This is a genomic window from uncultured Solobacterium sp., from assembly GCF_963517755.1.
In the GTDB taxonomy this organism is placed as follows: Bacteria; Bacillota_I; Bacilli_A; order Erysipelotrichales; family Erysipelotrichaceae; genus Bulleidia.
The window spans coordinates 1-45,242 of the sequence record NZ_CAUQGG010000012.1; the positions used below are offsets into that span (position 1 = coordinate 1).

The following is a 45,242-nucleotide window of genomic DNA, read 5'->3' on the forward strand; positions in this document are numbered from 1 at the left end:
CGTCTTTTATCAAGAACTGAGGTAGAGAGTCAGCTCAATAACCTCACACCAACCTACTGCTTCCAGCAAGGTGGTTCAGCTGACATCGATAAGGAAAGAGTAAAATACGTTAAATAACCTCTTTCATCTGTCGCATAAAAAAAGACAAAACGAAGGAGGTTTTTATTATGTCAAAGTATTATTTCTCATCCGAATCAGTTACAAGTGGTCACCCAGATAAAATCTGTGATTTGATTGCGGATTCTATCTTGGACGCAGCTCTGGCACAAGATCCACAAGCACATATGGCTGTTGAAGCTACGATTAAAGATGATACAATCTTCATCTATGGTGAAGCTGGTACAACTGCCATCATTGACTACGCTGCAATCGCAAAGAAAGTTCTAAGTGATATTGGCTACCCTGAAGACTATAATGTTATTCTAAAAGTAAACAAGCAATCTGCAGAAATCAACTCTGCTGTGGGACACCAAGAATATAGCGCCGGTGACCAAGGTATCATGTTTGGTTTTGCGAGTGATGAAACAAAGTCTTATATGCCATTTGCGATTGACTGTGCACACATGCTCGCAAAGCGTCTTGAACAGGTTCGTCGTGAAAATCCTACACTACTAGGACCTGATGGAAAAACTCAGGTAACAGTAGAATACGACAATGGTGAACTTAAGAGAATTGAAACAATTGTTGTATCTACACAACACAGTCAAGATATTACACAAGAAGACTTGAAGAAACTAATCCGCAAAGAAGTTATCGACAAGGTTGTAAAACCTGAACTCATTGATGAAAATACAAAGTTCTTCATCAACCCATCCGGTTCTTTCGTCGTTGGTGGTAGCTGGGGTGATTCTGGCACAACTGGACGTAAGATTGTAGTAGATACATATGGTGGATACGCACCTATCGGTGGAGGTTGTTTCTCATCCAAGGACCCTACTAAGGTTGACCGCTCTGCAGCTTACTATGCACGTTACGTTTGCCGCAACATCGTAGCTAACGGTCTAGCAAAGAAGTGTCAGATTGAACTTGCATATGCAATTGGTGAACCTAACCCTATCTCTATCAATGTCAACAGTTTCAATACTTCGAAGTATAGTGATGAAGAGTTAGAAGAAATCGTTAAGAAGAACTTTAACTTCTCAGTTAAAAACATGATCAAGGAATTAGATCTTGAAAGACCTATTTATACACAGACTACAAACTATGGGCACTTTGGTAAGCCTTACTTACCTTGGGAACAATTTAAGAAGATTGAACTATAACATCATGCGACAGATTACTGTCGCTTTTCTTTACCAAAAACATGCATGTAGAGCTTTCATCCTACATGCATGTTTTATGTATTTAGTTTTGGTGAATGAGCTTATAGCCTTCCATGACAGCGTGACATCTTGGACATAGTCCATTTTCATCCACGTGTTCATCATAGTTCCAACAACGCGGACACTTCTCTCCACTAGCCTTTTCAACCTTCACAGCTGTTTCGCCTTCTACAAGTTCAACCTGAGAAACAATTAACCATTGTGCTACTGCAGCACCTAGATTCTTTTCTACAAGTTCCTTGTCTTCCCTTGGAAGAGTAAGAAGGATCTTCGCTTCTTGGCTAGAAGCGATTAGTTTTTCATTACGTGCTTCTTCATTTGCCTTTGTGACAAGTGCACGAATATCTAATAGACGTTTGATTTCATCACGTAATGTTTCAGCTTCTGCGTATTCCTTCACTTCTGGGAATTCTTCGTAATGCACGGAGTTTGTGCCAAGATGTGAGAAATGTGTCCAGATTTCTTCAGCAGTAAATGCTAAGAATGGAGCCCAAAGTTTTACGAGCGCATCCGCACAGTTCCAGTATACAGACTGTACTTGTCTTCTACGGTGATCATCTTTCGCACTTACATATAGGATATCCTTTGTGAAATCACAATAGTAAGAAGATAAGATATTAACCATGAAATACATCAGATGCTTATTTGCGGATAAGTAATTGTACTCCAGCACATCCTTACGTACATCTTTGACCAAATCATTGAGTAATACAAGTACTTGTTGGTCAACACGTTCTAGATTTTCAAAAGCGACCATATCTGTTGATGGATTGAAATCTTCTCCATTTACATTGCCTAGTAAGAAACGGAATGTATTACGAATCTTTCGATACTGATCAGAAACCTGTTTGATATTGCTTGGACCTAACTTTAAGTCTTCCTTAAAGTCTGAGGACATTGCCCAAAGACGGAATACATCGGCACCATTCTGGTTGATGATATCCATTGGGTTTACAACATTACCAACAGACTTAGACATCTTTTCACCCTTAGAGTCTACAACATAACCATGGGATAGAACTTCCTTATATGGAGCTGTGCCGTTGACTGCTGTTGAAACGATGAGTGAGGAGTTAAACCAACCACGATACTGATCAGAACCTTCAAAGTATAAATCACATGGATAACTATCACCACGAGCAATCAATTCATTCCAACTTGAGCCAGAATCAAACCATACGTCCATGATATCTGTTTCCTTACGGAATTCACCATTTGGTGATTTTTCATTTGTATAACCTTCTGGTAGTAAATCTTTTGCGTCTCTTTCAAACCAAACATTTGAACCATATTCATTCATAAGTTCAGCGATATGATCAAATACTTCCTTCTCCATGATTGGTGAGTTGTCTTCACAATAGATAATTGGAATTGGAACACCCCATAGACGCTGTCTAGAGATACACCAGTCTCCACGGTCCGCAATCATATTGTTCATACGCTTTTGACCAAAGGAATTATGCCACTTAACGTGGTTGTTAATCTGATCCAATGCCTGCTCACGTACCTTTTCAATTGAACAGAACCACTGTTTCACCGCACGGAAGATAACCTTCTTCTTTAGACGATCATCGTGTGGATAGGAGTGAGTAATATTTTCAACTTTTAGTAAGTAGCCCTTTTCACTCATGTCATGAATGATAGCCTTTGAACAATCCTCAAAGAACATACCTTGATAAGAGCCTGCTTCTTCATTCATATAACCACGTTCATCAACAGTACAGATTGGTGGCATTCCATTCTTCATACATACAAGATAGTCGTCCATACCATGGCCACCAGCTGTATGTACAATACCAGTACCATCTTCATCTGTAACGTGTGTGCCTAAAAGACATGGACATTCCTTATCTAATGCAACATGATGATATGTAACACCTTCAATTTCCTTACCAGTAAATGTCTTTAGGATACCTAGATTTTCAAGATTAAACTTTTCAAGTAAGCGGTCAACAAACTTTTCAAGCACAACTAAATTGCCTGCACTTGTCTTTACTAATGCATATTCTAAATCAGGGTGAACAGATACTGCCATGTTTGATGGTATTGTCCAAGGTGTTGTTGTCCAGATTACAAAGTTATCATCTGCACCTAATACACCCTTACCATCCGCAATTGGGAACTTAAGATAGATTGTCGCATCCTTAACATCTTTATAAACAATTTCAGAATCCGCAACCGCGGTCTCGTTGTATGGTGACCAATAAACAGGTTTTAATCCTTGGAAGATCATCCCTTTTAATGCCATCGATGCGAAAGACTGAATCTGACGAGCTTCAAATTCTTTCTTCAGTGTGATATATGGATGTTCATAATCCGCAATCTGACCTAAACGCTTTTCTGTTTCCATCTGTTGTGCAATCTGCTGGTGTGCATACTCTTCGCACTTACGTCTAAATTCCGCAGCAGACAGCGTCTTACGGTCAACACCCAATTTCTGGATTGCATTCTCAATTGGCAATCCATGTGTATCCCATCCTGGAAAGAATGGTGTATAGTAACCAGACATCGCATGGCTACGAATAATGAAGTCCTTGATTGTACGGTTCATGGCTGTACCTGCATGCAGGTTACCATTTGCGTATGGAGGACCATCATGCAAGATAAATGCCTTCTGTCCCTTGTGATGTTTTAGTAAGTTTTGATAATAGTTGTCTTGTTGCCAATTCTTTAAAATACCTGGTTCTTTCTGTGCAAGATTACCACGCATCTCAAAATCTGTATTTGGCATGTTTAGCGTATCTTTGTAGTCCATATGACCCTCCTCTTTATAAAAATAAAAACGTCCTCAAAAATCTAAGGACGTCTAAACGCGGTACCACCTTAGTTTATGACATTACTGTCATACACTCATTACTTCTTTAACGCAGAATGTACGATTGCTCACAGGTGATTCTATTAACAGGCTTCATGTTCGTTTTCAGCATACACGAACTCTCTTATCAATCCACTTCTGTTAAAGCATGTCCTGATCAATGCAATTCTTTATCAGATTCTTCCAACCAATCCATATCAGGAAGTTTTGGAAGTTTAAAGTTATCTAAACTCTTTTGTAAATCGGTTAGCTGTTGGCTAAGATCACTCTTGACCTCACCAGCTTCAGTATACAGTTGCGATAGGTCCAGCAATATGGAACGCGCAACAGATAAAGCTTCTTTGACAATCTCATCAGCGTTATTCTGTGCTCTTGCCATCACATCGTTAGCTTCCTGCAAAGATAATCTGGTAATACTGTCGGCCGCATCTTTCCGCACATCTACCGCACGCTCAATCTCATTGTAGCGTGTCTGTAAATCCTCCAACTTCTCTGTTGTCTCAACCATCTGTTCTTGATAGAGTTCCAACTTTCTTTGAAGGAAGGCAACTTGCGCAGCGTATTGCTCCATCACATCATCAACCGCAAACCGATCATAGCCATTTTTCATGATACGAAATGTCGGTCTTCGTGTCGTCATGTTCTCTCCTCTTATATATTCTGCAGAAATTCTGCAACGATTCTCCCTGTACGTGTCTTTCGGCTAAAACCTAAGAAGGTAAATCTACCTGTTCCACGTATAGAAATAACACTCCCATTATTGCATATTTTATCAGGCTCTTCAAGTTCGATATGATTTACCTGCACGTATCCTTTACGTATTAAATCCTTCGCATCACTACGACTAGAATGGGTTAAAGCAGCCACTATCGCATCCGCTCTTTCACTTGCCACAACCAAAGAAATCTCTTTGGTTTTAAACACCTGTTTTGGATGTTCATCAATCTTTTCAAACGATACCGTTAACTGATTGATGCGAATCAAGTGATCTTTGATAAACTCAACCATCTGCTCTGATGTATAGAGATAGATTGCATCTTCTTCAATCCAAAAATCTCCAAAACTACTCTTCTCTATCTGTAGATTCATGATAGCCCCATATACATCACGATGCCCTATCGTACGAAAACGCTGATCTATCTTAGCCTTCATGCATACAATATCTGAAAAGCCATCCTTCTCATCATAGAGAAAGATGACTTTCTTTTTACGTGCACCATCATATCCACCGTCATAGCGGACAAAGCGTGATGGAGTGAATATCTTTTGGACAATAGCTTGTTCTTCTTCTGTTAAGAATGCAGAACAAACAGTCTTATGCCAACGTTCACTCTTTTCTTTTAAGTCGTGTAAATGTGCAATCAGAGAATCGTAATTCCCTAGATTATTCATCTTCACCCTTATCAAGTGAGATATTACCTTCAACACCAACGTTTCTTGGAGCACAGAAGATAACATTATGACCAACCTTCTGAATTGTTCCATCTAATGCGAATACAACACCAGATAAGAAATCAATTGTACGTTGTGCATATTCTCTTTGTAAACGGTGTAAGTTGATAATACAGCCACGTGTTTGCTTTAAGTGACGTGCAATCTCCTCAGCTTGTTCGAAACTTCTTGGTTCGAACATTACCATTTGTGTATTTTTAGAAATGTTATTCAAATTTGTTTGTTTTGACTCGTAAGTACTCACTGGTTGTACCTCTCTTCCCGTGAATTGTAATTCTTCACCTTCATCTTCGTCTTCATCTACTGGTGCGACGAATTCTTTAATCTTGTTGAATACCATATACAATCTCCCTTTTTTATCATTCTTATTATATCATTCCTAAAAATGATAAACAACGCTATCCAAGCGGTTTACATCGTATTTCTGTAAATAAGTACACATTTTCAACAAATCACGATCAAGGATATTGTCATGTTCAAAATATCAGTTAAAATGTAACCATGTTAAAAAAGTTAATTCTCCCATTTAGGGATATAAAAGTATGGATTTACGTTGGAGTTGTACTACTTATTTCTGTTATAGTTGGTATTGTAAAACAACCATTTCGTTTCGGTTTCTTAAACAGTCTTGGGATTCTAACAGCCATTCTATTCTTTGTTGGAACATTTAGACAGGCTTGGCTCAAGGGTGATTTCTCTTCTCTTGAATTTCAAAGAAGTAAGGACTTAGATCCAACGTACGCAGATTATCGCAAACGTATCCTCCTAGAAAGAAGTCAACGTCACAATACTCCACTATTTGCTAGTATTATACTCATTCTTCTTTGTATCGTATTACCTCGTTTTATATGATGGACACCCATCACTTTTTTATCATCGTATAAAAAAATGCTTACCAAAGTAAGCATTTTTTGATGGTGGAGATGATGGGACTTGAACCCATACGTCCTTTCAGACAACGGATTTTAAGTCCGTTGCGTCTGCCGATTCCGCCACATCTCCATGGAGGTTCCTGCCGGAGTCGGACCGGCGCTCGCAGAGTTGCAGTCTGCTGCCTTACCACTTGGCTAAGGAACCAAGCCCTGTAAATTTACAGCGCTTTATTATTATACTGAAAGCATTCACCGAATGCAATAGAAGTATATCACTTTTTATTTCTAGTTTACAAATATTTTTTGTATTTTTTTCAAAGTGAGAAAACCGTTATTGTACTTTGACCTTATTCCACAAGTCTGAGAGTTTCGCTTTGAGCTGCTCATCGAAATGGAATGTTTCATCCAATTTATATCCTGTACGTGGAACATATGCTGGATTTTCAAAGAATTCACCATCTGGTCCTGCAAGTTCTTCTTGAACACTTAAATCAACCGGTGTATATCCAACCCACTCAGAGTTCTGTGACTGAACACTTTCACTGATGATGTAATCAATAAACTTATTCGCAAGTCCTGGACAGTTGCTGTTTTTTGGAATAACCATTGCATCAATCCATACGTTTGTACCCTGCTTTGGTGCTACCCAGCTCATATCCATATTTTCCGTAAGAACGTTTGTCGCATCGCCAGAATACATGACAGCGATATCTTTTTCCGCATTCGTCATGCCATCAATAACTTCATCTGTAACATATGCAGGGTCCATAGTCTCATTCATCTCTGATAGCCACTCATACGCTTCTTGGATTTCCTTTGGATCATTTGTGTTCATGGAATAACCAAGTGCCTTAAACGCAATCATGAAGCCATCACGTTGTGAATCATAGAAGAAGATTCTTCCCTTATACTTAGGATCTTTGAGAATATCCCAGCCTTCTTCTTCAATATCCTTTTCATCAACTGTTGTTTTGTTATAAACAAGACCAACATTACCCCAAAAGTATGGGACAGAATATTCAAGAGTTGGATCAAAGCCTTTTTGAGACTCTACAACAGATGGATTGAGTAAGCCAAGATTTTCATAAGACTTCTTGTCTAATGGTTGTAACATCTTCTCAGCTAGTAACTGTTCAATCATATAGTCACTAGGCACAAGTACATCATAAGATGAGCCACCAAGTAACTTTGTGTACATCATCTCATTGGACTCAAATAAATCGTAGTTAACTTTTGCGTTATACATTGTTTCAAAGTCAGAGATGACTCCTTCACCGATATATTCTCCTGCGTTGAATACATTGATAACGTTACAGCCAAACATTTCTTTTGCGTCACCAACTTGCTTTACTGCACTTTCATCATCCCCACCACAGCCAACAAGTGGAGCTACAAGTGCAGCGCATAATACTAATTTAGTTAGATTCTGTAATTTGCGCATTTAACTTTGCCTTTCTTCTTTCATTGATCATAGGTACAACATTTACGACAATGAGTACAACTGTGATGACATAAACAATAATTGCACTTAACGCATTAATTGTTGGGTTAACACGTTTTACATTTGCATAAACATAGATAGAGATATTGGAAACACCCGGTCCTGTCGTAAACATGGAGATAACGAAGTCATCGAAGGACATCGAGAATGCCACAAGTGCACCCGCAATAATACCACCCTTAATCTGAGGGATGATAACCTTCCACATCGCTTGCCATGGAGTACAACCTAAATCTAACGCAGCCTCTGCCATGTTCTTATCGATACGACGTAAACGTGGTAATACCGATAGGATTACATATGGTGTACAAAAAGCAATATGCGCTAATAACATCGTAGTAAATCCAGTTTGAACTCTCAATGATGTAAAGAACAACATTAAGCCAATCGCAGTAACGATTTCTGGGTTTAGCATTGGTAAGTTATTTACCTGTTGGAATAACTCACGTGTAATGCGCTTAGACTTGGAAAGACCAATTGCTGTGATTGTTCCAATGAATGTAGAAATTAATGTCGCTAGTACCGCACATAAAACCGTGTAATAGATTGCTTCTAAGATAGAACGGTTATTAAACATGTTCTCATACCAACGTAATGAAAAACCAGTAAAGCGAGTAAGTGATTTAGAACGGTTGAAACTAAAGAACACTACATAGAGAATTGGCAAGTAGAAGAATGCCAAGATGAGGGCAAGATATAACTTCCCGAAAATAGAATTTTTCTTTTCCATTAGTCTGCCTCCTCTGCTGGTTCTTTATCTAGTTTCTTTGTAACATACATCGAAATTAAGATAATGATTGCCATAATTAAACTGATTGCAGAACCAAAGTTCCAGTCACCAGTCTTGATAAAGTAATCTTCAATCAAATTACCAATCAATACATACTGACCACCACCAAGTAGCTTAGGAATAAAGAAGCTAGATACTGCTGGTAAGAATACCAAAGTAATACCACTTACAACACCACTTAAAGATAGTGGTAATGTAACACGTAAGAATGTCTGCTTATTATCCGCACCTAAGTCACTAGCCGCAATCAATAAATTCTTATCAATCTTAGAAAGAGCTGTATAAATTTGTAGAATCATAAATGGCAAGAAGTTGTATACCATACCGATATATACTCTAACTTCACTGCTAAAGCCAAACCAGCCTAAAATACCCTTCCATGCATACGTACGTACAAGCATGTTGATCCACATAGGTAGTGTAATAAGTAATACCATAATTGCTTGTGAACCGCTCTTTAGCTTCGCCATGATATATGCAGTTGGATAACCAACAAGAATACAAATTGCAGTCGTAACGAAAGCCATCTTTAAACTACGCCATAATACACTTGGGAAAATCGTATCATTGAAGAAACGTGTAAAATTTTCAAATGTAAATTGAAGTGTTAAAACGGAATTACCCTTTACTGTCATTGCATACATGACAATCATGAACATCGGAATGACAATCATAATCATCATCCACACAAAATACGGATAGATTAATTTATTAAATGACTTCATTGCACATTAACCCATCTTTCTCATAACGTGGATATCCTCAGGATTCCACTCTAATCCAATTCTTTCACCTGCTTCAATCTTATCTGTAGTTTCAATCTTTAACTCACGGCCCTGTGTAGAGAATGTAATCTGGTAATCACCTTCTGTGATGTTTTCATCATCAAAGTCATACTTCACATCCCAGATTTCAACACGAGAATCATCCTCAATATTCCAAGCATACGCATCCGCCCAACGAATCAAGTCTGTATCTAGCGCTACAGATTCCTTGATTTCATCAACCGTACGATAGAAATCAAATGCCTGAATACCTTCCTCATTGTCCACATCTTCAACTGCTGTTGGCTTAACTACATTGATCTTAACTGTAATCTTTGTACCTGCACCAGTAGCGAATGTACATGAATATGTTCCAATTTCCTTCTTCACATCATATTCAACATGTGTTAAGGAAACATCCTCACCCTCATCTGTCCATGCTTGCGCATTTGCACGTGCGATAACTTCAGAGTCTGTTAATTGATCTACGTCTTCAAGGTCCATTGTAAAGGAAGACGCACTAATACGTTCTTTCGCTTCCTTATTGATGACGTCATGTTCTCCTGTTACATGCATGGTAACCGTCTTAGATGTACCAGATGATGTTTCTACGATGACTTCATAGTGAACACCCTTGAATAATACAGACTTTACTTCACCATTTAACAAGCCACGGTTTCTAGCCACGATATCGATATCCTCAGGACGAATTACAATATCAACTGGCTCATTCTCACTAAAGCCATAATCTACACAATTGTAATCTACATCGTCGAAGTTAACGAGGTTATCCTTCTTCATCACACCATCGATGATATTTGAATCACCAATAAAACGTGCACAGTATTGGTTAATTGGTTCATTGTAAACTTCTGTTGGAGAACCAACCTGTTCAATATCACCATCTCTTAAGATAACAATCTTATCTGACATTGTTAGAGCTTCTTCTTGATCGTGGGTAACAAAGATAAATGTAATACCTACCTCACGCTGAATTTCCTTTAATTCAAGCTGCATTTCCTTACGTAGATTCTTATCTAACGCACTTAAAGATTCATCTAATAATAGAACCTTTGGTTCATTAACAAGCGCACGTGCAATCGCTACACGCTGTTGTTGTCCACCTGACATCATTGTGACATCACGATGTTCAAATCCCTCTAAACCAACAAGAGAAATCATACGACGTACTTTCTGGTCGATGATGTCCTTTGGCTGCTTCTTAATCTTTAAGCCAAATGCAATATTGTCATAAACATCTAAGTGTGGGAACAATGCATAATGTTGGAACACTGTGTTTACATCACGCTTGTATGCAGGAATGCGTGCAATATCCTCACCATCCATAATGACATGACCTTCTGTTGGTTCAATAAAACCAGCAATAATACGTAAGAGCGTTGTCTTACCACAACCAGATGGTCCAAGTAACGTCACAAACTCATTTTCATAAATATCTAATGAGATTCCCTTTAGTACGACTTGGTTGTCAAAAGTTTTTACAACATTTTTTACTTCAATCAATTTCTTTGCCATGTCTATTCTCCCTCTAAAATTCCGGTGGCGTGCTAATCCAAAGCACTTCTGCTGATTGTTTACTACGATTTTCTAAATAATGCGCTACGTCCCCACGGATATAGAAAGTATCCCCTCGTCTTACGACAGCGCCTTTTTTGTATCCCTCTCTTACGAGATAAATACGTCCACTTAATACATATCCAAATTCTTCCCCTTGATGTGGTTCAATTTGTTTTGAACAAGTACCAGGTTGAAGTTGTAGGATGATGGGTTCCATATCATTCTTCTGTGCATTCGGAACAATCCAATGTGTTGTTACACCATCCTGTTCATCAACGAACACATCCTCTGGCGTAAAGACAATCTTTTCTTCATGTTCTTCCGCAAAAAAGCGTGACATATCAACCCCAAGAGCTTCCGCAATATCTGCTAGTGTCTGAATGGATGGAGATGTTAAATTTCGCTCCAGCTGTGACAAGAAGCCCTTCGTCAGTTCTGTTCTTGAGGCCAATTCTTCTAGCGTCAGGTCATTCTTGATTCGTAGCTGCTTGATGCGATGTCCGATATCTATCATAATCCTCCTCAATTGTTTAGTTTTACTAAACAATTTATTAACAGTAACAAAACAATAATAATTATATGTAATTCAAGACGAAAATCAATAGTTTTTTAAACTTTTTGTTTAGAGATTATAAACTCAATAAAAAAATAAAAAAGTCTTTCGACTTTTTTAAAATACCATACCCCATATCACAGCGATGATAACTGCCGGTAACACATTAGCCACTCGCATCTTTCGATCAAATACCATATTGACTCCAACACAGAATATCAAGATGGATCCAACACATGAAAGATTCTCTAATGCGACAGCTGGCACAACTGTATTTAACATCATCGCAAGCAAGGTAATACTACCTTGAAAGATTGCGACCGGAATTGCCGAAAACATACAGCCTTTACCAAGAGAGGCGCTCATAACACTGACCAAGATAAAGTCAATTACACCCTTAGCTGCTAATACTGTAACGTCTCCATCAACTCCATCTTTTATTGCACCAATGACTGCCATAGCCCCAATACATACGACACAGCTTGTATTAACAAAGGCAATTACAAATTTTGTATCGTTTCCATTATTGCTTTTCTTTTTTACATAGTCTGCGAATTGATTAATTTTTCCATCTAAGTCAAAATACTCACCAACAATCGCACCGATTGCCAAGCAACAAATTACCATCATGATATTGCGTGGTGACAATTTATCATTTTCAATACACAACATCTGTTCCATCGCGCCTGCAATACCTATAAAAATAACCGCAACACCAGTGACCAGAAATAAGGTTTCCTGCATTTTCTCTTTCATTTTAGAACTAAAAGAGCAGCCAAATGTACCAGCTAACACAATTAAAATGATATTAATAATTGTTCCGAGTCCTCGCATATTTTCCCTCTTCGATTTAAAAACTCACCAGTACTATTCTAGGCTTATAAATATACGCTGTAAATATCAAAACAATAAAACCACAATTATCTAGTCAGTATCTTCTATCATCTTCTTACAATATGCTTTCATTCCATCTTTCAAGATATAATGGCCAAGACCAGTTTCATCCACATCTTCCATCGGTTCCATCCCATATCCACCAGTAACTGTCTTTACACCTGCTGGTGTCACTGCCTCCGCATAGGCAACCGATACATGATACCCCTCTTCTTCCTGTTCTACTAACCAGGAAGCGATTGCTTTTCCGATTTCTTTCATACAACCACTACCTTGGTATTCTTCTTTAATATTGGCAGTATAGATATATAAGATATTTTCGCCTCTCTTCATACCCATATTTTTTAAAACCGTAAAATCACCCGTCTCATAATATTTCTGAAAATTATCTTTATCCACAAAAATTAATGTTTGATAACCGATTAGCTTTTCTTCATCATCCACCGCAAAAAATAATCCATCCTTTGAGTTTTCATACAATCTACGCAAATATGATGTCGGTAAATAACTTTCATCATCTAATGGCCACACTTCATGATCCAAACGAATCATCTGTGAAAACAAGTCCTCATTGATTTCTTCATTCTTTATGATTTTCATGTATATCACCTCATGTGTACATTGTATAAGATAAACAATATTACTTCAAACAACCGCTATTTACACAAAATAAAAGACCCGATAATCGGGTCAACTATCAAGTGCGGATAACAGGATTCGAACCTGCACGAGTCGCCTCACTGACACCTGAAATCAGCGTGTCTACCAGTTTCACCATATCCGCATCGCAATAGTAATTATACACAAGCTCACTTTAAATTGCACGAATTTATTTTGAACGCTTTATCCGTAAAAAAGCCTAATAAAGATACTATTGCAACGCCTATCACAGTTGTCAAAAGCGTAACCGGAAGTAGCTCTAAACTAAATGAAATTCCTAAGATACCCTGCGTGAAATAATAGGTAATCACGAAAAGGAAACTCATGATGAGTACAATCATTAAACGATACTTTGTGGTCGGTTGATAGATACGGTACAAGGTATAAAGATAGATTACACCTGTTACAAATACTAAGATTGCATTTGCATTTTGTAAAGATAAGTCCATTGTTGTACGATAGAACTTTGTAAAGACTACAACTAGCACAACTGTAATTGCGGATGGGAGCGCTCGTAAAAACGCATCCACCAAAAACCTACCTTTTAATCTTTCAAAGCTAGGCTCTAGTTGTAGAAATACTGTTGGAATTCCCACACAGATTGCACTAATCATTGTTAAGTGCACTGGTACAAATGGATATACAGTTTGAAATAGTGCAACATAAATCGTTAAGAAGAATGAGAATAAAGTTTTAACCAGATACATCGACGATGCTCTAGAGATATTATTGATTACCCTTCTTCCTTCACAGACAATCGAAGGTACAACATTAAAATCATTTTCTAATAAAACAATATCAGAAATATCTTTCGCAGCCGATGAACCTGCAAGCATAGCGATTGATACATCTGCTTGTCGTAATGCAGGAACATCATTTACGCCATCCCCTACCATGGCTACAACATGTTTACGCTGTAGCGCTATCAGTAGTTCTTTCTTTTGTTTCGGAAGCACTCTTCCAAAAACAGTATATTCTTCGACCACTTGATTATAATCAATTTCACCAACAGATAAATCAATATACTTATCTGCATCTGGTACCCCTGCTTTTCGTGCGATTGAAGAAACTGTATTTGGATAATCACCAGAGATAATTTTAATTGTAACACCTTGTTTTGAAAGATAGGCCAGTGTTTCATTCACATTTGGTCGCATCACATCACGTATATATACCAAGCCTAGTAATTCTTTCTGATTGTCTTCTTTTGCAAGTGCTATCGCAATCGTACGCAGTTCTCCTTTAGAAACCGTATCGTGATATTTCTGATAGACTGTATCTTCTTTGTCAAATATAAATTCAAAAGCACCAACATATAGAGTTCCTATATTATGCAAAGAAGCACTTGTATATTTGCGCTCACTTGCAAACGGTTGAAAATCATCTACTTGGATTTTTGTATCACTCTTAAAATACTCAATCAGAGCTTTTGCAGTAGGGTTTGGATGTTTTTCCATCTCTAAGTATGCATGCATATATGCATGCAGATTCAACTCAGAAATATCACTGACAATCTCAATATGATCAACTTGCATATCTCCTTGCGTTAGTGTTCCTGTTTTATCAAGACATACCACATCAACTCTTGCAAGACCTTCAACTGAATATAGTTCCTGCACAAGTGCCTTTAATTTTAATAAACGCATCGTAGAAACCGCCAGGGCAACACTTGTTAGTACAACTAAGCCTTCTGGAATCATACCGATGATTGCGGCTGATGTATTTAATACGATAGCCGAATATCCTACCCCTTTTACTCCCATCTGCATTCCCACAAGTATCAATGCAACAGGAACAATTAGGACAGATACAATCTTAATCAGTTTCTGCAAATCTCTCTGTAATGCACTCTTCTGAAATCCAGATATCTTAGTGCCTTCCATAATCTTTTCAGATTGGCGGTCGTGTCCTACTTTAGTTACAGATACTTCCGCATCTCCACTTAGCACGATTGTCCCACTATAAACAGCATCTCCAACTTTTTTATAAACTGTATCAGATTCACCAGTCAAAAGACTCTCATTAATTTCTAGACTACCTTCAGTAATTACACCATCAATTGGTATCTGAATCCCTGCTTGTAAACCTAGTACATCATCTTGTACAATCTCATCAACAGAAATTTCAATCCATGCATCATTACGATAAGCATTTACTTTCGTGGTTGTGAGAATCCTTATCTGATCTAATAATTTTTTTGCACGTATCTCTTGAACCATACCGATGAGTGCGTTTGTTATGACCGCACCCATAAACATCGCATTTTGATATTTACCGGTCGTAAATACAAATATGAAAAGTATGACATTTAAAAGATTAAAATATGTAAAAATATTTTCTTTGATGATATTTATTGTCGACTTTGATAATTTCTTTGATTCACCATTCACTTTATTCTCTTGAATACGCTGGTTTATTTCATTTGTTGTCAGTCCTTTTTTTTGCATTACTTCTGCGCGATGATTTCCGCAAGTCTAATCTTACCTTCCGCGAAGGTAAAATCGTCATAATCATGTACTAACTTTTCAGCAAAGTCACACATGAACGCCATACTGTTCTTCACATCAACACCAGCTAATTGCGCAAGAACGAATACAGCTGCCTGTAGTTCGATATCAGATACATTCTCACACGGCAACATAAACTTCTCATCACCATAAGAATATACGCCTTCACCATTCTTAAAAATCATAATATTTGAACCAGTCATCGTATGTAAGTATTCAGCCGTCAGTTTAAAATCATGATATTTTTCACTTGAGAGATAATACGCATCTGTTTCAGACAATAATAATGTTGGATTCAATGAACAAAGTGCACGGAAAACATCCTCATCCATCTGATCACCAAATTCACCTGGCACAAAATAGATAGGTTTTTCTAAATCATCTAAAGTATTCAATAAATCAATAACACCTTCTCCGCTTAGCATTTCTCCATAGAGTAATACCGCATGGATATCATCTTTCTCTAATGTCTGTACAAATGACACATCAAAGTTATATTCACCACCAGGAACACTAAAATAAGTTTGATTTCCAGCTTCATCAACCATGTGATAAGTACAGCCATTTACCAGCTTTGTTCTTACATTGATTGGTAAGTTACGTGCTACCATCTCTGTTTCTACAGTTTCGCCATAAATGCCAGTACCAATCGGCGCGTATAATTCATACGGAAAATCAAAATGTTGAAATACATCAGCAGCTTTAAAACCCGTACCACTGATAATTTGTTCTTGTCTTACAACGTTAAACTCTTCATTTCCTTGCGGAAGTTTATCTACATGTGAAACAAAGTCTACATGTGCTGATCCTATAATTAATATTTTTTTCATATGTTCAGTATATCAAAATTTTCAATCAAAAATAAATTTACAATTATTACATTTCTTTTTATGATATTAGTAACAATTCATCCATACACTGTTTAAAAATAATATTTAAACAAACAGTGCTCATACCATCGAATCATCACATCATAAAAACAAGCTTTTATCATTAGAGAATACAATTCTTAATGCATTATGATAAATCGGAGGGAAATATGATTCATACACATCATTTTTTAAAGCAGATTGGTAAAACTTCACTAGCTGTATTTTTATTATTTTCTTATGGCTGTTCTAGTAACTCCACAAGTGAAGAGAAACACCAAACAACTGCGGATACAGAACAGGCAACACAAACTACAATAACCGTTTCAGTCCCAAAAACTACACCAAAGCCTACACCAAAACCGACTCCAAAGCCAACACCAACACCAGTTCCAACTTGTGACGGTACAACAATCACAACTAACTGTCAGGTAGATGGTATTGTCTATTCTAAATATATTTATCATCCAGCAATTCCTGAATCAAGTCATGTCGAAATTGTAACAACATACGAAAATCAAATTGTAGATTATAAAACACAATGCAATGACGGAACTTGGTCCCCTAGCAATGCGAAGGGAAAAGGAGCCTGTTCACATCATGGTGGTGTATATGATTTTTACGCACCTGTGTATCGTTCAGTACGAGTTGATACAGAGCAGACTGTTATTGACCCGGCCGTAGATGCATGGTATGAAACCGAAGTGAAAAAATAAGATTATAGAAATGTTGAATAATTACTTCGTATATATACAAAAAAACCTGTATTTCTACAGGTTTTTCAGGTGGCTCCAGCCAGAATCGAACTGGCGACACAAGGATTTTCAGTCCTTTGCTCTACCGACTGAGCTACAGAGCCAAATGGTTGCGAGGGAAGGATTTGAACCAACGACCTCCGGGTTATGGGCCCGACGAGCTACCAGGCTGCTCTACCTCGCGATGTGTTGTTCCGAAGAACATAATTTAAATGGCGGAGGAACTGGGATTCGAACCCAGGCGCCGATTTCTCGACCTACCGGTTTTCAAGACCGGACCCTTCAACCACTTGGGTATTCCTCCGTTTTAGTGGACCCTGAAGGACTCGAACCTTCGACCAGTCGGTTATGAGCCGACAGCTCTGACCAACTGAGCTAAGGGTCCGAGATGTTTCTTGCAAGATGCATGTTACATCTCGTTCTTAAATAGTAATGGTAGCGAGGGTGAGACTCGAACTCACGACCTACCGGGTATGAACCGATTGCTCTAGCCAACTAAGCTACCTCGCCATCATGGTCGGGATGACAGGATTCGAACCTGCGACCCCTTGATCCCAAATCAAGTACACTACCAAGCTGTGCTACATCCCGAATGGCGCGCCGAGCAGGAGTCGAACCCGCAACCTTTTGATTCGTAGTCAAATGCTCTATCCAGTTGAGCTATCGGCGCAATACACATTAAAATTAGTGCTATATAAATATAGCAAGAAAATATCTGTTTGGCAAGGTAAAAATAAAATAATTTTACAAAAGAGACTTCTCCCACAGAAGAAGTCTCTTTTATCGATTTATCCCCAGATTAGCCAAGTTATGATGTAACCAGAAAATACTGCAATTAATGTAAATGGAATACCAATACGGAAGAAGTCTTTGGAAGAAACTTTATATCCTTCTTTATTCAAAATACCAATTGCCGCAATGTTTGCGCTCGCACCAACCGGCGTTAAGTTACCACCAAGTGTTGCACCAATTAATAATCCAAAGTATAGAACATATGGTTCTACACCCATTGAGTTTGCAATGCCCTGCACCACCGGTAACATTGTCGCAACATATGGGATATTATCCACAAAGGCAGAGATGATTACCGAGACAAAAACAATCATCGTGTACATCACAAACACAGAGCTACCACCCAGTCTTACAAAGAGTTCGGCTATCGCATCAATCACACCAGCCTCTGTTATACCCGAAATAACCACGAATAATCCGATCAATAGAAGTAGTGTATTAAAATCAATTGCTTGAATTGCACGCTTTACAACATCAGTTGACTTCTCACGGATTGCTCTGTAGATAATTCCGATCACTGCATATCCCATACAGATAAAACCATTTGTAAGTTGTGGTTTATTTTCAAACTGAGAAGCGATAATCAATGTCATAATCACACCAATCATCAATAACGAAGGCACAAAGTCCGTTACTTTCGTAGTAATTTCCTCATGTACTGGATCTTTTGATTTTCTAAACAAGAATAATAATACTGGAATTGTCATTGCAGCACCAACTTCTACCGATAACGCGATACCCGGCTTACCCATGAATACAAAGAAATCATTAAAGCTCATGTTCGCATAACCACCTAGAAGAATACTTGTCGTATCCCCCACCAGTGTCGCAGCACCCTGTAAATTACTTGAAACTGCAATTGCAATCAACACCGGAATAGGGTTTGTTTTTAATTTCTTTGATACCGCAAGTCCAACAGGTGCGACCATCAATACTGTCGCTACATTATCTACAAACGCAGAAATAACTCCTGCAAAAATACTCAGTACAACTACTGCCCACTGAATATTTGGAACGGCTTTTAATAATCCTTCAGCCATTAATGCCGGCATCTGACTTTCAATAAATAACTGCACGACCATCATCGTACCAGCCAACATTAGAATAATATTCCAATCCACAGCTTTGATGACATTTCCTAACGGCAAGATTCCTAATAGAATAAATACCCCAGCCGCAATTAATGCAACATATGGACGTTTTTCAGGAAGTGCCAATAAGAATATATACATGACAACAAACAATACTAATGCAAGTACCATAAACTCCTCCAAACAAGTAAGTGAATTATAACAGAAACAGATGAAAATCAAAGTATTCTTGCATTTAAAAATTATGTACTTTCATGTAAGATTGAATCATGAAAATTACTTTAAACGATAAGATCAATCAATTCCTTAATCGCTGTCATGCAAATATCGCTAATGATACAAAAAATGATTTTGTAGGAATGCACATCACAAAGAAAAATGAGAAGAAAGTCATTAAAATGCTTGCAGATGCTGGTATCCCAGAATTTCAAGACTCCAATAACTGCCCTTCTCTTTTCCTATCTGTTGATGAGTGGGAGAATAATCCATACCATAAAAATATTCATTTAGATTGGATTAAAGATTCGCATTTTACTTTCGAAAGAGGAAAGATCGCAGGCTTCGAATTATTTAATTCTGATGTAATCCAAAAAGATCCAAATCGAGAATTAAATGATTGGATGAAATTACGCGCAATGGACCGTAATTTTGATGCTCTCTATCTATACCAAGATGATATGGACTGGATGTTTGATGCACCTAGCGAAGCCAACACCAATGATATTCCTGCACAAAGAGCACATGGCAAAGTACTTACCTTTGGTTTAGGCATCGGTTATTTCCTATACATGGCAATTCAAAATCCAAATGTAGAAGAAGTCACTGTCATCGAACGCTCAAAAGAAGTTATCGCAATGTTTAGAAATTTTATTCTCCCTCAATTCGAAACAACAAAGCCAATTCATCTCATTGAGGGTGATGCATTTGATTACTTCAATCAAGATTATCTTTCAAACTTTGATTATATCTATACAGATATTTGGCAATCATCACAAGATGGCCTACCACTGATTACAGAACTATTAGAACAATGTTATCTACCAAAAGAAAAAGCAGACTTCTGGATTGAAGATTCTTGTCTTGAGGTCATTTGGACATTAATCTTCTTATACTTTGAAGCTCTAGCACGTAATAAAGAGTTGGAAGTTAATCCATACTATCAATCCTATATCGAAAAGATTGCTCATTACTTCGATCAAATTGATGAGACAGTCTCTGATGTAGAAACGCTAAAAACATTCATGTATGATACAAATATTTCTCGTTGTATCCTATCAACAAAACTGGATTGATCTTCACTAGACCAACCCAGTTTTTATTTAAATTAACATTGGCAAGAATATATTTGCGAGTCCTAGGAAGATAAAGAATCCCAATACATCTGTCGCAGTTGTTACAAAGATGGAAGAAGATACCGCTGGATCTGCACCAAACTTATCCAAGATAACAGGAACTAAGAATCCAAAGATGCCAGCTACCACTAGATTTCCAATCATCGCAATCACTGTAATGACACCCAGAAATACGTTACGGTAAAGAATCATTACAATAATTGCTGTAATCAGACCATTCACTGTACCATTAATAACTCCAAGGAAAATTTCCTTTACAAAGGATTTCCAATCTCTTCTGAAATCAACTTTGTCTGTCGCAATCTGACGAACTAGGATTGACTGCGTTTGAGAACCAGCATTGCCACCCATACCAGAAATAATTGTCATAATAGAACTCAGCGCTACAACCTGAGCAATGGTACCTTCAAATACTTTTACGGTAAAGGAGGCCATGAACGCTGTAATTAAGTTAATTAATAGCCAAGGTAAACGTAACTTGATGGATTGTAGTAGTGTTGTATCTAAACTTTCTTCCTTGGATACACCACCCATTTCTAAGATATCTTCGTTATACTCTTCGACGATAACATCGATAATATCATCGACAGTAACGATACCAAGGATTGCCATGCGTTGATTTACAACTGGAATCGCTTTTAAGTCGTACTTAGATACAAGTTTCGCAACTTCTTCCTGATCCATCTCTGGTCCTACACTAATGAAGTTTTCCTTTGTGATATCAGCCATCAATATATTTTTATCAGAAGATAAGATATCACGTAAATCTGCAGTACCAATCAACTGCCCTCTTGCGTTAACAACAAAAATTGTTTCAATAACTTCTATCTTAGGACCAATCTCACGGATCTTCTCTAGTCCTTCTATGACTTTCAAATCTTCCCTAATTGCGATGTAGGCGGTCGTCATAATACCACCAGCCGTATCTGCAGGATATTCCAACAGATTTGTAATTTCTGTACGGTCGTTATCCTTCATCAGATTTACAATTGTTTTACGTCTACCAATTGTTAAATCTCCAATAATATCGGCGATATCATCCTGTGCCATACTGCTAAAGATTTCAAGAAGTTCATTATTAGAGAGTGCATATGTAAAGCGAACTCGAAGATCATCATCTGCTTGTTCTAACACGGAGGCAATATCCTCTGAAGATAAAATACTACACATTTTCCATAGTTCTTCATCATCAAGATATTCAGCAGCTTGCGCCACATCAATTGGATTATTTTCTTTAATATATTCAGAAAGTTCTGCAGCCTCACTATCTTCAATCATATGACGCAGTCTTTCTTCATTCATATTTTCTTTTAGTATTTCTTCAGACATCTCTTTACCCCCTTAGCATAATAACTGTATAGTCTTATGCCAAGAATTTCAATTCATTTCATCCTTTGAATTTTACAAATTTTTTATATCAGAATCTATTCCGCATCTACAATAATTATCTCAAACTCTAACGCTGGCATGCATTCCCTTAAATCATGTTCGATACGATGTAGTGCTTCTACCCTATCTTCAATTGGTGTATTGCCATTTCCTTGAATAATGAAGATAGCATTCTTTGTTGTATCATCAAACTTATAGTTTTCACCATCTCGAACACCCATCCAAGCTAAGATACCTTGACTATCACGATAGAGATAATCTGTCTCTGCAACATGCTTTGGGGTTGAACAAATCGGTAAGAATGTATCCTCTTTTTGACTAACAGTAAACAAAAGCGGTTCTTGAATCTTATCTAGATCATGACCACCGATTGCCAGAAAAGACTTCAATGTCTCCACATTATAAATATCAACGATACTGTTGACATGAGGCATAGAGCCACGGTGCTGAATATTGCGAATAAATGCCGGGATGGTTGGTGGATTCTTCTTGATACTTCTTCCAGCCTTCTGCATTAGTTCAATGTAGCCCTGAATGAATGGGTGTTGGAGTACCTCATCAATATTACACTGTAGCGCCCAGTCTTCCACCTCTTTTTGTTTTTGTAAAAATGCTGGTGTTAATTCTGAGTTTGGATCAACGTTCTTAGCGATACCAATTACAACATGTTTTACGCCAAGAGCTTCCAAACTTTTGTCTAAGATTATCTTCATATAGCACCTCACTATTACTAGCATTATACCATCTACGTATTAAAATTTTTGCTTTAAAATGAATCATTTTCCATTGTATATTCCCTAGTCTTTACTGCTAGTAAGATAACTCTTTTTGAAGAATATGCATCTAGACAAGTCTGTATAGTCACAAAGTCATCGTTAAATTTTGGCTTTAAATCTGTATCGTAGATAAGTGCGACTTTTTTCGCATCTGCTATCCATTCATAGAACTTATCAGCAGAAGTAAAATCCTTCTGCTGATAATTCCAATCTAATTCTTTGTTTTTTACTGTAATCAAAAATACTCTATATTCCTCTACTTTATCTTGCATGCACAAGTAAAAAGTTTGGTATTCGTAAAATAATTTCTTATCCGTTAATTTAGATAGTTTCGTAAACACAGAATTTTCAGCACCATAACCCACATGATGTCCGTAAATAATTTTATTTTTTGATTTTGTTTCAAAGATCATTGGTGTACCACACATAGATGGTTGTCCATCAAAATTCTGGTAAAGATATTCTTTGCCACCTGCATCAATCACTATCGGTTGTGATACGATACCCCCTTGCCAATAAATCCATGCCCAAAAATCTGGATTCTGTTTCTTCAGGTTATTCCATGCATGCGTGTTAAATTGAATTTCATCTTTTTTATTTTGAAGCTGAAGTTTCTCTGTAAGGTTTAAAATCTTTTCTTGTTCATCCTCCAATAATTTCCATTTTCTTGCATAGATACATGTACCGAATATCACGAGCAGTAAACACAAAGAGAGTTTAATCTTTACTATCATCTATCTTATCTACGTCTTGTTGAGAAAAAAGTCCATGCAATGCCAATAATTCCACCAACAATACAGAACCATACACCAAAGGAAATCCCTACACCTGTTGGAATATCTTTTTCTTTTTCATCCGCAACCGTTAATTCTACGGGTTTATCAGGATTGAAGTTTAGGTTAGAAAGGTGTTTAATTTCATACTTTTCAACAGAGATTTCATATCCCTTTGGAGCTTCAGTTTCCATAACATACAATCCTTCTGCAGCATATGGTACCGCAAAGTCCACGAATCCATGCTCATCCGTTAGGCCAACCGTAGTTCTTCCATAGATGTCCTTTGCGATTGTGCTATCAGAATGGAAGATCGTAAATTCTGTATTCTCAAGTACTGTATCGTGATCTTCTGCATCCACCTTCTTTACGCGAACATATATTTTCTTCTTACGATCAACCGCTTGAATGAGCTGCGGTTTTTCCTTTGTACCTGTTGCGGTAAATACAATATCTTGATCCATCAGTTCATATCCAAATGGTGCCTCTACTTCATGTAGGATATAGGTATTACCTCCTTTTACATACTGTCCAATGTCATAAACATCTTCATCCGTTGTAGTAAAGCGATAAACCAGTTTTGGATTTTGATTCTCATCTAATACAGGTATATATTCCTGATTTTCATTTTGTGTTGCTTCATAAATTTCAAGGGTAGATCCCACAACTGTTTTGCCATCTTCATCTACTTTTTTAAGTGAAATATCAACTGTTAGATCAATCATTTGAATCTTAATAGGACCAGATGTTGTTGGATTATATTTTGGAACTGTAAACTGGATTGTTGATGCACGGTGTACACCATTAATAATTTCCACTTCTTCTAATTCGTATTGCTGACCTGCATGCAGGTTATTTAGATGGAATCCTTCATCGGTCGTAATACCATCATTAGGAAGCGGAACCAGTTCTCCAGTTGAAAGATTCCTTAATTGTAAACGAACACCACTAACTGCTTTGCCTTCTTCATTTACTTTCTCAATGAGATATTCAACAGGCTTATCTATCATTTCTATTGCTAGTATTGAGCCATCTTCATTCACTGTAAATGTGATATCATCCGCATAATAGTATCCATCCACAGTCATTTCCTCATGTAGAGTATATTTTTTCCCTGCAGTTAAGCCTGCAATTTTATGTACTACTTGATACGCGGATACCCATTCATCAACCACGGTATTTTCTTCGTCAATCACTTGTAATTTCGCACCAGGTGTTTCTGGACCACCTGTAATCATTGTCTTTGTGATATCTGTCTTTGTAATTTCATTTGTAATTGTAAGTTTACGATGAATTGTAGATGTCACATCATCTTCTGCATTGAATTCAACAGGGTATGTCGTTTCATTTAATACAAGTCCATCCAGTGTCTGAATTTCTTGTACAACATACTTTCCTAAAGGAATATGTTCAACGAATGCATATCCATTTTCATCTGTGATAAATTCTGTATATGTCTGTCCTTTTGGTAATATCACTTTTCCATGGATTGGTTCAATGATATCTTCTGCCGCAACCAATCTAAAAATGATTCCAGCAAGACTCTTTTCTGTTACTAAATTACGGTCACTTTGATATTCTTCAACCTGCTTCTGTAGTTCAAGCTGTCCATACATACGATTATTTTTTACTTCGACTGTAATGTATTGGTTATTATCCTCATCAACATTTACAACATTCTCCTGCTTTAATATAAAAGGAATCTCCTGTGTCTCTCTTGTAAATCCATCAGGGCTACTAACTTCTTCAATCGTATAACTACCTGGTGCTAACTTAAGTGGAGTAGTAATTGTCCCACCCTGTTGTATAACACAGAATGTACCTTCAGGGTATTTCTTATCTTCATTTGTGCTTGTCTGGAAGGTATCATAACTACGTTCTCCAACACGTTGAACAACATAATTTCCTGCTGCGTCTTTGATTTTAAAACCTGCAGAATGGAAATCAATGATTTCGTTTGTCTCAGCATCTTTCTTTACAAGACGTACATAATATTCCTTTGAAATATTACTAATTTCATATTTTACATCCGGTTGATTTTCACGAGATACTTCAAAGACAAAGTCCTCATTTAAGAGTGCAATCTCACTATCCTTTGCGGATGTTTGACGTACTGTGTATTTCCCATATGCAAGTTCACCTGTTTCGGCAATACCGTCTTCATCTGTAGTGATTACTGCATATTCTTTTGGTGTAAACTCTGATAAGTGCTGATAAGCTTCTTCAAAGCTACCAAAGCGTTCAATATGTTTCTGTAAGATTGCTGTAAAAGTAGCACCTTGTTCATTTGTTGCTAGAGCTGACTGATGTTTATTAACGAATAACTTATGAATACGAAACTTTCCTGTAATTACATCATCCATAACATCAAGTGAAATATGATTTGTATCACTAGGCAGTTGATTAAATAAAACAGTTTTCTTTTCGGTATCTAGTTTATATCCCTTAGGTGCCGTGATTTCTTTTACACTATATTGATGCGAGTAATACAGTCCGTCAATTGTATTAGAAACACCACTTTCACCAACGTTTAACATACCCACTATCGTTTGTGTTGTTTCATCAAAGAGTTCATAACTAGTCTGTGCAAAAGATTCCGCTGCACCTTGCGGTTGTTGAAGGTTTGTATCTGCGTCGTGCTTGATTAAGTTTAGACTTGTCCCTACTGCATGTAAGTTAATTTCTGCACTATCTACATGTAATTTCCCTGCCTTGATAACATCCTGATTAATCGAAGAACGATAGATAATCTGATTTTCCCCACCTTCATCATTGCGAGATAAAAGTTTATTAATAAAGCGAATCTTAGCATGTTGTCCCATCGTAACTTTTACATAAAATTCATTCCCCACAACGGCAGAAACAGGATTACCATTAACATCTACAAGTGTTCCATTTTCAATCACTACATCAAAGTTTTCAAGATTTCCATTTGTATTCACAACACGAATAGGAACATTTCCATCAATTTCCCCAGTAAAGAAACTGCCTTCCTTTACGTTGTGGTTATACTCTATAACCTTTAGATTTGGCATAGTACGTAGTTGTTCTACAAGTGATCGAATTTCATTTTTCTTTTGTGTTGTATCTATTGTTGCACGTGTAATATTTGTCGTACCTAAATATTCCCAAATTAAATCTTGTGCTGCTAAATATCGCTCGTCTGTCCTCTCTCCATCAAACCCATAACCAAAAAATGCATATGCAAGTATGATATTTTGGTCAAGTTCGGACATCTTCGTCCACCCTGGATCTTCACCAACGTAACCGATTGGGTGATAGATTTCCGGTATTTTAGGCTGTATGCAGTATGCGGGTATTCCATCCGCCCGTAAGAAATGTGACTCTGGTGTATCATAGACAATCCCATCTACATAATACACTTGTCTACCAGGTACATTTTTACAAGTGATTGTTGTACTTCCTGCGTGAACATGCATGTGTGGTATCAGTGTGAATACCATGAATACTGACATGATACGCAAAATCAAATTTTGAATTTGTTTTTTGATCTTTTCTATCTTCATATGAGTTCCTCCCTACTCACTTATTTATAGAAAAAAAGTCGGTACATTCCTGTGCCAACTTTATGCCAATCTAAAATCCCTCATATTCAACCGAAATAATATCATCAAACTGTATTGTAGTACGGTCCTTAAAAATAACCTTTTTCTCAATATCATCAATACGATGCAATTGTTTTTCAACCGTTTGATAACTACCACCATTCTTTTTTAAATCCTGCAAGAAATACATAACTTTAATCAATGGTTTTTCTTTTTCATGAACATGCAAAAATTCAAGTTTATGTTTTAATTCTTCTATTTCTGTTTCCGATAACTCAATACGTCGTTGTGTCATTCTTGAGGATTCGCGAATTAAATCTTCATAGCCTGTGAGTGCCGCAAACGGCATAAACTGGGCTGCTCTTTCTGAAATCGACATCTTACGATGTATCTTAGATACTGGAGGTTCTAGATACAGCATATCTTCATACTTTTTATTCATGCCTTATGACCTCCAATCTGATTATTTCGTTCTACAGCTGTAGCACCTTCTTCTAAATCTCTCCCTTTTAATAGTTTATTCTTCCCATATTTATGCTTGATAGATAAAATTGCTTGTTGTAGTTGGTGGTCCTTTGTTTCATCTACTTTTGTTATCTTTGCTTTCGCGGTTGGTGGTGTAAATAAATCTAGTTGCGTAGCTTCTATACGCTTCTTAGCATCTTCCTCACTGATGATACTCATAAATGCGATTGTTATCTTACGCACCAACAATCTTGCATCAACAATCTTATCAAATAGCCGTTCTACAGCTTCCATAATCTCTTTCGAGAATGAAGTATGATGTGACAAATTCATAGTGCCATTTGTTGGTTTTGGAACCTCTCTTCCATACCAGTCTAGTGCTTTTTGAATATCCATCGATACTTCACAATCCTTTAAACTTTCCGCATCGTAACTAATGTATAGACCAACTTGTTTGGTAGTCATCTTCTTCGCAACCAAATCCAAAATCAATTGTTCTGTCATTTCCTTTGCGACCAGTTTTGCTTTCGAAAACGTATATCCAGACATCAATACTTGTCCTGAACTAAAACTATGATTGCTTGGTTGATAATGCTTAATTGCATGCATGGTGCAAGTTTCACATCCCCATGCATGATCAATCAGTAATTCTGCATTTATTCCAAATAGTTTATATAACAATTCTTCATTTAAATACTCGCTTTCCTTACCAATCGAACATCTTGCGATATCCCCCATGGTATACATCCCATGTTGTGCAAGCTTGCGGACATAACCTCTACCCACTCGCCAAAAATCAGTTAATGGTTGATGGTCCCACAAAAGCTTTCGATATTTGATTTCATCTAGTTCACCGATACGAACACCATATTGATCTGCTGGAAGATGTTTTGCGATGATATCCATCGCAACTTTCGCAAGATATAAGTTTGATCCAATGCCAGCAGTTGCTGTAATTCCTGTCTCTTCATAGACAGCTGATATCATCATTCTCGCTAGTTCCTCTGCTGTCTTATGATATGTTCGCAAATATCCCGTCACATCCATCATCACTTCATCAATCGAATATACATGGATATCCTCAGCAGCAATATAACGCAAGTAAATATTATAAATCTTTGCACTATATTCAAGATATTTCGCCATACGAGGCTGCGCGATAATATATGTCATTTTATATTCAGGATGACTTTCTAATATATCCCGATTCCATTCCTCTTTTATAAATTGTTTTCCATGTAACTTACTTTGACGTTCACGATTAATTTCCTTAACCTTCTGTTCCACTTCAAAAAGTCTAGGTCTACCCGACACACCTAGTTTTTTTAGTGATGGTGATACCGCAAGACAAATTGTCTTATTCGTACGTGAAGTATCAGCTACTACTAGATTTGTTGTAAGTGGATTTAAATTTCGATCCTGACACTCTACAGATGCGTAGAATGACTTTAAATCAATCGCAATGTATGTTCTTCTTTCACTCATAAATTCATCTCTGTAGATACTATTATAGCGTAATAAAAAGACAAGTTTTTACTTGCCTTAACATCCAGTTCCATCAATATTACATGACTGCCCAGACTCTACTACTGCTACTTTTGAAGTTTCTTCTCCCTTTAACCACTCTTCATAGTCAAAACAAATCGAACCATCTTCTAACACAAGTGTTGGGATACCGATATATCCTTCTCTTTTCGCATCATCATAAGCTTCAGAATGATCACGTAAAGCTAGAAATTGCTTTAGTGCACGAATCGATCCAGTAATATCGATATATTCAAACGCGACATTATTTTTTTCTAGAAATTCTTTGCACGAAACACAATGTGGACAAAGTGGACTACCAAAAACTTTTAACATAACAAACCTCCTGTTTTATTCATTGTAACCCATAATATCTCAACTACCAAAAATAATGATTAAAAAAGATAACCATTTCAGGGATTGCCTAAATGGACAATCAGATATGGTTATCTACTTTTTCTATGAATTCTATTTCAAATATGTACGAAGATTACTTTGTAACTAGATTACGTGTTTTTAACAAAATCACTACTGCACTTAAACTTACTAGTAACACACCAATCTGATATCCAATGTTTGTGTTATCACTTGTATTTGGTGTTACTGATGTAGTTGGTTGTGATGGTTGTATTGGAGTTGGAGTTACTTGTGGTACTTCTTCCCACATTGCAAATACATTCATTGTTTCTAGTACATCTGTTGTATTAGGGTCAAATGGAAGAATATTGCCTGTTGCATCCCTATAGAACCATCCCTTGAATTGCTTACTAGCATCATTACTGATTGGAGTAGTATTAAATGTTGGTATCGCTTCATCATTTGCACGAACCGCCATACCAATCGTATGACCACGCATCGCTAATGTTTCTTTATTTGCATTTGTACCATCCGCAAATGTAGCACTAGGATTATCACCTAAGCTAAATGTAACCTTCGCACTTGGTACCCATACATATTTATTACCATCACTTGATGGATTTGCTACTCCATATGTATAACGTTGACCATATCTGTTGACTGGAGATAATACAGTCACAGAAGGATCTGCCAATTGGAAATAAGTTAGTTTTTCATTGCCATTTGCTGCACCATTTGTAGGTGTAGTACTTACTTCAGCCGTTGTATCTTTATGATACTTTACAAGGTATGAACCACCTGTCACAACATATGATGAAGATTCTGCATCAATAGCCGCAACATTATCAATCGCATAGATACTTTCTGCAATTTGGTCATTTGTTGCAAGAGTATTGACTACAGTATTTTCTCCAATTTCCAGAAGAGATGTTGTACCGTAAACAGCAACTCCACCCTGGTAAGAATTCTCTCTTGTAATGTTTAGTTCTGAATTATCAATCTTGACTTGTCCATTCTCAGAATATAATCCGAAACTACCATGATCTCGAGCAAACTCTTCGTCACTTGAAAGATTAATATTAATTTTGGAATTTCCGATATTTAAACTAGAATCAAGCACTACAATTCCAAATAATGCGTTGTGTAAAGTGAAAGTAGAATTTCTAATTTCAGAAGGTAGAACTCCTCTTCCTGCTAAATTAAAAGAAGATTGCCCCATTGCTACATCATCACGTTGATAATCAATCGAAATATCTGAATTATCCACAAACATGTTAGATATCTGAGTAGCTGCTTCTAATGCTGTTCCTACAAATGATACATTTTTAAAGTTCCAACTATATCCATTTGAAACTTCTCTGTCTGGAGGAAGCTCTCCACCCTCTCCAAGTGGACTATCCCATGTCTTAATGGTAGATGTAGTTAATTTGAGTGTTGCATTTTCCAATTTTAAATTCTCTGTATACAATTTGTTAAATTTATATGCTGTAATATCTACTACCAAAGATTCTCTTGATGTACCCTTTACATTACCATCTAAAGTGACATGTTGATTATCTTTGAATACATAATTTCCATCATTCATTTCAGCTCCAGTTTGTAAATCTAAAGCTTTCTTGAAACCTTGCATATTTAAAGTAGAACCATTAACAGTTTTAATATGTGAACCACTCGCAATTGTAATTCCGTTTTGGTCATCATCGTCATTGAGAATTGTAGTATCTGAAACAACTTCTAAAGTCATATCATTATTCACTACTGCATCTCTAAATGCGGCGTTTGTAGTATCAAAAAGACCGCTAATTCGGATTGTATCGCCTGTATTACCAGCTGCTACTGCATCATTAATCGTTGCATATGTGACAGTGTCATCATCATTTAGCCAAATCTTACCAGTCTCTAATGCACTTACGCTGAGCGTAAAAGATAGGATACTACTCATTCCTAAAATCAAAGCCAATATTAATCCTGTCAATTTTTTTACCATTGATATCCCTCCATAAAAAAAGCAAAGTTAAACTTTGCTAAAATATGGTAACATGCTAAATTACAATTCGCAATTAACTTGCTACAAATAAAACGAATTTTCATTACAAGTGTAATTACTCATTCGTTTTTAAAATGTTTTTACTTCATGTTCTTGCGATATTCAGCTAATTCAGCTTCATTTGCCCATACAAAGTGTCCAGGCTTAATTTCATGGAATGCTGGTTTATCTTTATCATAATGATGGCTATCCAATGAATATGGTTTAACAACCTTGGCCTTTTCAATCTGTGGATCAGGAATAGGAACTGCTCCTAATAATGACTGAGTATATGGGTGTAATGGATTGAGGAACAATTCATTTGTTTCTGCAAGTTCCACAATTCTACCTAAGTGAATAACCGCAATACGATCAGAGATAAAGCGTACAACAGATAAGTCATGTGCAATGAAGATACATGTCAGTCCACGCTCTCTCTGTAATCTCTTTAATAAGTTTAATACCTGAGCACGAATCGATACGTCAAGCGCTGAAATAGGCTCATCCGCAATCAATAAGTCAGGCTTCATGATAATCGCTCTAGCGATGCCAATACGTTGACGCTGTCCACCAGAGAACTCATGAGGATAACGAGACATATGTTCTTCCAAAAGACCTACTTCATTTAACGCTGAAACAACCTGGTCATAGCGATCTGCTTCATCCTTATATAACTTAAAGTTAACAAGACCTTCAGAAACGATATAATCAACTGTTGCACGTTCATTTAAAGAAGCAGCTGGATCTTGGAAAACCATCTGAATCTTACGAATAACTTCTTTATCAAGTTCACGAGAAATCTTTCCAGAAATACGCTTTCCTTCAAACAAGACTTCACCATTACTAATTGGATTAATACGGTTAATTGCACGAGCAATTGTTGTCTTACCTGAACCAGACTCACCTACAAGGGAGAATGTTTCTCCTCTGTATACTTGGAAGTTAGCATCATGTACAGCAACAAACTTATTCTTACCATTGGTGAAAGTTACTTCAAGGTTTTTGACTTCAACTAGTACTTCTTTTTCGTTGTTATCCATGATATGTGCCTCCTTCACCTAATGTCTTCAATAATCTTTCATGTAAGTCACGAATTACTTCAGGCTTTTCAACCTTTGGCGCACGTGGGTCTAATAACCATGTCTTAGCTAGATGTGTATTACTTACCGCAAACATTGGAGGTTCTTCCTCGAAGTCAATCTTCATCGCATAAGGATTACGTGGCGCAAATGCGTCACCTACAACCTGCTCAAATAAACTTGGTGGAGTGCCTGTGATTGCATATAGGTCTTGACCCTTAATACCTAACTGAGGCATAGAACTTAATAGTGCCCATGTGTATGGATGCTTAGGATCATAGAACACTTCTTCTACTGTTCCATATTCAACAATCTGACCTGCATACATAACTGCAACTTTATCTGCTACATTCGCAACAACACCAAGGTCATGCGTAATATAAACAGTTGTAAAGTGATACTCTTCCTGCAAGTCTTTGATCAACTTGATAATCTGTGCCTGAATTGTAACGTCTAACGCAGTTGTTGGCTCATCACAAATCAAGATACGAGGACGGCAAGCTAGTGCAATCGCAATAACGATACGCTGACGCATACCACCAGAATACATGAATGGATATTCATCAAAACGGTTCTCTGCGTTATTGATACCTACACGCTTCATTAAATCAACCGCAATCTTACGAGCTTCAATCAAATCAACACCTTGGTGTTTTACAATAACCTCAGTAATCTGAGAACCAATCGTACGAATTGGGTTTAAGGAAGTCATTGGATCTTGGAAGATTGTCGCAATCTTCTTACCACGAATTTCTTCCCAGTCTTTATCGGAAGTATTTTCTAATAAATTTCTTCCTTCAAAAATGATCTTACCCTGTGGGATATTACCATTCTTTTCTAACATACCTGTAAATGTTTTTGTAAATACAGATTTACCAGAACCAGATTCACCTACAATTGCGAGAGTTTCACCATCGTAAAGATCTAATGAAACATTACGAATCGCAGTTAAAACACGGTCACGAACTGTAAATTCAACAATAATATCACGAGCAGATAATACTGCCTCTTTGTCGGTATTATCAAAGGTGATATCTAGATTTTTAGCTAATGTTTCTTCTGCCATGATACCCTCCTTTACATATGTGTCTTTGGATCAGAAGCATCTGCCAAAGTCTGTCCGACGATATAGAGTGAAATTGAGATAACGGCCGCTACAGCTACTGGAATCCAGAATAAATATGGAGCGGAAGTCATGTATGCTGAGTTACTTGAAATAAGTCTACCCAAGGAAACTTCTTTTTCAGTTAAACCAATTCCTAAGTAAGACAAGAATACCTCATAGGAAATATAGCTTGGAACATCTCTAGAAATAGATGTTACGATAATTGGAATCATAAATGGTAAAACGTTATGTTGAATAATCTTAGCTGTAGGTGTACCTAAGCATCTTGAAGCTAAGTTGTATTCACGGTCACGAATCATCATAACCTGAATACGAATGCTATAGGCCATACCTAACCAAGAAGTAATACATAAGCAGAATACCAACTGCCAGAATCCAGGTCCTAATACATAGGATAAGATAATAACTACTAATGTAAATGGAACGTTCGCAATGATGTTGTAAACTTCAATCATGATAACGTCCATCTTACGTGAATAACCCCAGAACGCACCTACAATAACACCAATCACATTTGTAATAAATGTAGCGATAATTGCAAGACTTAATGAAGTTTTAGCGCCTGCCCAAACTACATCAAAGAGTGAATCACCTACTTGGTTTGTACCAAACCAGAATTGGAGATTTGGTGTAACGAAGCGACGTGAGAAGTCATTGATATGTGTTTGAACAGTTGGATCATATCCACTAATAAACGGTAAAATATAAGACAAGAATAAAGTTAATAGTGTTAGTACCAAGAAGAAAATCGCAATCTTACTACTAAAGAACTTTCTAAATACACTCTTCCAATAAGAATATTTAGGACTATTCAGTCTTTCTGATGCAAAGTCGTCTAATGCGACAAAAGTAAATCTTTCATCTCTGATTTCTGACATTATCTCGAATCTCCTTTTGCCTGTAACTGAATACGAGGGTCAACAACTGTAACGAGTAAGTCACCTAATAACAAGGCAAAAATAGAAACAGCAGTGAAAATAAATGTTAGACCAATAACCATTGGGTTATTGTATGCCTTAATACTATCTGGCAACATCTTACCCATACCAGGAATCGCGAAAACAGTTTCTGTAATAACCGCACCAGAAATTGTCATAATAACAGCTGATGGGAAACCATTTACGAATGGAATAATTGCATTACGTAAAATATGTGTACGGAAAATTTCACTATTTGAAAGACCCTTAGCACGTGCAAACTTAACATAGTCAGAACTTGATTGGTCAACCATGTAACGTCTGATCCATAACATCTGTCCACCTGTACTTAATAAACCAAGAATTAAGATAGGCATAATATAGGAACGAACATCATGTGCACCATATACCGGGAACTTATCCGGTAAGCCGAATGTCATACCAATCGATCTAACGAAATAAATAAATGCAAGTGAAGGAACAGCACTCATAATATTGATATAAACTGTACCAAGCTTATCTTGCCACTTACCCTTATTCGCAGCCATCACCATACCAGCTGGAATGCCAAATAAATAAGTGATCAATAAGGCAATTAAACCTTGAATCGCAGATGTAGTTACCATTGATGGATCTTGTAAGTTAGATGTACAGTTTGCATAGTTATCATTAAACTTACCCTTATCAATGTTGTCTAACAATTCTGAATATTTATATGTACATGAATGCAAATTCACAGCTGAAGAAGATGTCTTTCCTGTTTCGAAAGTCACTTCCTGGCTCTTTGCATTACCCTGTGTCTGTGTGATAACCGTAGTTACATCAACACCACTAAAAGTTGGATAAGAAATACCAAAATTTAATCCAACAATATTTTGATGGATAAATGGGAAGCTTCCATCCATGTATACAAGATACTTATGCTCACAACCCGCACACTTAATTGCAGGTAAACCATTATAGTCATTTTCAATATAGACTTTTCTTTCCATATTTTCGTTATGACCATCATACATTCTCCATGGATGATCTACTTCGATTAATCGGCCAAACCAATTAATTACTAGCTCCGGAACAGAATAATCTTTATAGGCATAGTATTTACCATCTGAATATGTTTGAATTGTATATCCATCTGACTCATACTTCTTAACCTGTTCTTTCAATAAATCAGAACCAGTAACCATACACGCATCATAATCACTTGTATTTGCACATAGATCCTTCTGTTCTTCAAAACGGAGATAACCTAGGCTTTCCCAGGTGTTGTATTTGTATTTGATTTTATCATCCGCGCTCTTCAACTTTTGGTAAGTTGTATCAGTTGTAAAGATATTGTCGCGCGGTGTCAGCGTATAGACCAAAACCAATGCGATTGTAACAACCGCAAAAATCGAGAAGAACGATCTGATTACACGGCCTAAAATGTAACGCTTCATATAACTCACCCCTACCTTTTCATAGTAGTTATAATACCATATAAGACTACGTATTTCACTAAAATATAAATTTTTTCATGATTAATTTCATATTAATTTTCATTTTCAAATAATATGAATATTTATACATATGTATAAAAATACCCTATATCATCCATCTATCAAGAAAAAGAAAAGACAGATTCATCAATCAATGATATCTGTCTTTTAAATTGTTTATGAAACTTTACTTTGTAAAGAATCTAAGATTTATTTGCTAGCGGACTTAGCGCGTTCTGATAACCAAGCTTCCTTAGCTGCGTAGTAATCCTTGCTTGTAACGATATCCTTTTGAACACGTCTTAGCTTGAACTTGTTGCCACCCTGTCCGGCAATTGAGTATGGTCCTACGAATGGAACGCTTCTTGTAACTGTATTTGCTACAACTGTGCACTGTACACTAATAGCGAATGCATTTTCAATAATCCAAGCATCAGCCTTAGCATATGCTGCATAACGAGCATCTAAGTCATCAGTAATTGCATCAGCTTCTTCTAATAACTTCTGGTAGTCGAATAATCCAACAGCTTCCATTACAGCCTTATCAGAATCCTGGAAGTTATCTGGATCAGATGTTCCATTTAAGCCGACTGAAGTTAACTGGTCACCATTTACTGGACTATAGATATTTAAGTAACTTCTTGGATCTAAGTAGTCTGGGTTCCAACCTACTGCTGTAGAGATATCCCAGTCAGATTCATTACCACTAGTTGCAAGGTATGTTGCTGCATAGTAAGCATCCTTGTCAATTGGCATTACATTGATTAAGATTTGTCCATTTGTAGCTTCTTCTACAGACTTCTTTAAGGAGTTAGCCTGGTTAACTGCAAATGACATTGTTGAAAGTGTTACTAAGTCTAGAGAAACAGGTAATGTTAATCCAGCTTCAGAAGCAGCCTTAGCAAGTAATTCCTTTGCCTTATCTGGATTGTAGTATGGATCCTGTCCTTCAGAAAGGTCTAATGAGTTACCAAATACATCTGTCTGTTCTGTAACAAGCTTAGCAACTGTCTTACCATAATCTTCGCCCTTAATTTGAACGAATGTTGTAGGAACTAATTCATTACGTAATGAAGCCTTAGCAGCTGTTTCATCACCAACTCTTTGCTTCAAGTATGCAACTCTATCGAATGCAGCCTGTAAAGCAAGACGGAAGTTCTTATTTAGGATAGCCTTATGTGTGTTTTCCTTTTCAGCATCTGTTGTCTTGTTTGTATTGTTGAAAGAACGACGGTTATAGTTGAATGCCAATGAGAATGTACCACCATCTGTCATAGGAATATAAACGTTATCCTTGTACTTATCCATGTACTTATCAAATTCTTCAGTTGACCATGTACCACGGATAGAAGCAGATGTATATGTACCAGCTTCAAAACCATTCATGATTGAGTGGTCATCAGAGCCATCATCATATGTATAAGTTACCTTATTGATATATACGTGTTCTGCATCCCAGTAGTTCTGATTCTTTGTGAATTCAACGATAGACTTAGCTGTGTTGTTTGTTAAGATGTAACCACCATTGTAAAGAATAGATGATGGATCAACAATACCGAAATCACATGCATTTAAATCAGGGGAACCTAACTTACATCCGGAACCCTTAGAATTTAAGAAGTCTTCATTGATTGGGAATAAAATACCATAAGTTGTTAGAGAGTAGAAATAAGATGCTGGTTTTTCAAGAGTATACTTCAATGTATAATCATCAACAGCTTCTACACCAACCTGATCAAATGGTACTTCACCAGCTTCATATTCAGAGAAGTTCTTAATAAGACCTTCTACTAAGTATTTTGTACCAGACTTGAAGTCTGCTGAGTGTTGAAGACCAGTAACGAAGTCCTGTGCCTTTAATTCAGCATATTCTTCGCCTTCATTTGTTACCCATTTAACACCCTTACGAATCTTAAATGTCCATTCTGTCTTATCATCGTTAGATTCATAAGACTCAGCAAGAGCAGGTACATAGTTACCGTACTTATCATTTTCTAATAAGCCGTCAACAAAGTTTGCTGTATTTTCGTTATCAACCGCCTTGTTGGAAACTGTGTAGTCTAAGCTCTGCATATCCAAAGAATAGACGGATCTAAAGTCTTCAGATTGTGATGCAGTTGTCTGTCCACCTTTGCCATTGCAACCTGCAAGAGCTAAAACAGCGGCAAGAGAACCCAATAGTGCTTTTTTCATAAATTCCTCTTCCTCCTAATTTAAGAGAACTCCCTCTCTTAATATACCAGTAATATTACGCAAATCCTAAAATGATGTCAATAGTTTGTAAATGATTTTGAAAATATTTCCTAGTATTTTTTCTTTTATGAAAATATTTTCATAAAGTGTATTTTCTAAATTCTTTGCTTGTCTTTCACTTCCTTAAACCTACATCCTATTTCTATGATATAATTGTTCAGCGCTGGAGAAGTACCCAAGAGGCTGAAGGGGGCGGTTTCGAAAACCGCTAGACGTGAAAGCGTGCGGGGGTTCAAATCCCTTCTTCTCCGCCATAATAAAAGCCTGTCATTTTGAAGTGACTAGGCTTTTTATTATGCGACTTCCTCTAACAATGATGCCCATCTTTCTTCTAGATGTGCTAATTCATTATGTATATCATCTATATCTTGATCTAAATCATTCATCTTTTGATAATCTTGATAATATTCTGGTTCAAAGCGAAGTTCACGCATCTCTTCTAACTCCGCTTCTTTTTCTGTAATCAACCGTTCAAGTTTCGCAATCTCACGACGACGTGCTTCTGGTGATAGTGCCCTCTTCACCTCTTTTTTAGGATTTGGTTCACTACTTGTTTGTTTCGCTTCGCTTATTTGTACAGGTTCTTGATTCATATATTCATCATAAGTTTGATTTACAAACTTACAGCCATCATTACTTAGAATTAATAAACCTGTTGCCATCTGTTGAATAAAGTAACGGTCATGCGAAACAAATAATATCGAACCAGTAAATCCCTTTAGGGATAATTCGAGTGCTTCCTTGCCTGGAATATCTAAGTGATTTGTTGGTTCATCCAGTATTAACATATTGGCATGCTGTAATAATAGTTTTACAAAAGATAGGCGTACTTTCTCACCACCTGATAAAACATCAACGGTTTTAAATACATCATCTGCCGAGAATAAAAACTGACCTAATACACTACGAACAGTTGTTCTATCCAAATCTGGATACTCATCCCAAACTTCTTCTAGTACTGTTTTACCAGAAGAGAACTGTGCAAGCTGCTGATCAAAGTATCCTTGTTCAATTTGATGACCAAACAAGAAACTACCTGATAGTGCAGGAACGATGTGCATGAGTGTCTTTACAAACGTTGATTTTCCTGTACCATTTGGACCAATAATCGCAATTCGATCGCCACGGCGCATCTTCATCGAAATCGTCGTAAGAACATGGTCATATCCAATCGCAAGATTTTCAACTTCCAATACTTTTTCGCCACCTTTTACGCGTGGAGTAAATTTAGCATGAAATGTTTTATCATCTGTTTGATCCACTTCAATACGGTCCATACGCTCTAAATATTTAATCTTGGACTGTGCAAAAGCAGCTTTATTCTTTTTATAACGGAACTTTTCAATTAACGCCTCTAAACGCTGAATATCTTTCTGTTGTCTTGCATATGCAGATTGTTGACGTTCAATATCATTTTCACGTTGAATGACATAGTTAGAATAGTTACCTGGATAGCGCTTCATCTTTCCATATTCCATATTATATACAACGTCAACTGTATGATCTAAGAACATCCGGTCATGTGATACAATGACTACCGCCTTTGGATAATTCTTTACATAGCCTTCCAACCACTCAATCGCATCAATATCCAAATGGTTTGTAGGTTCATCCAACAATAAGACATCCGGTTTTGATAATAGTAGTTTTACGAATGCGATACGTGTTTTTTGCCCACCAGAGAACTCTCCAATTTTCTTTTGAAGATCTTCAATCGGAAAACCAAAGCGCGTAAAGACTGTTTTCATCTCTGATTCCCAATGATATCCATTCATCGCTTCAAACTGTTCTTGAACCGTTGCGTATTGCGCAAGAACCTTTTCACTCGCATCTTTCTCCATTTGCTTTTCTAATTCATGCATTCTTGCTTGCATCGCAAATACCGGTTCATAAATAAGACGTAGTTCTTCCTCAACAGTTCTTTCATCATGTGGCAATACCTTCTGTGATAAGTACCCAATGACCGTATTATTCTGTTGTGAAATCGTCCCTTTATCAAATTGTTCTTCCCCACACATACAGCGTAAAAAGGTTGTTTTACCACAACCGTTTCTACCAACAAGGGCAATCTTCTCTGTACCTTTAATCTCAAAATTAACATCTTCAAAGATTGTATCGACGCCATAATATTTTGAGGCTTTACTAACTTGATATAACATCGTTACCTCCATAAAAATGGAAGTGGCAGCCGCTTGCATTACCACTCCCATATCATAATTTCTTTTAGAAGTTTAAGTTTCGTGGTGTTCTTGCGAAAGGAATAACGTCACGAATATTTTCCATACCTGTAATATACATTACTAAGCGTTCAAATCCTAAGCCAAAACCTGCATGTTGGCAACCACCATATCTACGTAAGTCGAGATACCACTGATAACTATCTACATTCATGCCAAGACTTTCCATCTTCTTTTCTAGAATGTCTAGTCTTTCTTCACGTTGGCTTCCTCCAACAAGTTCACCAATACCTGGCACTAATAAGTCGCATGCCGCAACTGTCTTACCATCGTCATTACGACGCATATAGAATGCCTTAATCTCTTCTGGGTAGTCGATTAAGAATGTAGGACCTTTAACAACTTTCTCTGTAATGTAACGCTCGTGTTCTGTGTTTAAATCCATACCCCAGTGAATGTTGTTGTTTTCAAACTTAACATCTGCATTCTTTAAGATTTCAATTGCTTCTGTGTATGGTAAACGCTTGAAAGTTGAAGTTCTTACATGCTCAAGACGTTCTAATAGAGATGTATCAATTCTTTCATTGAAGAACGCAAGCTCTTCTGGACACATTTCCATGACATAGTTAATACAGTACTTTAACATATCCTCGATTACATCCATACTGTAATCTAAATCCGCAAAGGCCATTTCTGGTTCAATCATCCAGAACTCAGCTGCGTGTGTTGTTGTATTAGAATTTTCAGCACGGAAAGTTGGTCCAAATGTATAGATATCTCTAAATGCCATTGCATAGGCTTCTGCTTGCAACTGACCAGATACTGTTAGTGACGCATGCTTGCCAAAGAAATCTTCTTCATAGTTTCCATCTTCACGTGTTGTAACTGTAAATGTTTCGCCTGCACCTTCCGCATCAGCACCTGTAATGATTGGTGTATGTACATATACAAATCCTTGATCTTGGAAGAATTGATGAATTGCCATTGCTAGCACAGAACGTACTCTAAATACAGCAGAGAAAGTATTCGTACGTGGTCTTAAATGACCAATTTCACGTAAGTACTCAAATGTATGTCTCTTCTTCTGTAAAGGGTATGTGCTATCGCATTCACCTTCTAAATTGATTTCAGTTGCCTGAATTTCAAATGGCTGAGAAGCTTCTGGTGTTAATACAAATTTACCAACAACAGAAACTGCTGTACCTGTTAAGTACTTGGCAACTTCAGCGTAATTGGAAAGAGTATCAGAAGAATACACAATCTGTGCATTCTTAAAGAATGTTCCATCATTCAAGGCAATAAAAGACACATTCTTACCAGCACGGTTTGTACGAACCCATCCCTGTAATTGGATAAAATCTAACTGGTCTAGTTCTAGTGTTGTTCCATCTTTCGCTAACTGATATAGTTCGCGGATACTCATTTCTGTAGGCATACTTATTCAATCTCCATTCTTATTTCTACATTAGTTATTCATTGCATTGGTTTCAAATACCAATTCCTGAATACTAGATACGACATCTACCTGTCGTACATATACTCCTGATGGAACCGAGAAATGTTCCATCGCAAAACTTACAAATCCATGAATGCCATGTGCAACCAATAAATCTACTGTCTTCTGTACATCTTGTGAGATACACAAAATAGCGATACGGCAGCCTTTTGGCATCTTTTCAGCTATCTCATCCATACTATATACAGGTACAGATGCCTTCTTTACATTCTCTGGATGTAAATCAAATGCACATACGATTTCACCGACAATATGGTTCCAGTGATTGTAATTCAATAACGCTTTTCCAAGGTTACCAGCACCGACAAGAATAATCTTCTCATCAAAGTTTACACCAAGCTGATTGGAGAAAATACTGATTAAATCCTCAACGTTATAACCATAACCTTGCTTACCAAGGTTTCCTAAAAAACTAAAGTCACGACGGATTGTTGTTGACTCGATAGATACATAGTCAGCCAACTCCCTAGACATAATTCTGTTTATCCCATCTGCATGTAGCTTACGTAATGCTTTTAAATAGACAGGATACCGTTGTAATGTTGCCTTTGGTACTTTCTTTTCGCTCATATTTATCACCGTCCTCTATTTTAACACCATTTGTGAAAAATTTGCTAAATTTTATTCTTCGCCTGGCATCATGAGGCCTGGATCAGCCGCTGCCGCAAGATCTCCAAATAATCCATGTTTGTACGCAACATAACCAACTGCACCAATCATTGCCGCATTATCTGTACAACAATACATAGGTGGAATCACTAGTTGTGTATTTGGATATGCTTGCATCTTCTCAGTCATTAACTGTCTTAATCTTGAGTTAGCTGCTACACCACCTGCTAAGACTAACATCTTTGGCTTTAAATCCTCGACAGCCTGTAATGTCTTTCCTGTTAATTGTCCTAATGCAGTTTCCTGGAAAGCATATGCTACATCTTCTTTGATGATTTCATTACCTGCTTTTTCTTCACGTTGAATTAACTGTAATACAGCTGTCTTCAAGCCTGAGAAACTAAAATCATATACACCATCTGTCTTTGGGGATGGTAACTTATAATGTTCTTTACCCTCTTTTGCCATACGATCAATAACCGGTCCACCAGGATAGCCTGTACCTAATACGCGTGATACCTTATCGTATGCTTCCCCAATCGCATCATCCTTTGTTGTGCCGATGACTTTATAATCCCAATCATTTTCCATATATACAAGTTGTGTATGTCCCCCAGAAATCACTAATGCTAGTAATGGGAACTTTAAATCTGCCACAAAGTTATTTGCCCAGATATGACCTGTCATATGATTGATTGGTATTAATGGCTTATGGAATGTCCAAGCAATTGTCTTCGCCGCTTGTACACCTACATGTAGCGAACCAATTAAACCAGGTCCTTGCGTATATGCAATCGCATCAATATCATCCATAGTTAGATTGGCTTTCTTTAATGCTTCATCAATAACTGTTGATATATTTTCAACGTGGATACGGCTAGCTACCTCTGGCACAACACCACCATATTGTGTATGAACATTTATCTGTGATGATACGATATTAGATAATATTTCTTTACCATCCTTAATAATTGCACACGCTGTTTCATCACAGCTTGATTCTAAAGCTAAAATCAATGTCATTTATAAACCTCCTAAGGGTTTAATCATTAGATATGCATTCTCGCCATCATCATAATAATTCTTGCGAGTATTCACAGAAATAAACCCGTTTTTTTCATAGAATTGAATTGCACGTTCATTTGATATACGTACTTCCAATGTCATATTTTCACACTCTTCTTCAATTGCGTTTTGAAGAGCTTCATTCAATAATTGTTGACCAATACCTTGTTTCCAACTTTCAGGATGAACCGCAATATTTGCAAGTTGAGCTTGTTCATAAGTAATCCACCAATCAATATATCCAATGATTGCTTGATTCTCTTCAAAAACCAATAAGTTGGAGAAAGGATTTTCCAAAAGTTCATAACGAAACTGTGCTAAAGTCCATCCCCCTTTTGGAAAACAAATATTTTCAAGATCTACGACTTTCGAAAGATCTGTTTCTATCATCTTTCGAATCATTATTTATGAATATTATATGCATCGGATGACTTTAAATACTCTGGCACAATCAAATGCACATTCTCTGCTTTCTGCCACTCATTTTTTAACAACAAGAAGTTCTTTGCCATGTTTGGGTAATACGTTTCTTTCCCAAATAATTGACCATCACCAACGAGCTTTTCATCACGTACCACATTTTCAAGATCATCGATATATTCAACTCGTTCTTCTTCAACAGCCTTGCCATTTTTATAGGCACAAGTATATACACGTTTACCACGTGCATCCAATACTACACGACAATCATCCAAGCCAGCATACAACAACATCGTAGGAAGAGTATACAGTGGCTTATGCGTCATGGAACAGAATACTTTCGCAATCGTCATTGCAATACGAACACCGGTATAACTACCAGGTCCCTTTGTAATAACAATCTGATCAATATCATCACTCTTTAAAGATAATTTTGATAACATTTCTTCAAGTTTAGGGAAAATTTCTTCTGATTGATGTTTCCAGCACTCTTCCTGTACTTCACCAATAATTTCATTATCACGAATTAACGCAAGTGATAAATAGATATGACTTGTATCCATACATAAAGTAATCATGCTAGAACCTCCAATAAATCTTCATACTTCTTTCCAATCGCATGGAAAGTAAATTCACGATCGCCATTCTCTAATAATTGAATAGAAATCTTTAAATGTTCCTCAGGAACTAAATCAGGGCTAAATTGTGACCATTCAATAACCGTCAATCCCTCATCATTTAAATATTCATCAAAGCCTAAATCCTGATGAACACCTTCTAAACGATATGCATCAATATGATTTAACAAGAGTCTTCCATGGTAAATCTTTTGAATCGTAAATGTTGGACTTGTAACGCTACGACTAATATCTAATCCCTTCGCAATACCTTGTGTCAAACAAGTCTTACCAGCACCCAAGTCACCATCTAATAAGATGACCATACCAGCTTCACTATGCTTACCAATCTTAGCGCCAAGCTCTCTTGTTTCATCAGCTGATTTTGTAATTAAACTTAAATCTTTCATATAGAAAACCTCACCAAACCATTATAATACGATTTATAAAAAGCGCTATAAGTCAGCACTAACTTTACATAAAAAGTATAAAAAAAGGGAGAGCGATGGAAAACCATGCTCTCGATGACCCGGCAACGTGCT

38 protein-coding genes and 11 tRNA genes are annotated in these 45,242 nt (G+C 37.0%); 5 read left to right on the forward strand and 44 right to left on the reverse strand.

Annotated elements, in window-relative coordinates; translation table 11 throughout:
• The first annotated feature begins 167 nt into the window (after positions 1-167).
• Positions 168-1,262: a methionine adenosyltransferase gene (gene metK / locus RWM19_RS07210; protein ID WP_313985428.1), complete on the forward strand. Its 1,095-nt coding sequence runs from the start codon at positions 168-170 to the stop codon at positions 1,260-1,262.
• An 82-nt stretch (positions 1,263-1,344) separates the two neighbouring features.
• On the opposite strand, the gene ileS is transcribed toward metK, so the two are convergent.
• The 4 genes from ileS to RWM19_RS07230 form a co-directional block, all read right to left on the reverse strand.
• Complete coding sequence (gene ileS, locus RWM19_RS07215; RefSeq protein WP_313985431.1) at positions 1,345-4,077, reverse strand: isoleucine--tRNA ligase; 2,733 nt, start codon at positions 4,075-4,077, stop codon at positions 1,345-1,347.
• Between the two features lie 217 nt (positions 4,078-4,294).
• Positions 4,295-4,777 carry a DivIVA domain-containing protein gene (locus RWM19_RS07220; protein WP_294023434.1) on the reverse strand — a complete coding sequence of 161 codons (483 nt, stop codon included), beginning with the start codon at positions 4,775-4,777 and terminating at the stop codon, positions 4,295-4,297.
• 11 nt (positions 4,778-4,788) lie between these two features.
• On the reverse strand, positions 4,789-5,529 hold the full coding sequence (locus RWM19_RS07225; protein WP_313985434.1) for a YlmH/Sll1252 family protein: 741 nt from the start codon (positions 5,527-5,529) through the stop codon (positions 4,789-4,791).
• Positions 5,522-5,929 (reverse strand): cell division protein SepF, encoded by a 408-nt coding sequence (locus RWM19_RS07230; protein WP_006525097.1) that lies wholly within the window; start codon positions 5,927-5,929, stop codon positions 5,522-5,524. Before RWM19_RS07230 ends, RWM19_RS07225 begins: the two co-directional genes overlap by 8 nt.
• A 161-nt stretch (positions 5,930-6,090) precedes the next feature.
• On the opposite strand from RWM19_RS07230, the gene RWM19_RS07235 reads away from it, so the two are divergent.
• Positions 6,091-6,441, forward strand: a complete 351-nt coding sequence (locus RWM19_RS07235; protein ID WP_313985436.1) for a hypothetical protein — start codon at positions 6,091-6,093, stop codon at positions 6,439-6,441.
• Positions 6,442-6,504: 63 nt separating this feature from the next.
• Here RWM19_RS07235 and RWM19_RS07240 read toward each other — a convergent pair.
• The 12 genes from RWM19_RS07240 to RWM19_RS07295 all read right to left on the reverse strand — a co-directional run bounded on the left by RWM19_RS07240 (position 6,505) and on the right by RWM19_RS07295 (position 16,538).
• Positions 6,505-6,591, reverse strand: a tRNA-Leu gene (locus RWM19_RS07240).
• Between the two features lies 1 nt (position 6,592).
• A tRNA-Cys gene (locus RWM19_RS07245) sits at positions 6,593-6,666 on the reverse strand.
• 126 nt (positions 6,667-6,792) lie between these two features.
• Positions 6,793-7,902 (reverse strand): ABC transporter substrate-binding protein, encoded by a 1,110-nt coding sequence (locus RWM19_RS07250; RefSeq protein WP_313985439.1) that lies wholly within the window; start codon positions 7,900-7,902, stop codon positions 6,793-6,795.
• Entirely contained in the window at positions 7,877-8,692 is an 816-nt protein-coding gene (locus RWM19_RS07255) for an ABC transporter permease (protein WP_294023438.1), read from the reverse strand. The genes RWM19_RS07250 and RWM19_RS07255 overlap by 26 nt, the downstream gene beginning before the upstream one ends.
• Positions 8,692-9,477 carry an ABC transporter permease gene (locus RWM19_RS07260; protein ID WP_313985443.1) on the reverse strand — a complete coding sequence of 262 codons (786 nt, stop codon included), beginning with the start codon at positions 9,475-9,477 and terminating at the stop codon, positions 8,692-8,694. The genes RWM19_RS07255 and RWM19_RS07260 overlap by 1 nt, the downstream gene beginning before the upstream one ends.
• 6 nt (positions 9,478-9,483) lie before the next feature.
• On the reverse strand, positions 9,484-11,052 hold the full coding sequence (locus tag RWM19_RS07265; protein WP_313985445.1) for an ABC transporter ATP-binding protein: 1,569 nt from the start codon (positions 11,050-11,052) through the stop codon (positions 9,484-9,486).
• Between the two features lie 13 nt (positions 11,053-11,065).
• Positions 11,066-11,605, reverse strand: coding sequence for a helix-turn-helix domain-containing protein (locus RWM19_RS07270; RefSeq protein WP_294025889.1), 540 nt, complete (start codon positions 11,603-11,605; stop codon positions 11,066-11,068).
• A gap of 159 nt (positions 11,606-11,764) precedes the next feature.
• Positions 11,765-12,481, reverse strand: coding sequence for a DUF554 domain-containing protein (locus tag RWM19_RS07275; RefSeq protein ID WP_313985447.1), 717 nt, complete (start codon positions 12,479-12,481; stop codon positions 11,765-11,767).
• 90 nt (positions 12,482-12,571) lie between these two features.
• Complete coding sequence (locus RWM19_RS07280; RefSeq protein ID WP_313985449.1) at positions 12,572-13,141, reverse strand: hypothetical protein; 570 nt, start codon at positions 13,139-13,141, stop codon at positions 12,572-12,574.
• Positions 13,142-13,243: 102 nt separating this feature from the next.
• A tRNA-Leu gene (locus RWM19_RS07285) sits at positions 13,244-13,325 on the reverse strand.
• A 25-nt stretch (positions 13,326-13,350) separates the two neighbouring features.
• The gene (locus tag RWM19_RS07290; RefSeq protein WP_313985451.1) at positions 13,351-15,648 is read right to left on the reverse strand and encodes an HAD-IC family P-type ATPase; all 2,298 of its coding nucleotides are present in this window, start codon (positions 15,646-15,648) and stop codon (positions 13,351-13,353) included.
• Positions 15,648-16,538: a hypothetical protein gene (locus RWM19_RS07295; RefSeq protein WP_313985453.1), complete on the reverse strand. Its 891-nt coding sequence runs from the start codon at positions 16,536-16,538 to the stop codon at positions 15,648-15,650. Before RWM19_RS07295 ends, RWM19_RS07290 begins: the two co-directional genes overlap by 1 nt.
• A 209-nt stretch (positions 16,539-16,747) precedes the next feature.
• Here RWM19_RS07295 and RWM19_RS07300 point away from each other — a divergent pair, with 209 nt between their 5' ends.
• A complete protein-coding gene (locus RWM19_RS07300) occupies positions 16,748-17,293 on the forward strand; it encodes a hypothetical protein (RefSeq protein WP_313985455.1) in 546 nt (181 codons plus the stop codon).
• Positions 17,294-17,363: 70 nt separating this feature from the next.
• Here the strand turns inward: RWM19_RS07300 and RWM19_RS07305 are convergent.
• From RWM19_RS07305 to RWM19_RS07340, 8 genes are all read right to left on the reverse strand, one after another.
• A tRNA-Phe gene (locus RWM19_RS07305) sits at positions 17,364-17,436 on the reverse strand.
• A 3-nt stretch (positions 17,437-17,439) separates the two neighbouring features.
• Positions 17,440-17,516, reverse strand: a tRNA-Met gene (locus tag RWM19_RS07310).
• A 29-nt stretch (positions 17,517-17,545) separates the two neighbouring features.
• Positions 17,546-17,636: transfer RNA gene (locus RWM19_RS07315), tRNA-Ser, on the reverse strand.
• Between the two features lie 7 nt (positions 17,637-17,643).
• Positions 17,644-17,717 (reverse strand) — tRNA-Ile (locus RWM19_RS07320).
• Positions 17,718-17,765: 48 nt separating this feature from the next.
• Positions 17,766-17,842: transfer RNA gene (locus RWM19_RS07325), tRNA-Met, on the reverse strand.
• Between the two features lie 4 nt (positions 17,843-17,846).
• Positions 17,847-17,923, reverse strand: a tRNA-Pro gene (locus RWM19_RS07330).
• 2 nt (positions 17,924-17,925) lie between these two features.
• Positions 17,926-18,002: transfer RNA gene (locus RWM19_RS07335), tRNA-Arg, on the reverse strand.
• Between the two features lie 118 nt (positions 18,003-18,120).
• Entirely contained in the window at positions 18,121-19,386 is a 1,266-nt protein-coding gene (locus RWM19_RS07340) for an SLC13 family permease (RefSeq protein ID WP_313985457.1), read from the reverse strand.
• A 98-nt stretch (positions 19,387-19,484) separates the two neighbouring features.
• Between RWM19_RS07340 and RWM19_RS07345 the strand changes: the two genes are divergently transcribed.
• A complete protein-coding gene (locus RWM19_RS07345; protein WP_313985459.1) occupies positions 19,485-20,507 on the forward strand; it encodes a hypothetical protein in 1,023 nt (340 codons plus the stop codon).
• A 27-nt stretch (positions 20,508-20,534) separates the two neighbouring features.
• On the opposite strand, the gene mgtE is transcribed toward RWM19_RS07345, so the two are convergent.
• From mgtE to RWM19_RS07410, 13 genes are all read right to left on the reverse strand, one after another.
• A complete protein-coding gene (gene mgtE, locus RWM19_RS07350) occupies positions 20,535-21,896 on the reverse strand; it encodes a magnesium transporter (RefSeq protein WP_313985461.1) in 1,362 nt (453 codons plus the stop codon).
• 95 nt (positions 21,897-21,991) lie between these two features.
• Positions 21,992-22,669 carry a phenylalanine--tRNA ligase beta subunit-related protein gene (locus RWM19_RS07355; RefSeq protein ID WP_313985463.1) on the reverse strand — a complete coding sequence of 226 codons (678 nt, stop codon included), beginning with the start codon at positions 22,667-22,669 and terminating at the stop codon, positions 21,992-21,994.
• A 53-nt stretch (positions 22,670-22,722) separates the two neighbouring features.
• Entirely contained in the window at positions 22,723-23,466 is a 744-nt protein-coding gene (locus tag RWM19_RS07360; RefSeq protein ID WP_313985465.1) for a class B sortase, read from the reverse strand.
• A gap of 5 nt (positions 23,467-23,471) precedes the next feature.
• On the reverse strand, positions 23,472-27,032 hold the full coding sequence (locus tag RWM19_RS07365; protein ID WP_313985467.1) for a SpaA isopeptide-forming pilin-related protein: 3,561 nt from the start codon (positions 27,030-27,032) through the stop codon (positions 23,472-23,474).
• Between the two features lie 70 nt (positions 27,033-27,102).
• Positions 27,103-27,513, reverse strand: a complete 411-nt coding sequence (locus RWM19_RS07370) for a hypothetical protein (RefSeq protein WP_294023559.1) — start codon at positions 27,511-27,513, stop codon at positions 27,103-27,105.
• Entirely contained in the window at positions 27,510-29,021 is a 1,512-nt protein-coding gene (locus tag RWM19_RS07375) for a DNA methylase (protein WP_313985470.1), read from the reverse strand. The genes RWM19_RS07370 and RWM19_RS07375 overlap by 4 nt, the downstream gene beginning before the upstream one ends.
• A 57-nt stretch (positions 29,022-29,078) precedes the next feature.
• Positions 29,079-29,396 carry a glutaredoxin domain-containing protein gene (locus RWM19_RS07380; RefSeq protein ID WP_294023715.1) on the reverse strand — a complete coding sequence of 106 codons (318 nt, stop codon included), beginning with the start codon at positions 29,394-29,396 and terminating at the stop codon, positions 29,079-29,081.
• A 154-nt stretch (positions 29,397-29,550) separates the two neighbouring features.
• Positions 29,551-31,404, reverse strand: coding sequence for a hypothetical protein (locus RWM19_RS07385; RefSeq protein WP_313985473.1), 1,854 nt, complete (start codon positions 31,402-31,404; stop codon positions 29,551-29,553).
• Between the two features lie 140 nt (positions 31,405-31,544).
• The gene (locus RWM19_RS07390) at positions 31,545-32,483 is read right to left on the reverse strand and encodes an ATP-binding cassette domain-containing protein (RefSeq protein WP_294023719.1); all 939 of its coding nucleotides are present in this window, start codon (positions 32,481-32,483) and stop codon (positions 31,545-31,547) included.
• Entirely contained in the window at positions 32,476-33,588 is a 1,113-nt protein-coding gene (locus tag RWM19_RS07395; protein WP_294021891.1) for an ABC transporter ATP-binding protein, read from the reverse strand. The genes RWM19_RS07390 and RWM19_RS07395 overlap by 8 nt, the downstream gene beginning before the upstream one ends.
• Positions 33,589-33,599: 11 nt before the next feature.
• Positions 33,600-34,526, reverse strand: a complete 927-nt coding sequence (oppC, locus tag RWM19_RS07400; protein ID WP_313985477.1) for an oligopeptide ABC transporter permease OppC — start codon at positions 34,524-34,526, stop codon at positions 33,600-33,602.
• Positions 34,526-36,004 carry an ABC transporter permease gene (locus RWM19_RS07405; RefSeq protein WP_313985479.1) on the reverse strand — a complete coding sequence of 493 codons (1,479 nt, stop codon included), beginning with the start codon at positions 36,002-36,004 and terminating at the stop codon, positions 34,526-34,528. Before RWM19_RS07405 ends, oppC begins: the two co-directional genes overlap by 1 nt.
• A gap of 249 nt (positions 36,005-36,253) precedes the next feature.
• Complete coding sequence (locus RWM19_RS07410) at positions 36,254-38,236, reverse strand: peptide ABC transporter substrate-binding protein (protein WP_294023725.1); 1,983 nt, start codon at positions 38,234-38,236, stop codon at positions 36,254-36,256.
• 225 nt (positions 38,237-38,461) lie between these two features.
• Here RWM19_RS07410 and RWM19_RS07415 point away from each other — a divergent pair.
• Positions 38,462-38,550 (forward strand) — tRNA-Ser (locus tag RWM19_RS07415).
• Positions 38,551-38,589: 39 nt separating this feature from the next.
• On the opposite strand, the gene RWM19_RS07420 is transcribed toward RWM19_RS07415, so the two are convergent.
• From RWM19_RS07420 to tsaE, 7 genes are all read right to left on the reverse strand, one after another.
• Positions 38,590-40,455 carry an ATP-binding cassette domain-containing protein gene (locus RWM19_RS07420; protein ID WP_313985482.1) on the reverse strand — a complete coding sequence of 622 codons (1,866 nt, stop codon included), beginning with the start codon at positions 40,453-40,455 and terminating at the stop codon, positions 38,590-38,592.
• A 64-nt stretch (positions 40,456-40,519) separates the two neighbouring features.
• Positions 40,520-41,908 (reverse strand): asparagine--tRNA ligase, encoded by a 1,389-nt coding sequence (gene asnS, locus RWM19_RS07425; RefSeq protein WP_313985485.1) that lies wholly within the window; start codon positions 41,906-41,908, stop codon positions 40,520-40,522.
• A 30-nt stretch (positions 41,909-41,938) separates the two neighbouring features.
• On the reverse strand, positions 41,939-42,559 hold the full coding sequence (locus RWM19_RS07430; RefSeq protein WP_294022157.1) for a redox-sensing transcriptional repressor Rex: 621 nt from the start codon (positions 42,557-42,559) through the stop codon (positions 41,939-41,941).
• A gap of 51 nt (positions 42,560-42,610) precedes the next feature.
• Entirely contained in the window at positions 42,611-43,621 is a 1,011-nt protein-coding gene (gene tsaD, locus RWM19_RS07435; protein WP_294022158.1) for a tRNA (adenosine(37)-N6)-threonylcarbamoyltransferase complex transferase subunit TsaD, read from the reverse strand.
• Positions 43,622-44,053: a ribosomal protein S18-alanine N-acetyltransferase gene (gene rimI / locus RWM19_RS07440; protein WP_311491235.1), complete on the reverse strand. Its 432-nt coding sequence runs from the start codon at positions 44,051-44,053 to the stop codon at positions 43,622-43,624.
• 11 nt (positions 44,054-44,064) lie between these two features.
• Entirely contained in the window at positions 44,065-44,661 is a 597-nt protein-coding gene (gene tsaB / locus RWM19_RS07445) for a tRNA (adenosine(37)-N6)-threonylcarbamoyltransferase complex dimerization subunit type 1 TsaB (protein ID WP_313985489.1), read from the reverse strand.
• Positions 44,658-45,110 carry a tRNA (adenosine(37)-N6)-threonylcarbamoyltransferase complex ATPase subunit type 1 TsaE gene (gene tsaE / locus RWM19_RS07450; protein ID WP_313985492.1) on the reverse strand — a complete coding sequence of 151 codons (453 nt, stop codon included), beginning with the start codon at positions 45,108-45,110 and terminating at the stop codon, positions 44,658-44,660. Before tsaE ends, tsaB begins: the two co-directional genes overlap by 4 nt.
• Between the last annotated feature and the right edge of the window lie 132 nt (positions 45,111-45,242).

Coding starts and splice junctions, on each gene's coding strand:
- RWM19_RS07300 (WP_313985455.1), top strand. CDS start 16,748: ATGATTCATACACATCATTTTTTAAAGCAGATTGGTAAAACTTCACTA.
- asnS (WP_313985485.1), bottom strand. CDS start 41,908: ATGCCTACAGAAATGAGTATCCGCGAACTATATCAGTTAGCGAAAGAT.
- RWM19_RS07405 (WP_313985479.1), bottom strand. CDS start 36,004: ATGAAGCGTTACATTTTAGGCCGTGTAATCAGATCGTTCTTCTCGATT.
- RWM19_RS07295 (WP_313985453.1), bottom strand. CDS start 16,538: ATGAAAAAAATATTAATTATAGGATCAGCACATGTAGACTTTGTTTCA.
- RWM19_RS07345 (WP_313985459.1), top strand. CDS start 19,485: ATGAAAATTACTTTAAACGATAAGATCAATCAATTCCTTAATCGCTGT.
- RWM19_RS07380 (WP_294023715.1), bottom strand. CDS start 29,396: ATGTTAAAAGTTTTTGGTAGTCCACTTTGTCCACATTGTGTTTCGTGC.
- RWM19_RS07290 (WP_313985451.1), bottom strand. CDS start 15,648: ATGCAAAAAAAAGGACTGACAACAAATGAAATAAACCAGCGTATTCAA.
- rimI (WP_311491235.1), bottom strand. CDS start 44,053: ATGATAGAAACAGATCTTTCGAAAGTCGTAGATCTTGAAAATATTTGT.
- RWM19_RS07430 (WP_294022157.1), bottom strand. CDS start 42,559: ATGAGCGAAAAGAAAGTACCAAAGGCAACATTACAACGGTATCCTGTC.
- RWM19_RS07365 (WP_313985467.1), bottom strand. CDS start 27,032: ATGAAGATAGAAAAGATCAAAAAACAAATTCAAAATTTGATTTTGCGT.
- tsaB (WP_313985489.1), bottom strand. CDS start 44,661: ATGATTACTTTATGTATGGATACAAGTCATATCTATTTATCACTTGCG.
- RWM19_RS07395 (WP_294021891.1), bottom strand. CDS start 33,588: ATGGCAGAAGAAACATTAGCTAAAAATCTAGATATCACCTTTGATAAT.
- metK (WP_313985428.1), top strand. CDS start 168: ATGTCAAAGTATTATTTCTCATCCGAATCAGTTACAAGTGGTCACCCA.
- RWM19_RS07230 (WP_006525097.1), bottom strand. CDS start 5,929: ATGGTATTCAACAAGATTAAAGAATTCGTCGCACCAGTAGATGAAGAC.
- RWM19_RS07235 (WP_313985436.1), top strand. CDS start 6,091: ATGTTAAAAAAGTTAATTCTCCCATTTAGGGATATAAAAGTATGGATT.
- RWM19_RS07260 (WP_313985443.1), bottom strand. CDS start 9,477: ATGAAGTCATTTAATAAATTAATCTATCCGTATTTTGTGTGGATGATG.
- RWM19_RS07275 (WP_313985447.1), bottom strand. CDS start 12,481: ATGCGAGGACTCGGAACAATTATTAATATCATTTTAATTGTGTTAGCT.
- RWM19_RS07355 (WP_313985463.1), bottom strand. CDS start 22,669: ATGAAGATAATCTTAGACAAAAGTTTGGAAGCTCTTGGCGTAAAACAT.
- RWM19_RS07420 (WP_313985482.1), bottom strand. CDS start 40,455: ATGTTATATCAAGTTAGTAAAGCCTCAAAATATTATGGCGTCGATACA.
- RWM19_RS07265 (WP_313985445.1), bottom strand. CDS start 11,052: ATGGCAAAGAAATTGATTGAAGTAAAAAATGTTGTAAAAACTTTTGAC.
- RWM19_RS07390 (WP_294023719.1), bottom strand. CDS start 32,483: ATGGATAACAACGAAAAAGAAGTACTAGTTGAAGTCAAAAACCTTGAA.
- tsaE (WP_313985492.1), bottom strand. CDS start 45,110: ATGAAAGATTTAAGTTTAATTACAAAATCAGCTGATGAAACAAGAGAG.
- RWM19_RS07370 (WP_294023559.1), bottom strand. CDS start 27,513: ATGAATAAAAAGTATGAAGATATGCTGTATCTAGAACCTCCAGTATCT.
- oppC (WP_313985477.1), bottom strand. CDS start 34,526: ATGTCAGAAATCAGAGATGAAAGATTTACTTTTGTCGCATTAGACGAC.
- RWM19_RS07220 (WP_294023434.1), bottom strand. CDS start 4,777: ATGACGACACGAAGACCGACATTTCGTATCATGAAAAATGGCTATGAT.
- RWM19_RS07385 (WP_313985473.1), bottom strand. CDS start 31,404: ATGGTAAAAAAATTGACAGGATTAATATTGGCTTTGATTTTAGGAATG.
- RWM19_RS07375 (WP_313985470.1), bottom strand. CDS start 29,021: ATGAGTGAAAGAAGAACATACATTGCGATTGATTTAAAGTCATTCTAC.
- RWM19_RS07255 (WP_294023438.1), bottom strand. CDS start 8,692: ATGGAAAAGAAAAATTCTATTTTCGGGAAGTTATATCTTGCCCTCATC.
- mgtE (WP_313985461.1), bottom strand. CDS start 21,896: ATGTCTGAAGAAATACTAAAAGAAAATATGAATGAAGAAAGACTGCGT.
- RWM19_RS07225 (WP_313985434.1), bottom strand. CDS start 5,529: ATGAATAATCTAGGGAATTACGATTCTCTGATTGCACATTTACACGAC.
- RWM19_RS07280 (WP_313985449.1), bottom strand. CDS start 13,141: ATGAAAATCATAAAGAATGAAGAAATCAATGAGGACTTGTTTTCACAG.
- RWM19_RS07340 (WP_313985457.1), bottom strand. CDS start 19,386: ATGGTACTTGCATTAGTATTGTTTGTTGTCATGTATATATTCTTATTG.
- RWM19_RS07250 (WP_313985439.1), bottom strand. CDS start 7,902: ATGCGCAAATTACAGAATCTAACTAAATTAGTATTATGCGCTGCACTT.
- ileS (WP_313985431.1), bottom strand. CDS start 4,077: ATGGACTACAAAGATACGCTAAACATGCCAAATACAGATTTTGAGATG.
- tsaD (WP_294022158.1), bottom strand. CDS start 43,621: ATGACATTGATTTTAGCTTTAGAATCAAGCTGTGATGAAACAGCGTGT.
- RWM19_RS07410 (WP_294023725.1), bottom strand. CDS start 38,236: ATGAAAAAAGCACTATTGGGTTCTCTTGCCGCTGTTTTAGCTCTTGCA.
- RWM19_RS07360 (WP_313985465.1), bottom strand. CDS start 23,466: ATGATAGTAAAGATTAAACTCTCTTTGTGTTTACTGCTCGTGATATTC.